Here is a 57,671-nt window from a genome sequence, read left to right on the forward strand (position 1 = left end):
ACCCGGCGGCGCCGGACGCGGAAGGGCGCATGTTCGCGCAGGGCTTGCGGGCGGCGGGTACGGTGCGCGGGCAGCCGCGCCTGTTGGCCGACCAACCCTGGGCGACGCCGGGTATCGCGATAGAGCGGGCGCGCCACCACGTGAGGGAGGGGCTGCGCGCCGCCCTGGGGGAGCATCGTTACGCGCCGGTGATCATCGCCCTGGCCATCGGCGATCAGGCCGGCGTGGCGCGCGAAGACTGGCAGTTGTTCAACCGCAGCGGCATCACGCATCTGGTGTCGATCAGTGGCATGCACGTCACCTCTATCGCGGGCATCGCGGGATTGCTGGTGGCGGCAATGTGGCGGCGGGCGCGCTGGCGCGGGGCCGGGTTGGCCGAACGCGTGCCGGCGCGCGTGGCGGGAGGCGCCGCTGCCGCGATGGTTGCGCTGCTGTATTGCCTGTTGGCGGGCTGGGGCGTGCCGTCCCGCCGCACCTTCTTCATGTTGTCGGTGGTGCTGGCGGCAGCGGTATCGCGCCTGCCGTTGTCGGGGGACAGGGTATTGGCAGGCGCGGCTGCGGCAGTGGTCGCGCTGGATCCGTGGGCGCCATTGTCTGCCGGATTCTGGTTGTCGTTCGGCGCGGTCGCCATGCTGTTGCGTATCGCGGATGCTCCGGTGGACGCCGCAGCCAGTTGGCGGCGGCGCTGCGCGGCGAGGCTGATGCAGGCTGCGCGCCTGCAGCTGATGGTGACCTTGGGGCTGACGCCGCTGCTGGCCTTCCTGGTGCACCAGGTGTCGCTGGGTTCGCCCCTGGCCAATGCGGTGGCGATTCCAGCCGTGACCTTCATCGTGACGCCGCTGGCGCTGCTGTGCGCCGCCCTGTCCGTGACGCAGGGGGCGGAAGCGTTGGCCGCGTTGGCGGGGCGCGCCGGCTTGCAGGCGTTCGACCTGACCATGGCGCCCGTTGCATGGGTAGGCGGCGCGGCCTGGGCCAGCATGCCGGTTGCCGCCGCGTCATCGCCGTGGCTGCTGCTGGCGGTGGCCGGCATGGCCTGGGCCTTGCAGGCGCGCGGATGGCCAGGAAGGCGATTGGGGTGGGTCTGCATGCTGCCGCTGCTGTTCTGGCGGCCGGACCGGCCCGAGCCAGGCCACTGGCGCATGAGCGCGATGGACGTGGGGCAGGGCAGCGCGATCCTGGTGGAGACGGCCAGCCAGGCGCTGCTGTTCGACGCCGGGCCTCGCCACTATGGCGGCAGCGATGCCGGCGAGCGGGTCGTCGCGCCTTTCCTGCAGGCGCGCGGCATCCGGCGGCTGGACGCGCTGGTGCTGTCGCACGCCGACCTGGACCACGTGGGCGGAGCGCGTGCGGTGCTGGCGGCGGTTCCGGCGCGGCGCAGTTACGCCTCCTTCGACCTGCAGGCATTCCTGCGCCGAGACGCCAGGATGCGGCCCGATGCCGGTAGCGCGGCGCTTCCGCCCCTGCCCGATGACATGGCGCCGTGCCTGAGGGGCGGGGGCTGGGAAGCGGACGGCGTGACGTTCACCTTCCTGAACCCTGCGCGGATTGGCGGCAAGGCCGCGCAGGACCGCAATGCCGACAGCTGCGTCCTGCTGGTGCAGGGGACATCGCATTCCCTGCTGCTGACGGGCGACGTCGGCACGGCGCAGGAGAGCGAACTGGCCGGAGCCTTGCCGCCGGCCGACGTGGTGCTGGCGCCGCATCATGGCTCGGCCTCGTCCTCGGGCCGCGATCTGGTGGCCGCCACGGCCGCCAGTCATGTGATCGCGCAGGCCGGTCACCTGAACCGCTTCCGCCATCCGGCCCGTGCGGTGGAACTGCGCTGGGAGCGGTCGGGCGCGACCTTCTGGCGCAGCGACCGCGATGGCGCGGTGATGGCGCTGTCAGACCCCGGGGGGCTGGAAGTCTGGTCGGAACGTGAGCGCGGGCGGCGCTACTGGCATGGACGCTGAGGCCGCCCGCGGCGCTCAGTTGGCGCCCAGCAGGTTCGCGCTCTTGACCAGCGAGGACACGCGCTGCGAGTCACGCTTGAGCAGGCCGGAGAACGCGACGGGGCCGCGTTCCTGCGCGGTGGGGGCCTGTGCCGCCAGTTGCTCCAGGCGAGTCTTGAACTCGGGCGTGTCTATGGCTTGGGACAGGGCGGCGGCCAGCTTGTCGACGACTGGCTGCGGCGTGCCGGCGGGCGCCACCAGGCCGTTCCAGATGGCCAGATCGAATTCAGGCAGCCCGCCTTCGGCGAAGGTGGGGATGTCCGGACTTTGCGCCAGGCGAGCGGAACCGGTTACGGCAATGGCCTTGACGCGCTTGTCCTGATGCAGGGGCAGCATGGTCACGGTCTGGTCGATGACGCCGTCGATCATGCCGCTCATCAGGTCGGTCAGCGCCGGACCCGTGCCGCGGTAGGGGATGAGCTCGCCGCGCGCGTTGGCGAAGTGCAGGAACATGGCCTCGGCCAGGTGCGCGGTGCTGCCCGGGCCGCTGGACCCCAGGTTGAGCTTGACGGCGTTCACGTCGCGGATGCGCTTGAGCATGGCGGGCAGGTCCTGGATGCCGCTCTTGTTGCTGACCGACAGCACCATGGGCACGGTCGCGACGATACCGATGGGCGCCAGTTCCTTTTGCGGATCGTAGTTGGCCTTGGGGTGCAGGTGCGGCAGGATCGCCAGCGACATGTTGTTGAACGCCAGGGTGTAGCCGTCCGGCGCGCTCTTCTGCAGTTTCTGCATGCCGATCAGGCCGCCGGCCCCGCCGGAGTTTTCGACGACCACCGTCTGGCCCAGTTGCTTGGACAATGAGGTGGCCACCAGGCGGCCCAGCGTGTCGCTGGTGCCGCCGGGCGCGAAGGGCACGATGACCGTGATGGCCCGGCTGGGATAGTCCTGGGCGGCGGCGGGAGCCGCGATGGCGGCTGCGGCCAGGGCGGCGCACAGGATGGGGGTGATGCGTAGCATGGGGTGTCTCCTCGTCTTTGGTTTTTGTGTGGGAATGGGTGTCGCCGTCAGCGCGACAGCGCGCGGCAGACGGCCTGGGTCATGTCGGTGCAGCTTGCGGAGCCGCCCAGGTCGCGCGGCACGTGGTCTCCCTTGGCCAGCACCTGTTCGACCGCGAGCTCGATGCGTTGCGCGGACTCGGTCAGCGCGGCATCGGCGTGCTTGTCGCCCAGCCAACGCAACATGAGCGCGCCCGAAAGAATGGTGGCCAGCGGGCTGGCGGCGTTCTGGCCGGCGATGTCGGGCGCGGAGCCATGGGCACCCTGGAACAGCCCGTGGGTGTCGCCCAGTTCGGCGGACGCCGACAAGCCCATGCCGCCGATGGTGGCGGCTCCCAGATCGGAAATGATGTCGCCGAACATGTTTTCGGCCACGATCACGTCATAGAAGTCCGGCCGCTTGAGCATGTGCACGGTGATGGCGTCGGCATAGGCGTAATCGATTTCGACGTCGGGGTAGCCCGCGGCGACGTCGTCGCAGACCGCGCGGAAAAAGGCATAGGTGCGCAGGATGTTGGCCTTGTCGCAGACCGTGACGCGGCGCTTGCCGTCGCGCGGCGCGCCCTTGCGCTGGCGCGCCAGTTCAAAGGAAAAGCGGGCGACGCGTTCGATGCCCTTGCGGGTGACGACGATGGTGTCGGTGGCGACTTCATCGCGCAACACGATCCCGCCGCCGCGGCTGGCATAAAGGCCTTCCGTGTTCTCGCGCACGATGACGTAGTCGATCTGCCCCGGCTTGAAATGCTTGAGCGGCGAGTCGACGCCTTGGTAGAGGCGGATCGGGCGCACATTGGCGTACAGGTCGAGCCGGAAGCGAAGGCGCAGATGCAGGTCGTTGCCGACCTCGGTCCCGTCGGGGTAGGTCACGCCCGGCATGCCCGCCGCGCCGTGCAGGATGGCGTCGGCCGCCTTGCAGGCGGCATAGGTGTCGTCGGGCAGGACGTGGCCCGACCTGACGTAGTGGTCGGCGCCGCCTTCGTGGCTGGTGAATGAAAGCAGGCCGGCGCCGCAGGCTTCCTTCAACACGGTGATCGCCGATTGGCAGACCTCCGGACCAATGCCATCGCCATCGATGGTCGCAATTTCATACTTAGCCATGTCTGGCTGTCTCCTCGTGAGGGTTTCGAAATCGGAGGACGGCCGCGTTCCGGACGCGGCCGCCAGGGCTTACCAGGTCGTCGAGATGTACTTGGCTTCCATGAATTCCAGCAGCCCGTGGTGCGCGCCTTCCCGGCCCAGACCGCTTTGCTTGACGCCGCCGAAGGGCGCCGCGGGATCCGATACCAGGCCGCGGTTCAGGGCGATCATGCCGCTCTCTATGCGTTCGGACACGCGCAGGCCGCGCGCCAGGTCGCGCGTGTAGACGTATGCCACCAGCCCGTATTCGGTGGCGTTGGCCAAGGTCACGGCTTCGTCCTCGGTATCGAAGGCCACGATGGGGGCCACGGGGCCGAAGATTTCTTCGGCAAGCAGATCGGCGTTGGCGGGCACGTCCACCAGCACGGTGGGCTCATAGAAGTGGCCGGCGCGGTCGAGCCGCTTGCCGCCGGCCTTGATCCGCGCGCCCTTGGCGACGGCGTCGGCCACCAGCGATGCCACCTTGTCCACCGCGCCCGCATTGACCAGGGGGCCGCATTGCGTGCCGGGATCGACGCCGTCGCCGGTCTTCAGCGCGGCCATGCGCGCCGCGAACCTGGAACTGAATTCCTCGACCGCGCCGCGCTGCACGTAGAAGCGATTGGCCGCCGTGCAGGCTTCGCCGCCATTGCGCATCTTGGCGATCATGGCGCCTTCCACGGCAGCGTCGATGTCCGCGTCGTCGAAGACCAGGAACGGCGCGTTGCCGCCCAGCTCCATGGAGCAGCTGATGACGGAATCCGCCGCCTTGCGCAGCAGCACGCGGCCCACTTCCGTCGAACCCGTGAAGGAGAGCTTGCGCACGCGCGGGTCGTCCAGCACCGCGTTGGCGAACTTGCCCGCCGACGAGGTCGTCAGTACGTTGACCACGCCCGCAGGCACGCCGGCTTCTTCCAGCAGGCGCATGACGGCGTAGGCGGTCAAGGGCGTCTCGGTGGCCGGTTTGAGGATGCAGGTGCAGCCGGCGGCCAGGGCGGGCGCGATCTTGCGGGTGGCCATGGCGGCGGGGAAATTCCATGGTGTGACCAGCAGCGCGATGCCTATGGGCTGGTACTGCACGATGATGCGGCTGGCGCCGCCGGGAGAAACGCTGATGTCGCCATTGATGCGCACAGCTTCTTCGGAAAACCAGCGGAAGAATTCGGCGGCGTAGGCGACCTCGCCGCGCGCGTCCGCCAGCGCCTTGCCGTTTTCCTGGGAAATCAGGCGCGCCAGGCTGTCGGCGTCGCGCATCATCAGTTCGTAGCACTTGCGCAGGATTTCGCCGCGCTGGCGGGCGGGCGTGGCGGCCCAGCCGGCGGCGGCGCGGGCCGCGGCATCCACCGCCGCGGCGGCGTCTTCGAGCGTCGCGTCCGCCACGCTGGCGATCACCTGCTCGGTGGACGGGTCGTACACGTCGATGCGGCGGCCCGAGGTGGAGGCGCGCCAGGCGCCGTCGATGTACAGGTCAGTGGACAGCTTGCTGGCCTCGATGGTCATGTGTCAGCTCCGGATGTGAAGGGATGAAGTCGGGTTGTCAGGACGGGAGAAACGAGCCGTGGCCCGCGTGGGCGGCAGCCACGATGGCGGCGATGCCGGCCTGGTCCAGCGGACGGGGATTGTTCGTGACCAGGCGCGCGGCCAGCATGGATTGCTCGGCGATCCAGCCGAGCTGGTCGGCGCGCACGCCCAGTCCCGCCAAGGTCGCGGGGATGCCGATGCGCGAGAACAGTTCATGCACATGGCGCGGCGCGTTGGCGGCCAGGCGCGCGGGATCCGTGTCCGGGTCTCCCATCGCCGCCGAGATGGCCGCGTAGTCGGCGCCGCAGGACGAGGCATTGAAGTCCATGACATAGGGCATCAGCGTGGCCACGCCCGCGCCGTGCGCCGTGTGCGTTAGCGCGCCGATCGGGTACTGGATGGCGTGCGCCGCGGCGGTGCCCGCCACGCCGAAGGCCAGGCCGGCGGCCAGCGCCGCGGCCATGACCTGGCCTCTGGCGTGCAAGTCGGAACCGTCCTCGACGGCGCGCGGCAGATAGGACGCGAGCGCGCGGATCGCAATCAGCGCCTGCTGATCGCTGAAGGCGTTCTTGCCGACGAATACGCGGGTCTGCGCGATGTCGGCATCCGGGCTGCGCCGGACCGCGGTCAGCGCTTCGATGGCGTGGGTCAACGCGTCGGCGCCGGCGATGGCCGTGAGTCCCCTGGGGCAGGTCAGCGTCAGTTCGGGATCGCAGATCGCGGTGTGGGGGATCAGGTGCGGGCTGGAGACGCCGACCTTCAGGTCGCGGGCGCTGTCGGCCAGCACGGCCACGGGCGTGACCTCGGAGCCCGTGCCGGACGTGGTGGGCATTGCGATCACCGGGATGACGGACCCCGGCACCTTGTATTCGCCGTAGTAGTCAGAGGCCTGCCCGCCATGCGTCAACAACAGGCTGACGAGCTTGGCCATGTCCAGGCAGCTGCCGCCGCCCAGCCCGACGATCACCTCGGGCTGGAAGGCGCGGTGCGCCGCCACGCATTCGTAGACGCCCTCGACGGGCAGGTCGGGCTGGGTGCGGTCGTACACCTGGACGCGCACGCCGGCGCCTTCCAGGGCGGCAAGCAGCTCGGACATTTCCGCCGTGGCGGCGAAGCGCTCGTCGGTGCAGATCAGCGCGCGTTGACCCAGGGCCGCCGCGACGCGGCCCAGCGCAAGGCGCTGGCCGTTGCCGAATAGCACGGCGCGCGGGGCGCGCATGATTCCAAACAATTCATTCATTGCGGATCCTTGAAGGGGAGTCTTTGGGGAATTCAGGCGGCGCATTGCGCCAGGTCGCGGATGCGGCGCCAGACCTCGTCGGCCAGCTCGATGCCGGTATCCAGGCGCTGGCGGCGTTCGGCGCGGGCCCGGTCGCCCGGCACCGCCACGGGCCGTCCGGGCAGCAGGGCGGGGCAGGCGCGGATGTCGTCCAGGTAGCGGGTAATGCGGCTGGCAATCGCGCCTGACCCGGCCTCGATGGCGATGAAGACATCGCCCTTGTTGCAGGCTGCGCTGGAATCCAGCGTGCCCTTGACTTCGGCGCCGAGCGCCGAGGCCGTCAGGCTGGCGACCAGCACCTCGAATGCCAGGCCCAGCGCGTAGCCTTTGGCCTCGCCGAAGGGCGCCAGCGCGCCTGTCTTGGCCGCTTCGGCGTCCGTCGTGGGGTCGCCGGCGGCGTCCAGCGCCCATCCAGGCTCGAGCGGCCGGCCATGGTTGGCGTAGTCGTGGATCTTGCCCATGGCGACCTGGCTGGTGGCCATGTCCAGCACGAAGGGCTCGTCCTCGGTGGGCACGCCGATGGCGATCGGGTTGGTGCCGATCAAGGCATGGCGGCCGCCCCAGGGGTGGACCAGGGCCTCGCTGGTCGACAGGGCCAACAGGATCTGGCCTTCGCGCGCCGCCTGTTCCGCGTAGAGCGCCAGCATGCCGATGTGGTTGTTGTTGCTGACCGCCGCGACGGCGATTCCGGTTTCGCGGGCGCGTTCGCGGATCTGCGCCAGGGCGGCCAGCGCGATGACCGGACCCAGTCCGCGTTCGCCGTCCATGTCCAGGAAGGCTGGAGAGCGCCAGACCGCGGCGCCGCGGGTTTTCGGATCGGCCACGCCGTTGCGGATGCGCTCGATGATGCGCGGCAGGCGCAGCAGGCCGTGGGATGCGCGGCCGCGCAATTCGGCTTCGAGCAGCAGGTCCGTCTGCGTCGCGGCGTGGTCCGCCGGGGTCCCGGCCAGTTCCAGCGCGCGCAGGCAGACTTGCCTTGCCTCCCCCATTTTTATCGTTGTCGTCATAGTGTCTTTGAGTTGTTAAATCCGATCGGATCTGAAATACGATCTGATTTATGCTAACCTCGTAACAAATTGGACGTCAACACTTTGTTGGCAAACCGGGGTGAAACAACCATGACGACTCTCTCTCGCGGTTCCGCAGCCGCACCCTTGGCCGCGCCGGCGAATGGCCAGCGTTTGGGCGAGCGCGTGCGGTCCTTGGGCGACGAGGTCTATGAAACGCTGCTGTCGCAGCTCATATCTTTGAAGATCGCGCCCGGCATGCGCATCGCGGTCGATGCGCTGGTGCGCGAGTTGGGCGTGTCGCAAACGCCGATACGCGCCGCGCTGATCCGGCTTGAAACCGAAGGCCTGGTGGTGAAGACGCATCACGTGGGCTATAGCGCGGCGCCCATGCCTACGCGCAGACGCTTCGAGCAGATGTATGAACTGCGCTTGCAACTGGAGCCATTCGGGGCTGGGCTGGCCGCGCAACGGATGACGGACGCATCGCTGCAGGAGCTGGCCGCGCTATCTGCCGCCATGAGCGCCCCGAGCGCCGACGACGCGCGCGTGGCCTATGGCAAGTTCGCCGTGCTGGATGCGCAGTTCCACTCCTGGATAGCGGAACAGAGCGGCAATGAGTTGCTGGCCGAAGCGCTGGCCCGGCTATACGCCCATACCCATCTGTTCCGGCTGCGCTTTCACTCCCGGGTCACGGAAGAAGCCGTGACCGAGCACGCGCGCATCGTGCAGGCGCTGAACGCGCGCGACGCCGCAGGCGCGCAGGACACCATGCGCGACCACATCCTGAGGTCGCGCGAGCGCATGGCGCCGTATTTCGAAATGCTGGACTAGAGGGGCGGTGGCCGCGCTACTTCCTGCCCAGGCTGATGCCGTCGCGGATCTTGCGGAAACCGCTCAGGGCCATGGGCATGTCGTCGCTCGTCGTCGTGCAGCTCATGGCGACGCGCAAGGTGGGGGTGTCCAGCAGCGCGGTGTATTCCAGCAGGGGAGTGCCGTCCTTGGCGTGGCCCGCGGGCGCGACATAGTCGACGCCCGTGGCGCCTTGCAGTTTGAAATCGCCGCGCTGTTCCGGCGCCAGGCCTTGCGCGGCAAGGATGGTCTCGGCGGCCTCGAGCCGGGCGGCGGCCGAGAGCGGGGCTTCGGCGCCGGGATGGCTCTTCAGCGTCTTGCGCGGGGTGTTGAAGCCGATGCCGCAGAGATAGCCGGCCGGGCCCGCGGCCGCCGGGCTGCGGGCGGCGCTCGCGATCCGCACCAGCACGTCGAATTCCTCGGACTTGCCGCTGCCCGCGATGCGGTAGGGCGCGGGCAGCGTCACGCCGAAGCCGCGCGCCGGATTGGCGTAGCGGCGCTGCGCGTCGCTGGGGGGAGAGTCCTCCATCTGGAACCGCACCGGCAGCATCAGGATTTCCTTGTCGGACTGCATGTCGCTGGTGAACGCGGCCAGCGGGCTGGCCCGGCGCACCATGTTGGCGGCGGCCTTGTCGACGGCCACGTAGCCCGAGGAACTGGCCAGGTCCACCGCGTCTATCTTGCCGTTGCGCAGGACAGTCAGGCGCAGGCGCAAGGCGAGGGAGCCTTCCAGGTCCTGCGCCTCCTTGGGCATGGTGAGCTGGCGTTGCAGCTTGAGCACGGCGTCGTGGGTCCACTCGGCCCGGTTGGCGGGGGCGGCGGCCGAGACGGCCGCGGACGCGCACAGCATGATCGCAGCGGCTGCGGGCGTGCGTAGCGGCCAGTTCATGGGAAGGGTCTCCTGCTTGGGCGGCGCCCGCCAGCGGGGCGCGTGGGCGCAGCATAACCCGGCGGCGCGCGGCCGCTCAGGCCCGGCCCAGCGCCAGCTCGTCGAACAGCAGATCGCCGCCCATCTGGCCGCCCTTGAGCATCAGCTCGACGCCGTCGGTCGCCGGATCGTCGCTGCGCGTCAGGCTGACGGTCACGCCGGGCGCCAGCACGCAGCGGAACGCCAGGCCCCAGATGCCGAGCGCGAGCGTGGCCTGGCTGGAGGTGTCGCCGCCCGCGATGCCGATGCGCGACAGGCGCGCGCCAGCTTGTGAGCTTGCGCGCACGATGTCCGCCACCAGCTGGCCGGTGGCGCGGGCGGTCGCGGCGGTTTGATGGGCATCCAGCGCCCGGGTGGGGCGGTCGGTGTGCGCCAGCACATTGATCCCTCGCGCCAGGGCCGCGGCGGCCTGTCGGACCTGCGCCGCGGCATAGCCAGGGTCCCGCAGCAGGCGCTCGACCTGCAAGGGCTGGCGCTGGTATTGCCTGCAAGCGGCGATCTGCCGGGCGGTGACGGGAGACAGGCTGCCGGCCACCACCAGCACCGGACCGTTGGCTGCTGGCAGAGACTGGGTGGCGCTTGCGCCCGCGCCCGTATCCGCTGCCGTACCTGCGGCCGTGGCCGCAGACATTTCCGCGGTTGTGACTGCAGCCGTGACCGCAGCCGGTGCGGCGCGGGCCAGCGCCTGCTGCACGCTGCTGGGGCCGACCGCCAGCAGGGGCAGGCAGGAGGCGGCGCGCCAGAGGAGGCGGCCGATGATGGGGAGTTGTTCGTCGTCGACCAGATCCAGCAGCAGCGGCCCGTCGGCGTTGTCGATCAGCCGGTCTATCCAATCGTTGAGCAGCGGCGCGTCCGCCGCCTGTCGCAGGCGCGGGTAGGCGGTGTGCGGCACGGACAGGATGTCCGGCAAGCCCTGCGCCGCCAGGTGCAGCCGCAGGTCGGCTTCATGCATGGGCGTGACCGGATGCGCGCTCATGACCGGGTGGCGGTCGATGCGATGGATCTCCGGCGCCGCGCCCGCGCGCGCGAACAGCTGGGCGAAGCTGCAATAGCGGCCGATGCTGGGCTGGCCGCCGACGATGGGCACCAGCGGATTGGGCATGTGGCGGCGCAATTCGCGGATGGCGGCGCCGATGCTGCCCACGTGCGGCGCGCTGTCGAAGGTGGAACAGCATTTGTAGTGCAGTACGCGGACGCCGGCGCCCGCCATGTAGCGGCCGACGACGCGCAGTTCGGCCGCCATTGCTTCGGGCGCCATGCCGCGCGCGGCGCCGGCGATGCCGATCGCGTCCAGCGGGCCCGCCCGCAGCAGTTGCCGCGGCGTGGGCACGCCCAGGAACAGCAGGCTGCGCAAGCCGGCGCGGGCGGTTTCCGCCAGCGTGTCGGTGGCGCCGGTGAAGTCGTCGCCGTACCAGCCCAGCCGTGGCCGCGTCGCCTCGTGCGCTGCTGCATTCATGCGCGGCTGCCGAAGAACTCGATGGCACGCCGCAATTCGGGCGCGTTGCGCGCGTAGTCCTCCAGGCGCTGCTCCTCGCGCACGGCCTGCCAGGCTTGGCGGATGCTGAGCACGCCCGCGGCGGGGCCGTCCGGATGGGCGAGGATGCCGCCGCCCGACATGAACAGCAGGTCGTCGCTGCGCACGGCCGCCCAGGTGGCGGGCACGGTGCCGGCCCATTGGCCGGACGAGAAGGCGGGCATGACGGGGTCGTCGATGCCCGGCGTCAGCGACGCCAGGCAGTCGCGCGCGGATTCCACCACCTCGGCGTCCTCCTGCGCGAACTTGCCCTGCAGGCCATGCACATGCATATGGTCCACGCCGGCCAGGCGCCACAGCGTCTGATAGGCCTGGAAGCCCACCCCCAGCAAGGGGTGGCGCGACAGCGCGCCATAGCCGTTGCGGTGGCCGTGCAGCGCCAGCGGCGTGCTGCGGCGCAGGGTCTGGATGGCCGAGTAGCCGCAATGATTCAGGCTGGCCATGACGCAGGAGCCGCCCTCGCGCTCGATCAGGTCGGCATGGCGGCGCATGGCGTCGGTTTCGTCGCTGATGTTGAACGCCACCATGACCTGGCGGCCGGTGCGCTCGCGGTGCGCGCGCACCACGGCCATGACGGCGGCGACGCGTTGCGCCAGCGGCGCGTGCGCGGGGTTGGCGCAGACCTCGTCGTCCTTGATGAAGTCGACGCCCGCGGCGCACAGCTGGGCCGCCAGGTGCGCGGTCTGTTCGGGCGACAGGCCGACATTGGGCTTGATGATGGTGCCCACCAGCGGACCGCGCTCCACGCCCGTCAGCTGGCGGGTGCCGGCGATGCCGGCGCGCGGCATGTCGAACTGGGCGCGGTAGTTGGCCGGCAGCTCCAGGCTTTCCAGGCGCAGGCCGGTGGCCTCGCCCAGGTCGTACAGGTTGCCGCCCACCGTGGCCGCCAGCGTGGGTAGGTTGGCGCCGACGTTGGCGACGGGAAAGGCGATGCGTACGCGGGCGCGCTGGTAGCGTCCGGGCATGCCGCCGGGTTGGCGCGCCAGCCAGGCATTGGGCAGGCTGGGCGTGGCTACGGACTCCAGGGTTTCGATGGACTCGATGCGGGCGCGCGCGCGGGCGCGCAGCTCGTCGGTCTCGCCCTGCACCCGGGTGAAGGTGCCGCAGGACTGCTCGCCGGCCATGACCTCCGCGACCTTGGCGGGGTCCATCGGCGTCTCGATCAGGTAGGTGGCGGTAAACGATTGGGAATTCATGGCGGCGGTTTGCGGCGGTGGCGGGTAAGGGCGGGTCAGATCCGGTTCAGGTCGGGGAAGGGGCGCACGGGGTCCTTGCCGTCCCAGCCATCGGCGCTGTCGCGGATCAGGTCGAACAGGCGGCCCTTGGGGCCGGCCACCTCGGACAGCTCGATCACGGTGCCGGGGTGGTATTCGGTGTCGAAGTAGATGAAGCGTCCCTTTTCGCCGACCTCGCCGCTCATCTTGGGCTTGAAGCCCTGCGCCAGCAGGCGCTCCAGGTCGGCGTCGTAGTTCTGGGTCCAGTAGGCCACGTGCTGCAGGCCGGTGCGGCCAGCTTGCAGGAAGTCGCGGTACATCGAGGGCACGTCGTTGCGGGTCTGGATCAGTTCGACCTGCACGTAGCCGGAGTTGGCCAGCGCCACCGAGTTGTGCGGCTCGTGGCTTTTGCCGTCGTACTGGTAGTTGACGATGGGCACTCGCGGGTTGTAGTACCAGGGGCCCACGCCCAGCGTGTTGCTCCAGTAGTCCATGGCGGCTTCGATGTCGTGCACCACATAACCGAGTTGGCGGATTTCGCCCAGGAAACGACTCATGATGGATTCTTTGCGGATGAATGGAGTTGGGATGGCGGAAGGTCGCGGCCCGGACCGGGCCGCGGGCCTCACAGGAAACCGATGGAGAACCAGGGGAAGGCGGCGACGATGACCAGGCCGACCAGTAGCGCCGCGATGTAGCCCCAGATCGGCCGTATGCCTTCGTTGGGATCTACGCGGCTGATGGCGCAGGCGCCGTAGTAGCCCACGCCGAAGGGCGGCGCGAACAGGCCTATGCCCATGGCGAAGATCACCACCATGGCGTAGTGCACCTCGTGCACGCCGGCCTGCGCCGCGACGGGAAACAGCAGCGGGCCGAACAGCACGATGGCCGGTATGCCTTCCAGCACGCTGCCCAGGATGATGAAGGCGACGATGGACACGGCCAGGAAGCCGTAGCTGCCCCCGGGCATGCCAGCCATCAGCCGGGCCAGGTCGCCCGAGAAGCCGGATTGCGTCAGCGCCCAGGCCATGGAGGTGGCGCAGCCCACGATCAGCATGATGGCGCCCGACAGCGACGCGGTCTCGATCAGCATGGGCTTCAACCGCGCCCAGTCGAAGCGGCGGTAGATCAGCAGCCCGATCAGGGCCGAGTACACGATGCCGATGGTCGAGACCTCAGTGGCGGTGGCCACGCCTTCCACCACCGCGGCGCGGATGACGAAGGGCAGGGCCACGGCGGGCAGGGCGATGACGAAGAAGCGGCCGATCTCGCGGGCGCTGAAGCGCTGCGCCAGGGTCAGGTCTTCCTTGCGGTAGCGCCACCACACCACCGAGCACAGCGCCAGGCCCAGCACCACGGCGGGCAGCAGTCCGCCCGTGAAGAGCGCGGCGATGGACACGCCCGTCACCGAGCCGATGGTGATCAGCACGATGGACGGCGGAATGGTCTCGGTCTGCGCGCCGGTGGCCGACAGCAGGGCCACCAGGTCGCCGGGCTTGGCGCCGCGCTTCTGCATTTCCGGGAACAGCACGGGCGCGATGGCCGCCATGTCGGCGATCTTCGAGCCCGATATGCCGGACACCAGGTACATGGCGCCGATCAGCACGTAGGACAGCCCGCCGCGCACGTGGCCCAGCAGGCTGGCCAGGAACTGGATCATGGCGCGCGCCATGCCGGTCATCTCGATCAGCGAGCCCAGGAAGATGAACAGCGGCACGGCCAGCAGCATCAGGTGCGACATGCCCTCGTCCAGCCGGCCGACCATCACCAGCATGGGCGTGTTGGTGGTCAGGGCCAGGTAGGAGAAGGTGGCCAGCGCAAAGGAGAACGCGATCGGCACGCCCGAGAACACGGTGGCGGCGACGATGCCGACGAAGAAGATGAGCAGGTTCAGCTTGCCCAGCGGAGCGAACAAGGGTTGCGCCACCCAGAACAGCGCGACCACCGCCGCGGCCGCGCCCAGCGCAATCAGCATTTGCGACGCGGTCTGCGTGCGCAAGAGGCGCAGCAGCGCCACCACCGCCATCAGCCCCATGCCCACCGGAATCGCGGCGGCGCGCCAGGCGTTGCTCAGCTCCAGCGCGGGCGTGACGATGAAGTGTTCTTCATGCGCGTATTCCACGGCGGGCGCCAGGATCAGCGCCAGGAAGGCCAGCGAGGCGGCCAGCGCGGCCGTTTCCAGCTGGGCGCGGCGGGCCGGGCTGACGTTGTTGACCAGCGCCGTCATCCGCATGTGCTCGCCGCGCCGCAGCGCGACGACCGCGCCCAGCATGGACAGCCACAGGAACAGGATGGAGGCGAGCTCGTCGGACCAGACCAACGGGCTGTGGAAGGCGTAGCGCGCCACCACGCCCGCGAACAGCACCGCGATCTCGACCAGCACGATGGCCGCGGCCACGTGCTCGACCACGCCGCCCAGCAGCGCGTCGAGCGCGCCGGCGGCGCGGCGCAAGGGGTGGGCCGGCAGCGCCTGCGGCGCCGGGCGGGGAGCGGACAGGGAGGACATGGCGCGTCCTCAGGCCAGCTTGCCGACGGCCTGCTCCAGCAGGGTCCAGGCCTCGTTGCCGAAGCGGCCCTGCCATTCCTTGTAGAAGCCGGCGGCGCGCAATTGCTCGCGGAAGCTGTCGGCGGACGGCTGGTTGAACAGCAGGCCCTTACCCTCCAGGTCGGACTGCACCGAGGCGTTGAGCTTCTTGATGTCCTCGCGCTGGGCCAGGCCGGCCTCGTTGATGCCGCGCGCCACGATAGTCTTCAGGTCCTGCGGCAGGCCTTCCCACATGCGGCCGTTGGCGATGAACCAGTAGCCGTCCCAGATGTGGTTGGTGAGCGAGCAGTACTTTTGCACTTCGTACAGCTTGGCGACCTGGATGATGGGCAGGGGGTTTTCCTGCGCGTCCACCACCTTGGTCTGCAGCGAGGAATAGACCTCGCTGAACTGCAGGCTGGCGGGCGCGGCGCCCAGGCCCTTGAACATCGAGATCGGCAACGAACTGACCGGCACGCGGATCTTCAGGCCGTCCATGTCGGCGGCGGACTTGACCGGCGCCTTGCTGCTGGTGGTCTGGCGAAAACCGTTGTCCCACATTTTCTCGAAGGCATAGAGGCGGCGCTGCGCGATGGCGGCGCGCACGTGGGCGCCGAGCGCGCCGTCCATGGCGCTCCAGACCTGGCCATAGTCCTTGAAGGCGAAGCCCACGGCGTTGATCGCCGCCACCGGCACCAGCGTCGCGATGACCAGGGCGGACGGCGTGAAGAAGTCGATGCCGCCCGAACGCACCTGGGCCAGCATGTCGGTGTCCCCGCCCAGCTGGTTGTTCGGGAAGATCTTGATGTCCACTCGGCCGTTGCTTTCCTTGAGGATGCGTTCGGCGGCCTCTTGCGCGCGGATGTTCAGCGGATGCGTGACCGGCAGGTTGTTGCCGTACTTGAGCGTGTAGTCGGCCGCGCGGGCGATCAGCGGAAAACCGGAGGCCAGGGCGACGGCGGGGACCGCGCAAAGGCGGCGCAGGGCACTGCGGCGTGTCAGCAGCTTCATGGTTGTCTCCATAATCTTGGTTTTGATGTATTTTGATGTGCCACAACAGCGCCAGTACCATGCGGCAGACTGGACAATAGTGAATCGGCGCTATCATCGTCAAACCTGATTAATGATGGATTTTGATGTGAATCGGACTCCGCCCGAACGCAAGCTGGCGCGCCTGGCCGATGTGGCCGAGCGCGCCGGGGTCTCCACCGCCACGGCCGATCGCGTGCTCAACCGCCGGCCGGGCGTGCGCGCCAGTACCGCCCAGAAGGTCTTCAAGGCGGCCATCGAACTGGACTATCTGCCGGAACAGGAGGTCCGCGCGGCGGCCGCGCCCGAGCCGCTGCGCCTGGTGTTCCTGCTGCCGCGCGGGAGCAACCGCTACCTGCGCATGCTGGGCGACACCGTCAGCTATGCGCAGGAGCACTTCACGCCGCTCAACGCCCGCTGCCAGGTCGAGTACGTGGAGAGCTTCAACCCGGACGCGCTGGCGCAAGCGCTGATCAAGCATGGCAGGCGCGCGGATGGCATCGCGTTCATGGCGCTGGAGCACCCGGCGGTGCGCGAGGCCGTGAACCTGCTGGCGCAGCAGGGCGTGCCGGCGGTGACGCTGATCTCCGACCTGGCCAACAGCGCCCGCGCGGCCTATGTGGGCCTGGACAACCGCGCGGCCGGACGCACGGCGGGCTACCTGATCGCCCGCTTCATCGGCTCTCGCGCGGCGCACGTGGCGCTGATCGCCGGCTCGCGCCACTACCGCGCCCACGAAGAGCGCGAAGGGGGCTTCCTGCAGCTGTACGCCGAGCAGTTCCAGGCCATGCAGGTGGTGGACCTGCGCGAAGGCTACGACGACGCGCAAAGAAACTACGAACAGACGCGCCAGCTGCTGGAGCAGTATCCGCAGCTGGCCGGCATCTACAACATCGGCGGCGCGTCCGACGGCGTGGCGCGGGCGCTGAAGGAGGCCGGACAGCAACACCGGGTGGTCTTCATCGGCCACGGCCTCACGCCCGATACCCGCGCCTTGCTGATAGACGGCACCATGGATGCGGTCATCACGCAAAGCCCGATGGAAGCGCTGATGAGCTGCGTGCGTATCTTCTGCAACCTGCGCGACAAGCGCAGCCCCATGAACGGCGTGGAACTTGCGCGCAGCCAGGTGATCTTCCGCGAAAACCTTCCCTAGGCGCGGCTCAAGCGGCGGCCTGCTCGATGATCTGCCGCGCCACGTCGGACAAGGACAGTCCGGCCTCCATGGCGGCGCGCTGCAGGCGTTCATGCGCCGCCTGCTCCGTCAGCCCGTGGCGGCTGATCAGGATCAGCTTGGCGCGGTCGACGCGCCTGGCTTCATCCAGCGCGCCGCGCGCGGCGGCCAGGGCCTCATCGGCGCGCTGCATGCGCAGCGCCTGTTCGCGCATCATGTCGAGGATGGAGCGTTCGAGCTCATCGCCCGCGCCGTCCGCCGGAGGCTGGTCCACGACGCGTCCCTGCACGCTGTACACCATGCTGGGCAGGCGGCCGCTGGCATGCTCGGCATGGCGGCTCAGCAACAGGCGGCGGTCGTGCAGTTCCTGGCGGGCATCGGCGATGCGCTGCGCGCAAGCCTGCGCCAGCGCCTGGGCCAGCAGGCTTTCCAGGCCGCGCATGGCGTCGATGCGGGCGGTGCACAGCTGGAACCAGATCTCGGCCAGCCCCGCATCCAGCGGCTGGCCGGCAGACGTGCGTTGCGCCATCGCGCGCATGCGCCGCATTTCCTCGGCTTGCTGCTGGATCTGCTGCCAGGCTTGCCGCGCCGCGGGTTCCGCGTACTGGGCGAAGATGCCGAAGCTGCGCTCCTGGCTGGCGGCCAAGCCCAACATGCGTACCTTCTGCGCGTCGGTGAAGCTGCCGGCGGTGTAGCCCATGACGCCGCAGGCGCGTTCCTGGCCGCTCAGTTCCTTGCCTTGCATGAAATTCAGCAGTGCCACCAGGTGGCGGGTGACGTCCGGGTCCAGCGCGGCGTCCGCCGCTTCGAAGACCACGGCGAGCAGGCTGCCGATGGCCTGGGTGAAGCGCGCGTCGGCGTCGGCCGCCGGCACGCGCAGGTCTCGCACCTGCCGCCGCAGCCCGGCCAGTTCATCAAGCCGGAACAGGGAATGGGCGATGCTGTTGAGCAGCCGGGCGCGGGCGCGGCCGGCTGCGGGATCGGCCGCCAGCCCGTCCAGCATCCGCCGGACCTCGGCTTCGAGCGTCAGGGCCTCGTGGCTCAAGTCTGCCAGCGCGGGCCGCATGCGCGCGTCGCCGCTGCAAAGGCAGAGATTGGAGTAGCCGCGCTCCTTCTGCAGCGCGTGCGCCAGTGCGCCGATGCGCACGACCAGGTCGCAGCTGCGCGCCAGGGTTTCCAGGTCCTGGAGTTCGCTGCGCCGCGCGGCGAGCAGGAAACGCAGCGGCGGCGGCATGTGGCGTTCGGTCATGGGATCGGTTCTCGGCGGGACAGGGTTCAGGCGCTGCGGCGCAGGTCGGCGTCATGCAAGCCTGCGGGCGCGCGCATCCGGCGGGCTCGCGGACAATGTTCCAGGACCCGCGCCGATCAACCATACGGCAGGGTCCGTGGTGTGCGTCCTTGTGTTCATGGATAGAGGGCCACCGCTGCAAGCGCGATGGCGAGGATCAGGCTCAAGCCCTTCCAGAAGGCCAGGGGGTTGCGGTCCAGCAGCGGCAGCCGTTCGCCGCCATGGAAGCTGTCTTCGGGATGGCGCAGCGCGTGAGTGAATTCGGACAATTCGGACGTGCGCGAGCGCGGGTCGGGGTGTAGAGCCCGGCTGAGCACGCCGTCGATCCAGGCGGGGTATTCGCTGTCGGGCTCCCGTACCGGCGCGTAGCGCAGGCGCAGCTGCGCGGCGCGGCTGCGGGCGCGGGCCGCGTCGGGCCCATAGGGCAGGCGGCCGGACAGCATCTGGTAGAGCATCGCGGCCAGCGAATAGAGGTCGGAGCGCGGCGTGCCGGGTTCGCCCAGGAAGTACTCGGGCGCCGCGTACTGGGCGGTGCCCAGCATGGGCTGGGCGCCACCGCCGTCCAGCGCCATTTCCTCGATGCCGGCGGCCTTGGCCGAGCCCAGGTCGATGATCCTGGCGGCGCCGTCCGCGGCTATCAGGATGTTGTCGGGCCGCAGGTCCTGGTGCACCAGCTCCAGCCGGTGCAGGGCCTGCAGGCCGCGCGCGATCTGTTCGACCAGCGCGATGGCGGATGTCAGCGCAGGCCTGGGGTTGGCCGCCATCCATTGCGTCAGGGTCTGGCCTTCGAGGTACTCGCTGACGGTGTACAGATAGCGGCGTGGGCCCTTGCGGGGCCAGGCGCGCAGCACGTGGCGGCTGGCGATGCGGCGCGCGATCCATTCCTCGGTCAACAGGCGCTCCAGATAGGCCGGATCGTGCCGCAGGTCCAGCGAGGGGATCTTGATGACGGCCTGTCCGCCGTCCGCCAGGTCGCGCGCCAGGTAGACATGGCTGCGGCTGCTGGCATGCAGTTCGTCCAGGATGAGAAAGCCCTCGAACTCCTGGCCAGCGGCCAGCAGCGGAGGACAGGGCAGGTCCAGGCCGTAGCGGCCCAGTTCGCTGGCCAGGCGGCCGGGCAGGGCGTCGATGCGCACGATCTGCACGGTGAGGTTGTCGGCGCTGCCGCGCGCGTAGGCCAATGCCGCCAGCGCGCGCGCCGCCGCGTCGAGTTCGGCGGGATGCGCCGCCACGGCGTCGGCGATGTCCTGCGGGCCGATGTGCTCGTGGACGCCGTCGGTTGTCAGCAGGAAGACATCGCCTTGCTCCAGGGGCTGGGTGTGATAGTCGATCTCCAGACGGGGCGCGAGGCCCAGGGCGCGACTCAGGCAGCTCTTGCCGCGCGCGACCCAGACGCGGTGGTCCTCGGTCAGCTGCTCCACGGCGCCTTGGCGCAGGCGGTAGATGCGGGCGTCGCCCACGTGCAGGATGTGCGCCGTGGCGGACTTCAGCACCATGACCGTCATGGCGCACAAATAGCCGTGGTCCCGGTCCGGATCCTGGCGCCGGCGGGTCTGGGCGTGCAGCCAGGCGTTGGCCGCGCCCAGCACCTTCTGCGCCGACTTCTTCACCGACCAGGTTTCCGGCGTGCAGTAATAATCTTCCAGGAAGCTTGCGACCGCGGTTTCGCTGGCGATGCGGCTGACGTCGCTGCTGCTGATGCCGTCGGCCAGCGCGACCGCGATGCCCTTGGCGCCCAGCATGGGCTCGCCCGGCAGGCACAGGCCGTGGAAGTCCTGGTTGACGGACTTCCTGCCGGCCTCGCTATGCTGGCCCACCGCGACCTGCAGGCAGGCCGCGCGCTCGTCGCGGAAGTGGCGCTCCATGGCGGGCGGATCTCAGTTGAAGCTGCGCTTGGGCGCGGTCTTCATGTGCGTGGTGTAGAGCGTCAGGCCGGTCAGCGACAGTCCGCCGATCAGGTTGCCCAGCACCACCGGGATCTCGTTCCAGATCATGTAGTCCATGATCGAGAAGTTGCCGCCCAGTATCAGCGCGGACGGGAACAGGAACATGTTCACGACCGAATGCTCGAAGCCCATCGCGAAGAACAGCATGATGGGCATCCACATGGCGATCACTTTGCCGCTGACGGTGGTGGAGATCATGGCGCCGACCACGCCCAGCGATACCATCCAGTTGCACAGCACGCCGCGTACGAAGATCGTCAGCATGCCGCCCGCGCCGTATTCCTTGTAGCCCAGGGTCCGGTTCTCGCCGATGTGCGAGATGACTTCGCCGACTTTGCTGGGCGGAGTCGAGAAGCCGTAGGTGAACACGATGGCCATCAGGAAGGCCACCGTCAGCGCGCCGAGGAAGTTGCCCACGAACACCACGCCCCAGTGCCGCAGCACGCCCTTGAGCGTGACGCCGGGGCGCCGGTCCATCAGCGCCAGCGGGGTCAGCACGAATACGCCCGTCAGCAGGTCGAAGCCCATCAGGTAAAGAATGCAGAAGCCCACGGGAAAAAGCGCGGCGCCCAGGATGGGCGATCCGGTCTGCACGGAAACGGTGACGGCGAACACGGCGGCCAGCGCCAGGATGGCCCCGGCCATGTAGGCGCGGATGAGCGCGTCACGGGTGGCCATGTAGATCTTGGATTCGCCGGCATCCACCATCTTGGTGACGAATTCGGCAGGGACGATGTAGGACATGATGACTTCCTGGGTCGGGAGGGATCGGGGGCGGGGAGGGGACCTCAGCGGATCTCCACCGCGTCGGCATTGAGCCGCGCGCGCCATGCGCGCAGCCGCTGGTCGGGGTATTGCACGCAGGTCCCGTCGGATAGGCGGAAGTGCTGCTTGTAGAGCGGCGAGGCGACCACCAGCTCGCCGCCCAGGTGGCCGACGATGCCGCGGCCGATGACGTTGGCGCCGGAGCGCGGGTCGCGGTTGTCGACGGCGTATACCTCGCCGCCCGCGGCCCGAGGCACGTAGAAAAGCGCGATCTGCTGGCCGTCGACCAGCACCACCACGCCGGAATTGGGCACCAGGTCCTCGCGGCGGCAGACGGGCCGCCAGGCCTGCGGTTCATGGGCTCGGGCGTTCATCAGGCGATCTCCTCGGCGATGGGGATTACGCGCGCGGGCGCGGGCCGCGGCTGGCCCCGTTCCTGCACGAACTGGATGTCGGGGTCCGGGCGGCTGTCGTTCACAAAGGTGCGGAAACGTTTGAGCTTTTCCGGATCGTTCAGCGCGTTGGCCCATTCGCATTCGTAGCGGTCCACCACCAGCTGCATCTGCGCCTCCAGCTCGGCGCACAGGCCCAGGCTGTCCTCCAGCACCACCCGCTTCAGGTAGTCCAGCCCGCCTTCCAGCGATTCACGCCAGACAGAGGTGCGCTGCAGCTTGTCGGCGGTGCGGATGTAGAACATCAGCAGGCGGTCGATGATGCGGATGAGCGTGGCGTCGTCCAGGTCGGTGGCGAAGAGTTCGGCGTGGCGCGGGCGCATGCCGCCATTGCCGCAGACATACAGGTTCCAGCCCTTTTCGGTGGCGATCACGCCGATGTCCTTGCTTTGCGCCTCGGCGCATTCGCGCGTGCAGCCGGACACGGCGAACTTCAGCTTGTGCGGCGAACGCAGGCCCTTGTAGCGGTGCTCGATGTCCAGCGCCATCCGCACGCTGTCCTGCACGCCGTAGCGGCACCAGGTGCTGCCCACGCAGGACTTCACGGTGCGGGTCGACTTGCCGTAGGCATGGCCGGTCTCGAAGCCTGCCGCGATCAGCTCGCCCCAGATGTCCGGCAGCTCGTGCAGCTGCGCGCCGAACAGGTCGATGCGCTGGCCGCCCGTGATCTTGGTGTACAGCCCGTACTTCTTGGCGACGGCGCCGATGGCGATCAGTCCGTCGGGCGTGATCTCGCCGGCCGGGATGCGCGGCACGACCGAGTAGGTGCCGTTCTTCTGCATGTTCGCCATGAAGGTGTCATTGGTGTCCTGCAGCGGCACCAGGTGCGGATCCTGGATCGGGCGGTTCCAGCAGGACGCCAGGATGGAGCCGACGGCGGGCTTGCATATGTCGCAGCCCAGCTGGCCGCGGCCGTGGCTGGCCAGTAGTTGCTCGAAGGTCTCGATGCCGCCCACGCGCACGATGGCGTAGAGCTCCTGGCGGGTATAGGCGAAGTGCTCGCACAGGCTGCGGTCCACGGCCACGCCGCGCGCGGCCAGTTCGTGTTCCACCACCTGCTTGAGCAGGCTGGCGCAGCCGCCGCAGCCCGAGGTGGCCTTGGTGCAGCCCTTGACGCTTGCCAGGTCGGCGCAGCCGCCGTCGATGGCATCGCAGATAGCGCCCTTGCTCACGTTGTGGCAGGAACAGATGGTGGCCGTGGCGGGCAGCGACTCCACGCCCAACAGCGGCGCCGCCTGGCCCTGGGGCAGGATCAGGCTGGCCGGGTCGGCCGGCGGCGCGATGCCGTTCTGCACGTATTGCAGCAGCGTGTCGTAGCAGCTGTTGTCGCCGACCAGGACGGCGCCCAGCACCCGCTTGCCGTCGGCCGATACCACCAGGCGGCGATAGCCCGCGCCGGCCTCGTCGATATATCGGTAGCTGCGCGAGCCCGGCGTCGCGCCATGGGCGTCGCCGATGGAGCCCACGTCCACGCCCAATAGCTTGAGCTTGGTGGACATGTCGGCGCCAGCGAAGGCTTGCGCCGGTTCGCCGCAAAGCGCCGCCGCCACGGTGCGCGCCATCTGGTAGCCCGGCGCCACCAGGCCGAACACGCTGCCGTTCCACGCCGCGCATTCGCCAATGGCATAGATGTCTTCATCGCTGCTGCGGCAGTGATCGTCGATGGCCACCCCGCCGCGCTCCGCCAGCGTCAAGCCCGCCTTGCGCGCCAGCGCGACCTGCGGGCGGATGCCGGCCGAGAACACGATCAGGTCGGTTTCCAGGGGGGCGCCTTCGGCGAAACGCATGCGGTAGCGGTACTGCGTGCCGGGCCGGATGTCCTGTGTGGCGCGCGACAGGTGCACGCCCACGCCCAGCGCTTCGATGCGGGCCCGCAGCGCCGCGCCGCCTTCCTCGTCCAGCTGCACCGGCATCAGCCGGGGCGCGAATTCCACCACGTGCGCTTCCAGGTTCAGCGACTTCAGCGCATTGGCGGCTTCCAGGCCCAGCAGGCCGCCGCCGACGACCACGCCGCGGCGTGCGCCGCCGGCGGCGTCGCGGATCAGATCCAGGTCGTCCAGCGTGCGGTACACCAGGCGCGAGGCGCCTTCCGCGCCCGCGATCGGCGGCACGAAGGGGTAGGAGCCCGTCGCCAGGACCAGCTTGTCGTAGCGGTGGCGGCCCTGGGCCGTGACGATTTCGCGGCGATGCCGGTCTATTTCCAGCACCGCGGTGTGCAGGCGCAGGGTCACGCCTTCCTGCTCATACAGGGCGGCGTCGCCCAGCGCCATCGAGCCGGCGTCGCGGCCGTTCAGGTATTCGGACAGGTGCACCCGGTCGTAGGCGCGGCGGCTTTCCTCGCCGTACACATGGATGCGATAGCGCTGCAGCGCGCCGCGCGCGACCAGCTGCTCGACGCAATGGTGACCGACCATGCCGTTGCCGACGATGACGAGGTCCTGCAGGGTATCGGTAGGGGCCGATGCGTTCATGGGATATCCCCGGGCTTGGATCTTCAGGTTTCGGAAGGCGAAAGGCGCCCTGGACCTTGCGGTCGGGGCGCCTTTGCCGGTATCGCTCAAGTTGTCGTGCCGGCCTTGCGGCCCGCATGCCAGTCATCAAGCAAAGTCCATGCCAGGAATGCCGCTGGCGGCTGCTGCGGGCGGGAATGCCAGGGAACGCAAGGCGCGGAAGGGGGGAGACGATTGGGGGAAAGAAGGCGCGCGGTCGGCGGCGGGATGTGTCCATGCCTCAAGCTGGTGCATGGCGCTCCGCGGACTGCACCCGGTTGGAGCGGACAAGGCCGGCCCCAAGCCTGGAATGGGATGCATGGACCGGTCCGGCAGGCCGGGAAGGGCATTATGCAAACTATGCATACGCCGCTTCCGCCCGGTCCCTATACTGCCCCACACTCGGATTGAGGCTACGGCGGTTGCAATGGATCTACGTTGGTTCCAGGATTTCCTGACCCTGGCGGAATGCGGGCAGTTCACCACGGCTGCCGAGCTGCGCCATGTGTCGCAGTCGGCGTTCAGCCGGCGCATCCAGTCGCTGGAGACCTGGGCGGGCACGGCGCTGATCGACCGTAGCCGCTTCCCCTTGCGCCTGACGGCGGCCGGCGAGCAGTTCCGTTCCAATGCCGCCGAGATCGTGCGCAAGGTGGTCGACGCGCGCGGCGATGCCGGCGTAGCCAGCCATGAAGGCGCGGTCCTGCGGGTAGCGATGCCGCATTGCCTGGCGACCTCGCATTTCCCGGGCTGGTGTGCGCGCTGGAAGAGCGAGGGCGGCGTCGGCTCGCTGCGCCTGCATGTGGGCAATGTGCATGACTCGGTCGAGTGGCTGGCCGCTGGAGTCGTGGACCTGCTGGTGTGTTTCCGCCACGCGGCCGAAGACATACAGCTGGACCCGCAAGCCTATATGCGGACCGGCATGGCGCCCGACGGCCTGCGCCTGTACCGGCCCGCCGCCATGCCGGTGGACGAGGCGGCCCTGTACGCCAGCGATTCCGCGGCGCGCTATCCCTACGTGTCGTATGCCCAGGGCGCTTATTTCCGGCGCCTGGTCGAGCTGGCCTGCGGCGACCTGCTGCAACGCCCCGTGCTGGAGCGCGTCTGCGAAACCGATTTCGTCGACGGCGCCCGTGCGCTGGTCAGCGCCGGCGTCGGGCTGGCGTGGCTGCCGGAGTCCAGCGCCAAGGCAGGGCTGGACGCGGGCGAGATCGTGGCGGTCAAGGACCGCCGCAGCGCGATTCCGATGCAGATCTGCATGTATGCGCGCCGCCAGGGGCCGGCCCAGGAGCCGGTGGAGCGCGTGTTCAACCTCTATACCAAGCGCTGACCAGGCGCGGCCGCGACTTCCCCGCAACCCGGGGGGGAGGGCGGGCGCGCTCGGCGGCAGGTTCTCTGCAGCACCCCATAAATATATGAATCCAAAGGAGATAGGCATGGCACTTTGCATCAAGGCGTCGATCGCGGCATTGGCGGTAGCCGTGGCGGGCACCGCCGCGGCCCAGCAGCTCGACGGGACGCTGAAGAAGGTCGCCGATACCGGCTCGATCACGATCGGCCACCGCGAGACGTCAATTCCGTTTTCCTACTATGACGGCAAGCAGAAGCCCGTCGGCTACTCGATCGACATCTGCGAGCGCATCGTCAAGGCGGTGCAGACCCGCCTGAACCGCAGCGACATCCAGGTGAAGTACCTGCCCGTCACGTCCGCGACGCGCATTCCGCTGATGGGCAACGGCACCATCGACCTGGAATGCGCCTCCACCTCCAACACCCTGGACCGCCAGCAGCAGGTGGCTTTCTCGGTCACGACCTTCGTGACCGGCAATCGCTTCCTCAGCCAGAAGTCGTCCAAGCTGCGCAGCATCGACGACCTGAAGGGCAAGGTGGTGGCCTCGACCTCCGGGACCGCCAACATCCGCCAGATCAACGAGCTGAACGAGACGCGCGGACTGGGCATGAGGATCGTGCCTGTGAAGGAACATGCGGAAGGCTTCCTGATGGTCGAGACCGGCCGCGCCGCCGCATTCGTCATGGACGACATCCTGCTCTACGGCCTGATCGCCAACGCCAAGCAGCCCGACCGCTACGAGGTCTCCAGCGAGTCGCTGTCGATCGAACCCTACGCCATCATGCTGCGCCGCGACGATCCGCAGTTCAAGGCGCTGGTGGACGACACCATCAAGGCGCTCTATGCCAGCGGCGAGTTCGAGGCGCTGTACGACCGCTGGTACCGCAGCCCGCTGCCGCCCAAGGGCATCAACCTGAACGTGGCGATGAGCGATGCGCTCAAGCGCGTGGTGGCGAAGCCTACCGATTCGGGCGATCCCGCCGCCTACCGCTAGGACCCGTACCCGCCGCAATACGCCGCTGCGCGGTCCCCCTCGCGGGGACCGGGACCGCGCGCGGCCTGATCTTCGAGAAGAGCATGTCATATCAATGGAACTGGGGCGTGCTGTTCGCCCCATCGCCCGACGGCGGGCAAACCTATCTGCAGACGCTGCTGGACGGCCTGAGCGTGACCGTCAAGACGGCGGCGCTGGCCTGGCTGATCGCGCTGGCAATGGGCCTGGCGGTCGGGGTGGCGCGCACGCTGCCGTATCGCAAGGCGCGAGCCGCCGCAGCCGTCTATGTGGAAGTGTTCCGGAACATCCCGCTGATCGTGCAGATGTTCCTGTGGTACTTCGTCCTGCCGGAACTGCTGCCTGCGGCGGCCGGGGACTGGATCAAGCAGCTGCCCGACGCGTCCTTCTATACGGCTGCGCTGGCCATCGGCATGTACATGTCCGCGCGCATCGGCGAACAGCTGCGCGCAGGGATCGAGGCCTTGCCCAAGGGGCAGCGCAACGCGGGCCTGGCGCTGGGCCTGACCTTGCCGCAACTGTACCGGCACGTGCTGCTGCCCAACGCGCTGCGCACGGTCCTGCCCACCATGACCTCGGACTGCCTGAATACCATCAAGAACACCTCGGTGGCGCTGACGATAGGGTTGGCGGAGCTGACCGCCCAGGCCCATGCGATGCAGGAGTTTTCGTTCCAGGTGTTCGAGGCCTTTCTGACCGCCACCATGGCCTACCTGGCGCTCAACCTCATCGTGATCGTGGCGATGCGCGCGCTGGAATACAAGCTGCGCATTCCGGGCCGCGCCGCGGGCGGGCGCGTGGCGAAGGGAGGCCGGGCATGACGGATTTCGACCTGCAATCGATCATCGACGCGCTGCCGTACCTGATCCTGTCGGGCCTGCGCTTCACGCTGCTGCTGACTTTCACGTCGACCGTGGGCGGCCTGCTGCTGGGCACGGTGCTGGCCATGGCGCGGCTTTACGGCGGACGCCTGGCGGCGTGGCCCGCGACGATCTACGTGAACCTGTTCCGTTCCTTGCCGCTGGTGCTGGTGATCTTCCTGATCTATTTCATCCTGCCCTATGCGCTGCAATGGATCACCGGCTCCGAGCGGCCCATCGTGCTGGGCGCCATGGGTTCGGCGTTCATTACCTTCATCCTGTTCGAGGCTGCGTACTTCTCCGAGATCATCCGGGCGGGCGTGCGCAGCGTGGGGCCGGGCCAATACGCGGCAGGCAGCGCCCTGGGGCTGCGGCATGGCCAGGTGCTGCGCAAGGTGATCCTGCCGCAGGCCCTGCGCAACATGCTGCCGGTGTTGCTGACCCAAGTGATCGTCATCTTCCAGGAAACGGCGCTGGTCTATGTCCTGTCGCTGACGGATTTCCTGGGAGCGGCGACCAAGATCGCGCAGCGGGACAACCGCCTGGTCGAAATGTACGTGCTGGTCGCGCTGGTGTTTTTCGTGATCTCGTTCACCGCCTCGCGCGGCGTGCGGGCGCTGCGAGCCCGGATCGGGGCCTGAGCATTCAGGTATTTCCATGAGGAGTCTTCATTCATGATCGACATTCAACAGGTGGGCAAGCGCTACGGCGACCTGCCGGTACTCAAGCGCTGCTCGCTGCGCGTGCAGCGCGGCGAAGTGGTGGTGGTCTGCGGGCCGTCCGGGTCGGGAAAATCGACGCTGATCAAATGCGTGAACCGGCTGGAGCCCTTCGATGCCGGCCGCATCGTGGTCGACGGCACCGATGTCGGGGCGCCAGAAACGAACCTGCCGAAACTGCGCGCCCGCGTTGGCATGGTGTTCCAGCACTTCGAGCTGTTTCCTCATCTGACGGTGCTGCAGAACGTCTGCCTGGGGCAGGTCAACGTGCTGGGCCGCAGCCGCGCGCAGGCAGAGGAAAAGGCGGCGGCGCTGCTGGAGCGCGTCGGCGTGGCGGCGCATCGCGATAAGCATCCGGGCCAGCTCTCGGGTGGCCAGCAGCAGCGCGTCGCGATTGCGCGGGCGCTGGCCATGGACCCGGTGGTGATGCTGTTCGACGAGCCGACCTCGGCGCTCGACCCGGAAATGATCGGCGAAGTGCTGGATGTGATGACGGGGCTGGCGCGCGACGGCATGACCATGATGGTGGTCACGCACGAAATGGGTTTCGCGCGCCGCGTCGCCAACCGCGTCGTGTTCATGGAGTCCGGCGAGATCATCGACGACGCCAGCGCCGAGTCGTTCTTCGGCAACGCCGCTTCGGCGCGCTCGCAAGCTTTCCTGTCCCGCATCATCAGCCACTGATTTCCCTCACCCTCAGAAGCATCCATGTCCTCCATCTTCTATATCAACGGCAATCTCGTTCCGGCCGAACAGGCCGTCGTCCCGGCGCTGGACCGGGGATTTCTATTCGGCGACGGCGTCTACGAAGTGATCGCGGTGATCGACGGCCTGCTGCTGGAGTTCGAACGACATGCCGCCCGCCTGGCGCGCAGCCTGGCCGAGGTCGGCATCCGCAATCCCTTGCCGCGCGACGCGCTGCTGGAGCGCTGCCGCGAGCTGGTGCGGCGCAACGGCCTGCGCGAAGGCTCCGTCTACGTGCAGGTCACGCGCGGCGCGGACAACAAGCGCGATTTCGCCTTCCCGGCCGACGTCGAGCCCACAGTGATGATGTACACCAGCGAAAAATCGCTGCGCGTGAATCCGCTGGCGGAATCGGGCGTGCGAGTGGCGAGCGTGCCGGACATGCGCTGGCAGCGGCGCGACATCAAGAGCGTGTCGCTGATCGCCCAGGTCCTGGCCAAGCAGGCGGCGCAGGCCTCGGGGGCGTTTGAAGCGATGATGGTCGACGCCGACGGCGTGGTGACGGAAGGGGCGTCGTCCAGCGTGCTGCTGGTCGACGGGCAGGGACGGATCGTGGTGCGGCCCTTGTCGCGCGAGATCCTGCCGGGCTGCACGCGTGCCGCGGTGCTGGCGCTGGCCGGCAGGCGCGGAGTGGCCGTGGAAGAGCGCAAGTTCACGCTGGACGAGTGCCGCCAGGCTTCGGAACTGGTGCTGACCTCGGCGCTGCATTTCGTGCTGCCGGTGATCGAGCTGGACGGCCGTCCAGTGGGCACGGGACGGCCTGGGCAGGTCTGCCGGGAGTTGCGCCAGCTCTATATGGAGTACGCGCTCGCAACTGCGCTATAGCCAGCGCCGGCGCCGGCGCTGCGGGCGGCGAGCCGCGGGCGCCGCCGCTGGCGGCTATGCGAACGCCGCCTGCACGGCGGCGCAGGCCGCCGCCACCAGGGGATCGTCGCGCCGGGCCGCCTGCATGACGAAGGACAGCTCGGCCTGGATCGACAGTCCCTTGACCAGCACCAGGCCGTTGGCCTGGGATTCGCGCAGCGCGATGGAATCGCGCGCCAGCGACAGGCCGACTCCCGAACGCACCAGGTCCAGCATCGACGCCTCCTGGTCGACCTCGGCCACGGCGTTGGGCGCGATGCCCAGCGCCTCGAACTTGTCCGCCAGCAACCGGTGATGGACGGAATCCGGCGGCGTCCAGATCCAGGGCAGGGCCGCTATCGCGGTCCAATCCCGGCCGGCTACCTGCGCGCCCCAGCCCTTGGGGGCCACCACGCTATAGGCGAATGATGCCAGCGGCAGCGCCTCCAGCCCGGCGGCGCCCGGATCGCGCCCCTGCGGGCCGAGCGCGAATCCCACGTCCAGTTCGCCCGCGCGCACCTGCTTCACCACCCATCCGGACATGCCGTGGCGCAGGGTGGGGCGGATCTTGGGATAGTGCTCCACCAGGTATTGCAGGGTGGCGCCCAGGCGCAGAAATTCCGGGTCCAGTATGGTGCCGATGCGCAGGTCGCCCTGGACGGTATCGCGCAGCGCCGCGATGGCACGCTGGAAGTCGTCCAGCGCGTCCAGGATGCGCAGGGCCGGAGGCAGCAGCGCCCGGCCGTCGGCGTTGGGCGCCAGGCCCTGGGCCGTGCGCGTGAACAGCGTCAGGTCCAGCGACTCCTGGAAACTCTTCAATTGCAGGCTCAGCGCCGGCTGGGTCAGGTGCAGGTGCTCGGCTGCGCGCGTCAGATTGCCCTCGCGGGCCACGGCGGCGAAGGTGCGGATGTGCTTCAGGTCCATGGACGGTTCCGGGAGTGAATAGGCCGCGCCAGGCGCGGCGGACGGGGCGAGCATTATTTAAGTTGCTTATAAACCGTTTTTCAACAATTCATTGGACAGTTGCGGGCGTCTGCGCGAGAGTCACGCCATATGCCCGGCGCGTGGAAGCCTGTCGCTACCGGGTCGGCTCAATGCCGCCGGAGGCCCTTTGCCCCGGCAACCAGATAAGAAGAGCTTATGGAGACATACGACTACATCATCGTGGGCGCGGGCTCGGCCGGCTGCGTGCTGGCCAACCGCCTGAGCCGCGATCCCGCCGCGCAGGTGCTGCTGCTGGAGGCAGGCGGGCGCGACAACTATCACTGGATCCATATCCCGGTCGGGTACCTGCACTGCATCGGCAATCCGCGAACGGACTGGATGTACCGCACCGTCGCCGAGCCGGGGCTGGGCGGACGCTCGCTGATCTATCCGCGCGGCCGGGTGCTGGGCGGCTGCTCGTCGATCAACGGCATGATCTATATGCGCGGCCAGCGCCAGGACTACGAGGATTGGGCCGCGCTGTCGGGCGATCCGGCCTGGGGCTGGGACCAGGTGCTGCCGGTGTTCAAGCGCAGCGAGGACTATCACCGCGGCGCCGATGAATTCCATGGCGCGGGCGGCGAGTGGCGCGTGGAATCGCAGCGCCTGCGCTGGGACATCCTGGAGGCCTTTGCCGGCGCGGCGGAACAGGAGGGCATTCCGCGCGTGCAGGATTTCAACCGCGGCGACAACTTTGGCTGTGGCTACTTCGAGGTCAACCAGCGCGGCGGCTGGCGCTGGAATACCTCCAAGGCGTTCCTGCGGCCGGTGCAAAAACGTCCCAACCTGCATGTGATGACGGGCGCGCAAGCCGAGCAGCTGGTGTTCGAAGGCAAGCGCTGCGTCGGCGTGCAGCTGCGCCGCGGCGGACAGAGCGTGACGTTGCGCGCGCGCCGCGAAGTGGTGCTGGCGGCGGGCGCGGTGAACACGCCGCATCTGCTGGAACTCTCCGGCGTGGGCGAGCCGGCGCGCCTGCGCGAGAGCGGTATCGCCTTGCGCCACGCCTTGCCGGGCGTGGGCGAGAACCTGCAGGATCATTTGCAGCTGCGCGTCATCCTCCAAGTCCAGGGCGTGAAGACGCTGAACCGCATCGCTTCCACCTGGTGGGGCAAGGCGGGCATCGGCCTGGAATACCTGCTCAAACGCAGCGGCCCGATGAGCATGGCGCCGTCGCAGCTGGGCGCGTTCGCCAAGTCCGATCCTGGGCAGGCGCGGGCCAACGTCGAGTTCCATGTGCAGCCCTTGTCGCTAGGGGCTTTCGGCGAGCCATTGCATGGCTTTGACGCGTTTACCGCCAGCGTCTGCAATCTGCGGCCCACCTCGCGGGGCAGCGTACACGCGCAGGGGCCGCAAGGCGCGCCGGTCATTTCCCCCAACTACCTGAGCACCGACGCAGACCTGCGCGTGGCGGCCGATTCCATCCGGCTGGTGCGGCGGATCGCGGCGGCGCCGGCCTTGCAGCGCTACCAGCCGCAGGAATGGCTGCCGGGCCCGGCATTCCAGACGGACGCCGAGCTGCGGGAAGCGGCGGGCAAGATCGGCACCACCATCTTCCATCCGGTGGGCACGTGCGCCATGGGGCGCGACGCCGACGGCGGCGCGGTGGTGGATGCGCGGCTGCGCGTCCTCGGCCTGGAGGGCCTGCGCATCGCCGATGCCTCGGTGATGCCGCTGATCACGTCGGGCAATACCAACTCGCCGACCATCATGATCGCGGAACGGGCCGCGGACATGATCCGCGAGGACGCCGGGGGCGGCTCAGCCGCCCGCTGATCTAGCGCCTGGACTCCCCAAAAAGAAAGCCGCCCTCGGGCGGCTTTCCTGTCATGGCGCCAGCGGGTTCAACGCAGCGAGCGGTACATGTCCTGGCGTTGCGGATGGGTCAGCATCACTTGCCAGAGCTGGCCTTCGCGCGAGCGGAAGAAGCCGGCGCAGCACATCAGGTAGTACTTCCACATGCGGTAGAAGCGCGTGCCGTAGCGCGGCTCCAGTTCGGGCCAGGCGCGTTCGAAGTTGTCCCACCAGGCCATCAGCGTGCGGTCGTAGTCGGCGCCGAAGTTATGCCAGTCTTCGATGATGAAGCGGCCTTCCACGGCGGTGGCGATCTCGCGCGCGGAGGGCAGCTTGCCGTTGGGGAAGACGTAGCGGTCGATCCAGGGATCGGTGCTCTGGCTGGTGGAGGCGATGCCGATGGTGTGCAGCAGGAACACGCCGTCCGGCGCCATCAGGCGCTGCACGTTGCTGAAGTAGGTGTCGTAGTTCTTGGGGCCGACGTGCTCGAACATGCCCACCGACACCACCTTGTCGAAGCTGCCCTGCAGGTCGCGGTAGTCCTGCAGCAGCAGTTGCACCGGCAGGCCCTTGACCCGTTCCTGCGCCAGCGCCAGCTGCTCCTTGGAGACGGTCACGCCGGTGACCTTGACGCCATAGCGTTCGGCGGCAAAGCGCGCCAGCCCGCCCCAGCCGCAGCCGATATCCAGCAGCGTCTCGCCTTCGCGCAGCTGCAATTTGCGGCAGATCATCTCCAGCTTGGCCAGCTGCGCCTCTTCCAGCGTCTTGGCGTTTTCCCAGTAGGCGCAGGAGTAGATCATGCGGCTGTCCAGCATGGCCTCGAACACGTCGTTGCCGGCATCGTAGTGCTGCTCGCCGACTTCGAACGCGCGGTTCTTGGATTGCAGGTTGAACAGCTTGTGGCGCAGGTGCTCGGCGATCAGCTTGACGCGGGCCAGGCCCAGCGCCGCCGATCCCATGTCCGCGCGCAGCAGGCGGGTGAACAGTTCATCCAGCTGCTCGCAGTCCCATTCGCCGTCCATGTAGGATTCGCCCAGGCCCAGTGACCAGCTGGCGAAGACGCGATCGTACATATGCTTGTCATGAACCTGAATGTCCCAGGGGCGGGTGCCGTTGATGCGGACATCGGCCCGGGCCAGGATGTCCTGGAGCACTTTGGGAGGTTCGGGGGGAGGGGAACTGAGGGGGGGATGGCTGGTGGCCAGCGGCGAGGAAGGACTGCTTTGCTGCATACGGACTCCATATCAATTTTGGGATGACTGATCTGGCAATGCTTGAAACTTCCGACTCTGATCCTAACAGGTCCGCAACTCCAATTTAATGATTGGATCGCCCCGATAGGCAATGGCAATTCCGCGGCGGGCGCGGCGATTCGGATGCAAGGATCGTAGCGACGACCGGGCCGATAGTCCAGAACCGCGCGGTCCGGATGTTGCGGCGGCGCAGCCCGCAGTCCGATAAGATACCGGCCTGACACGCCTTTTGCAGTGGCGTGCAATGACTCGTGGAGTGTATCGATGGTGGACGCCAGCCTGGAACCCCGTTTGGAATTCGTCACCTGCGCCAGCCCGGCCGGCCTGCACCGCATGGCCTATTGGGAATGGGGCGATCCGGCCAATGACCAGGTACTGGTGTGCGTGCACGGCCTGACCCGCAGCGGCCGCGATTTCGATACGCTGGCGCGGCGCCTGGCCGGGCGCTACCGCGTTGTGTGCCCGGACGTGGTGGGGCGCGGCCGTTCCGACTGGCTGGCCAATCCGGCGTTCTACACGGTGCCGCAGTACGTGTCCGACATGGTGACCCTGCTGGCCCGGCTCAAGCCGGCGCGGCTGGCGTGGGTGGGCACGTCCATGGGCGGGCTGATCGGCCTGGCGCTGCCGGGTGCCGCCGTCTTTGCCCGCGCCATGCTGGCCATGCGTCCGCATGCGGGCATGCTGCCGCCGGAGCAGGGCTTCCATCTGGACAAGCTGGTGCTCAACGACGTGGGGCCGCGCCTGGAAACCGGCGCGCTGGCGCGCATCGGCCAGTACGTGGGCGATCCCGGCGAATTCGCGAGCTTCGAAGAGGCGGTGGCCGCCATGCGCGCCAACTCCACGACCTTCGGCCCGCATACCGATGCGCAATGGGCGGAACTGGCGCGCTACCTCTATCCCGAGCAGGGCGGCAAATGGGTCAAGCACTACGACTTGGCGCTGTCCCAGGCCCTGGCCGCGCAGACCCCGGAAGAGCTGGCCGCGGGCGAACAGATCCTGTGGCGGTCCTATGACGTCGTGGAGTGCCCGGTGCTGATCGTGCGAGGCGAGGAATCAGATCTGCTGACCCGCGCCACCGTCGAGGAAATGCTCAAGCGCAATCCGCGCGCGCAGGCGCACGAGGTGCGCGGCGTGGGCCATGCGCCCACGCTGATGTCGGCCGAGCAGGTGGATCCGGTCGCTGCATTCCTGTTGGCCTGAGCGCGCCGGCAAACCGGGGACGGCTCGGCGCTATCCATGCCGCCGGGCCTTCTCTACAATAGCTGGATGAACGCGCGCACCCTGAACATCGATCTGCATTGCCATTCCACCGTTTCGGACGGCGCGCTTGCGCCCCGCGACGTGGCGCAGCGCGCGCATGCCAACGGCGTGGACGTCTGGGCGCTGACCGACCACGACGAAGTCGGCGGCCTGGCCGAAGCGGCCCGCGCCGCGCGCGACCTGGACATGGACTTCGCCACCGGCGTCGAGATCTCGGTGACCTGGGCGGGCGTGACGGTGCACATCGTGGGCCTGCGCTTCGACCCCGAGAATGCCGCGCTGGTCGAAGGCCTGCGCAAGACCCGCTCCGGCCGCGCCGAACGCGCCAAGCGCATCGGCGAACGCCTGGCGGAAATGGGCATGCCCGGCGCCTACGAAGGCGCGCTGCCGTTCGCGGGCAACCCCGAACTCATCAGCCGCACGCACTTCGCGCGCTATCTGGTCGAAGCCGGCTACTGCCCCGACGTGCAGACCGTGTTCACCAAGCACCTGGGCGACGACCGCCCCGGCCACGTGCCCATGCAATGGGCCACGCTGGCCGAAGCCGTGGGCTGGATCCGCGGCGCCGGCGGCATCGCGGTCATCGCGCATCCGGGCCGCTACAAGTACACGCCGCTGCAATTCGCGGCGCTGTTCGACGAATTCCTGCAGCTGGGCGGCCTGGGCATCGAAGTGACCACGGGCAGCCATACCTCCGAAGAGGCCCGCTATTATGCGGATGTGGCGCGCCGCTACGGATTCCTGGCGTCGCGCGGTTCGGACTTCCATAGCCCGAACGAAAGCCGGGTGGATCTGGGCCGCTTGCCGGCCTTGCCGTCCGACCTTAAACCGGTCTGGCACGACTGGTTCTGACGCGGGCGGCGGCCAGGCCGCCTTGCCCTTCAAGCTATCGACTGTGACCGCGCCCTGACGGCGCAACCGCCATGAACAAAGCCTTTGTCAAAGAGTCGGACAACGAGGACGACGACGATCTGCCGCAAGCCCAGGCCCTGCCCGCGGGCACCAAGAACTACATGACGCCCGGCGGCTACGAGCGCCTGCGCGGCGAGCTCACGCACCTGATGAACGTGGAGCGCCCCTCCGTCGTGCAGGTGGTGTCGTGGGCGGCGTCCAACGGCGACCGTTCCGAGAACGGCGACTATCTCTACGGCAAGAAGCGCCTGCGCGAGATCGACCGCCGCATGCGCTTCCTGACCAAGCGCCTGGACATCGCCGAAGTGGTCGATCCCGCGGCTCAGCCTAACCGCGACCAGGTTTTCTTCGGCGCCACGGTGCTGTACTCGGACAAGGCCGGCCAGGAACACAATGTGACCATCGTCGGCGTCGACGAGGCGGAGCCGCTGGCGGGCAAGATCAGCTGGATCTCGCCGGTGGCGCGCGCCCTGATCAAGGCCAAGGAAGGCGATACCGTGGTGCTGCGCACGCCCGGCGGCATCGAGGAGCTGGACATCCTGGAAGTCAGTTATCCGGCCTAGTTGCACGGCTGGCGGACGCTGGCACGGGCGCTGCGATGCAGCCAGAGAAACGGGCGGGGGCCATGGCGCTGCGACGCAGCCAGAAAAACGAGCGGGGCCAATGCCATTGCGGCACGGCAAAGAAAACGGGCGCCAGCTTGTGGCCGGCGCCCGTTGGTGGGCGGGATCTGACGTCCCTGCCTCGGTTGGCGGCTTGCGCCGCCGTTCCCCTGGGGCTTGCTGCTTGTTCTTGCGGGCTCAGTTCTTGCGCATTTACTTCTTGCGATTGGCGATCGACTTTTCAGCCAGGTTCACCAGGTCTTCGCCGATCTGCTTCTTCCACTTGTCGTAGACCGGCTTGGTGACCTTGACGAAGGCCTCGTGGTCCGCCTGCGACAGCGAGGTCACGGTCACGCCGTGGCCTTCGATCTCCTTCAGCAGCGACGGATCTTCAGGCGTCACGCCCTTGCGCGCGATCACGATCTGCTGCTTGCCGGCGTCCAGCGCGGCCTGGCGCACGATGTCGCGGTCCTTCTCGGACCAGGAATTCCAGACCTCGCGGTTGACCACGAAGATCAGCGGATCGGCCACGTAGTTCCACAGCGTCAGGTACTTCTGGCCCACGGTGTAGAGCTTGGAGCCGGTGTAGATCGACAGCGGGTTCTCCTGGCCATCGACCGCGCCGCTGGCCAGCGCCGGCTGGGCATCGGCCCAGCTCATCTGCGTGGGGTTGGCGCCCAGCGCGGTGAAGGTGTCGATGTACAGCGGCGAGCCGACCACGCGCAGCTTCAGGCCCTTCATGTCTTCGGGCTTCTTGATCTCGTGCTTGGAGTTGCTGAGCTGGCGGTAGCCGTTCTCGCCCCAGGCCAGCGGCACCACGCCGGCCTTCTCGATGAGCTTGAACATCTCCTTGCCCACGTCGCCCTGTACCAGCGAATCGATGGCGGCGTAGTCGGGCATCAGGAAGGGCAGGGAGAACAGGTTCAGCTGCTTGACCTGCGGCGACCAGTTGATGGTGGAGCCGACGGCCATGTCGATCACGCCCTGGCGGATGGCGGTGAACTCGCGCGTCTGGTCGCCCTGGACCAGCGAGGTGCCGGGATAGACCTTGATGTTGATGCGGCCCTGGGTGCGCTCGCGCACCAGGTTCGACCAGATTTCAGCGCCCTGGCCCCAAGGGAAGGTGGTCCCGACCACGATGGAGAGTTTGTACTCGGGCTTGTAGTTCTGCGCATGCGCGGGCGCCATGCCGACGACGGCCGCCGCGCACAGGGCGGCTCCGATCAGGTTGCGGATTTTCATGTTGCGTCTCCTCTCTTTGCGTGTCTGTTGTTGTAGTAAGCACCGGAACAACAGGCCTTGGGGTCGCCCCGTCAGGCCCTTTCAATAACCCAGCTTGTGCGGCAGCCACAGCGCCAACTGCGGGAACACCAGCACCGCGACCAGCACCAGGAACATCGCGCCCAGCAGCCACACCACCCAACGCACGGTGGATTCCATGGGCACGCGCGCGATGCGGCAGGACACCATCAGGTTGACGGCCAGGGGCGGGGTGAACTGGCCCAGCGCCACCTTCAAGGTAAGGATCACGCCGAACCACACAGGATCCCAGCCGTAGGCGTTGGCGATGGGCATGAGCAGCGGCACGAAGATCAGGAAGATGGAGATGCCGTCCAGGAACATGCCCACGGTCATCAGCAGCAGGATCAGCAGCGCCAGCACGCCCCATTCGCCCAGCCCCGAATTGACGATGGCGTGGGTGATGGGATCGATCACGCTAAGCGTGGACAGGGCCCAGGCGAAGATGCCGGCCAGCGTCACCACCAGCATGATGACGGCGGACAGCTCGGCGGCTTCGCGCAGGATGGTGTACAGGTCGCGCAGCTTGATGGTGCGGTGGATGAACATGCCCACGAACAGGCCGTAGAACACGGCTACCACGGCGGCCTCGGTGGGCGTGAACCAGCCCATGCGCATGCCGCCCAGGATCAGCACCGGCGCGGCCAGGCCCCAGGAGGCTTCGCGCAGGCTGGCCCAGAAGGGCGGGCGGGGCAGGTGGGCTTCCAGCGCGCCCATCTTGTATTTGCGCGACAGCCACACTGCGGGAATGATGAGGGCGAAGCCGGCCAGGATGCCCGGAATCATGCCGGCGGCGAACAGGGCCGGCACCGAGGCGCCAGGCACCAGCACCGAGTAGATGATGAAGGCCACCGACGGCGGGATCAGGATGTCCGTGGCCGCGCCGGCCGCCACCACGGCGGCCGAGAACGAGCCCGGATAGCCGGCGCGCGACATGGCGGTGATCATCACCGCGCCCACTGCGGCCGCACAGGCCGGGCCGGAGCCGGAGATGCCGCCCAGGAACATGGCCACCGCGATCGACACCAGCGGCAGCATGCCCGGGCCGCGGCCGACGATGGCGATGGCGAAGTCCACCAGCCGCTTGGCCACGCCCGAGCGGTCGAAGATCGAGCCGACCAGCACGAACATGGGAATGGCCAGCAGCGGGTACTTGGCCAGGCCGGCGTAGAAGTTCTGCGGCACGGTCAACAGGCCATACCAGGGCGTGTCCAGGTTGGACAGCACGATGGCCACGGTCCCGCCCAGGCCCAGGGCCACGCCGACCGGCACGCCGATCAGCATCAGGACAATGAAGACGATGAAGAGAATGGCGGCGATCATTGCGGCGCCCGCCCGGCGGCGTCCGGTCCCTTGGCGATGCGGCGCAGGGTGCCGATGGTGCGTAGCGAAATCGCCGCGGCCATGACGGGCAGCCAGATCGAATACCACCAGGTCGGCACGCCGATGGCGGGGGAGGTTTCTTCGTAGATGTATTCGTCGGCCACCAGCTTGACCGACAGCACGGTCAGCAGCAGGAAGAAGGCCAGCACGCAGCCGTTGGAGATCAGCGCCATGATGCGCTGGCGGCGCGGCGAGCCCGAGTCCGCCAGGATCTCGATGCGGATGTGGTGGTTGCGCACGAAAGCCACGCTGCCGCCCGCCATGGTCAGCACGATCAGCAGGAACACCGAGATCTCTTCCGTCCAGGCGAATGACTGGTCGGTGAAGTAGCGCACCAGCACGTTCAGGAAGGTGATGATGGCCAGCGCCGCCAGCAGGATCACGGCCAGCCAGTCCTCGATGGCCAGCGGCACTTTGACTGCGGGATCTGATTCGGTGGGAATGATCGGTTCGACAGGCTCGGCGGGGGCTTCGGGGCGGGACATGTGAGGCGGCGGCCGGCGCGCGGGTAGGCGCCATGCATTAATGGGGGTCGCTGCATCCTACCGTCGCGCCGTGGGGCCGGAAGTTCGTGTTTTCCCGCGGTGCGGGATACGCGCAACATGCTGCGCCGCCGCATAAGAGTTGGGCTTGCGGCGCGGCTGGTGTTGGGAAAGGTTCGCAATGGCGGGAACTTGCCGCCGATGCTGCTATGCACCATCAAACCACGAGACGCCTGGAATTCTTTTGTAACAGTGGCTGAAATCGGGCCATTGGAGGCCGTCGGAACAAGCTCTCCGGGAAAACCCCCTAAACGGGTAAAATCACGTTTTGCTCTCCTCCTCTTTATACGGCGCCCGCATCGTGTCCCTAGTTCAGCATCTGCCTGGTTCCTCCGTCCTGTCCTCCTTCCGTCGCGATCGCCTCCTGGCGCAATTGAAGGAAGCCGGCCTGCCGGTGGCCGACATATCCGCCCGCTACGAGCACTTCGTCAGCACCGACGCGGCCCTGACGGCCGAACAGCAGCAGCATCTGGCCCAATTGCTGGACTACGGCACCCCCGCCACCGGCGACGCGCCGGCCAAGAGCCTGGCCCTGCTGGTGATCCCGCGCCTGGGCACGATTTCCCCGTGGGCCAGCAAGGCCACCGACATCGCCCACAACTGTGGCCTGTCGTCCGTGCACCGCATCGAACGCGGCGTGCGCTACGTGATCACCCCCGAGCGCGGCCTGCTGGGCGCCAAGACCTTCGACGACGCCATGCTGGCGCGCGCGGCGGATTGCCTGCACGACCGCATGACGGAAACCGTGGTGGACGCCAGCTTCGACGGCCAGGCGCTGTTCCAGCCGCTGGCCGGCAAGCCCATGCGCACGGTCGACGTGCAGGCGCGCGGCGCCGAAGCCCTGGCCGAGGCCAACATCTCGCTGGGCCTGGCGCTGTCGGACGATGAAATCGAATACCTGGCCAAGTCCTTCACCGACCTGGGCCGCGATCCCACCGACGTGGAACTGATGATGTTCGCGCAGGCCAACAGCGAACACTGCCGCCACAAGATCTTCAACGCCCAGTGGGTGATCGACGGCCAGGAACAGCCCAACACGCTGTTCGGCATGATCCGCGCCACGCACAAGGCGCAGCCCGAGGGCACCGTGGTCGCCTATTCGGACAACGCCGCCATCATGGAAGGCGGCCCCGCGCAGCGCTTCCAGGCCGGCGTGCCGGGCGTGACGGGCGAGGGCGTGGAAGGCGCCAAGTACATCCGCCGCGACACCACCGTGCATACGCTGATGAAGGTGGAAACGCACAATCACCCGACCGCGATCGCGCCGTTCCCCGGCGCCTCGACGGGCGCCGGCGGCGAGATCCGCGACGAAGGCGCGACCGGCCGCGGCTCCAAGCCCAAGGCCGGCCTGACCGGCTTCACCGTGTCGCACCTGCGCTTCGACGACGCCCTGCAGCCCTGGGAAGCCGACCACCACGGCCTACCCGAGCGCATCGCCTCGCCGCTGTCCATCATGATCGACGGCCCCATCGGCGGCGCGGCGTTCAACAACGAATTCGGCCGTCCCAACCTGCTGGGCTATTTCCGTTCGTTCGAACAGACCGCCGGCGGCACGCGCTGGGGCTACCACAAGCCCATCATGATCGCAGGCGGCCTGGGCAGCATCGACGCCGGCCTGACCCACAAGGACGTGATTCCTCCCGGCGCGCTGCTGATCCAGCTGGGCGGCCCGGGCTTCCGCATCGGCATGGGCGGCGGCGCCGCCTCCAGCATCAGCATGGGCAGCAACTCGGCTGAACTGGACTTCGATTCCGTCCAGCGCGGCAACCCTGAACTCGAACGCCGCGCCCAGGAGGTCATCGACCGCTGCTGGCAGCAGGCCGAGAACAACCCCATCATCGCGATCCACGACGTGGGCGCGGGCGGCCTGTCCAACGCCTTCCCGGAACTCGTGAACGACGCCGGCCGCGGCGCCATCTTCGACCTGAAGCGCGTGCCGCTGGAAGAATCGGGCCTGTCGCCTGCCGAAATCTGGAGCAACGAATCGCAGGAACGCTACGTCCTGTCGATCCTGCCCAAGGACCTGGAACGCTTCGACGCCATCGCCCGCCGTGAACGCTGCCCCTACGCGGTGGTGGGCGTGGCCACTGAAGAGCGCCAGCTGCGCGTGGTGGACGGCGAGGGCCTGCCGGGCCTGGACGCGATCCGCCCGCAAGGCGAGGCCGAAGTGCGTCCGGTGGACGTGCCGATCGACGTCATCCTGGGCAAGCCGCCGCGCATGACCCGCGACGTCACGCGCCTGCCCGGCGTGTCGGCGCCGCTGGACCTGGCCGGCATCGACCTGACCGAAGCCGCCTACCGCGTGCTGCGCCACCCCACGGTGGCCAACAAGTCCTTCCTCATCACCATCGGCGACCGCACCGTGGGCGGGCTGTCCAGCCGCGACCAGATGGTCGGCCCGTGGCAGGTTCCGGTGGCCGATTGCGCCGTGACCCTGGCCGACTATGAAGGCTTCCGCGGCGAAGCCATGTCCATGGGCGAGCGCACCCCGATCGCCATGCTGGACGCGCCGGCTTCCGGCCGCATGGCCGTGGCCGAGGCCCTGACCAACCTGGCCGCCGCCGACGTGGCGCGCCTGGAAGACATCAAGCTGTCGGCCAACTGGATGGCCGCCTGCGGCGTGGCCGGCCAGGACGCCGCGCTGTACGACACCGTGTCCGCCGTCAGCGAACTGTGCCAGGCCACCGGCCTGTCGATTCCGGTCGGCAAGGATTCCCTGTCCATGAAGACGTCCTGGGAACAGGACGGCGAGCAGCGCCAGGTGGTGGCGCCGGTGTCGCTGATCGTCACGGCCTTCGCGCCCGTGGCCGACGTGCGCGCCAGCCTGACCCCGCAGCTGCGCACCGACGCCGGCGACAGCGTCCTGATCCTGATCGACCTGGGCCGCGGCCGCCATCGCATGGGCGGCTCGATCCTGGCGCAGGCCTACAACCAGGTCGGCGAAACCGTGCCGGACATCGACGCGCCGCAAGACCTGCGCGCCTTCTTCGTCACCATCCGCACCCTGGCCGAAGCCGGCACCATCCTGGCCTACCACGACCGTTCCGACGGCGGCCTGTTCGCGACCCTGGCCGAAATGGCCTTCGCCGGCCGCACCGGCATCTCGGTCAACCTGGACATGCTGACCTTCGATCCGCAATCGGCGGATTGGGGCGACTACAAGATCCGCCCCGAACAGGTGGCGGTGCAGCGCGAGGAACTGACGCTCAAGGCGCTGTTCTCCGAAGAAGCCGGCGCCGTCATCCAGGTGCCCGCCGCCCAGCGCGACGCCGTCATGCAGGTGCTGCGCGGCGCGGGCCTGTCGGCGCATTCGCACGTCATCGGCGGCCTGAACGGCGCCGACGAAGTCGAGTTCTACCGCGACGGCAAGAAGGTCTGGGGCCAGCCGCGAGCCGAACTCGGCCGCGCCTGGAGCGAAGTGTCCTACCGCATCATGTCGCGCCGCGACAACCCGGCCTGCGCCCAGGCCGAGCTCGACGTCTGGAACGACACCACCGATCCGGGCATGAGCCCCAACGTGGACTTCGATCCCCAGGAAGACGTGGCCGCGCCGTTCATCAACACCGGCAAGCGTCCGCGCGTGGCGATCCTGCGCGAGCAGGGCTGCAACAGCCAGGTGGAAATGGGCTGGGCCTTCGACACCGCCGGCTTCGAAGCCGTCGACGTGCACATGACCGACCTGCTGTCCGGCCGCGTGGACCTCGCGCAGGTGCAGGGCCTGGTGGCCGTTGGCGGCTTCAGCTACGGCGACGTGCTGGGCGCCGGCGAAGGCTGGGCGCGCACCATCCGCTTCAACAGCAAGCTGTCGGACCAGTTCGCCGCCTACTTCGCGCGTCCCGATACCTTCGCGCTGGGCGTGTGCAACGGCTGCCAGATGATGGCTGCGCTGGCGCCGATGATCCCGGGCGCGGAATACTGGCCGCGCTTCACGCGCAACCTGTCGGAAAAGTACGAAGCCCGCCTGGCGATGATCGAAGTGGCCAAGTCGCCGTCGATCTTCTTCGCCGGCATGGAAGGCGCGCGCATTCCGGTGGCCGTGGCCCACGGCGAAGGCTATGCCGACTTCTCGCAGCAGGGCGACGCCAGCCGCCTGTTGGCCGGCGCGCGCTACATCGACAACCGCGGCCAGGTTACCGAAGCGTATCCGTTCAACCCGAACGGCAGCCCGGGCGGCCTGGCGTCGGTCACCACCGCCGACGGCCGCTTCACGGTCATGATGCCGCACCCGGAACGCGTGACGCGCAACGTCATGATGTCCTGGGCGCCTGAAAAGTGGGGTAAGGCGGACAAGGGCGGCGCGTTCAGCCCCTGGATGCGCATCTTCCGCAACGCGCGCGTCTGGCTGAAGTAAGCCGGTAGCAAGCGCCAGCGCCGGCTCTCAGGCGCCAGCGCGACACGCCCCGCCAGGAGGACCCAGGGTCCGGCTGGCGGGGCGTTTTCATTGCGGCGTTCAGAAGGTACTTGAGCTGGCCGAAGACGCAGCGGTTCATGGGTGTCGCGTCACGGCTGGGCCGCGCCTTGCGGGCGGTCGCGAGCCGAGGCCCTCACGATGGGCGGGTCAGGTTCAAGTATTGCTGGGGATGGTCGCTGCTGATCGGGCAAGAGGGTCCGGGTCTGGCCGGTAACAAGGCCTGCAATGAACTGAGATATTTAACTTTTCATTGCGACGTGTCGTAAAGCACACGTAGCAGAAATACGCAACCCGGAGTGACCCCAATAATGTTCAAGAATCTCAGTATTCGCGCGGTCCTGACGACCGCTTTAGCCGTTTTCTTCGCGCTTTTCCTGGTAACTGGCATCGCTGTGCACCAGCAGCTGACTTCCAACCGCAATTCCATCGAGGTGTTGCTGGACACCAATCTGGTCCGCGCCAACGCCGTGAACGGCGCCGGCACCGAACTGCTGCGCGCCCGCCTGGTACTGCTGTCGGCCCAGACCGCCCTGATGGAAGGCAAGAGCCTCGACAACCTGGCCAGCATGCAGCGCCTGGACGGCTATACCAAGAAGGCCGGCGAGCTGATCCAGCTGGTGCGCCAGACGCCCGAGACCTCGGCCCAGGGCAAGCCGCTGCTGGAAGCGGCGCTGGCCGCCTACGACGTCTATCAGCGCGACGCCATCGTGCCCATGATCGCGGCCATCCGCGCCGGCAACGCGCAGGAATCGAACCGCCTGAACCTGGAGAAGGTGACGCCGCTGGGCCTGACCTTCACCGCCGCCATCCAGAAGTACGTGGACTACGCCGACGAGGTCGGCCAACGCGTCGCGCGCGACGCCTCCGCCCGCATCAATGGCGCGCTGGCGTTGCTGGTCGGCCTGCTGGTCGTGGTCGCGGCGCTGGTGGTCGGTCTGTACGCGGTATTCGGCCGCGCCGTGTTCCGTCCGCTGCATGAAGCCGGCCGCCTGTTCGACCGCATTGCCGGCGGCGACCTGACCAACCGCATCGAGCAACGCGGCAACAACGAAATCGGCGTGCTGTACGCCGCCGTCAAGCGCATGCAGGACAGCCTGGCCCGCACCGTGTCCGCGGTGCGCCTGGGCGTGGAAGAAATCCACACTGGCGCGCGCGAGATCGCCGCCGGCAACATCGACCTGTCTTCCCGTACCGAGCAGCAAGCCGCGTCGCTGGAAGAAACCGCCGCCAGCATGGACGAGCTGTCGTCTACCGTGCGCAACAACGCGGAAAGCTCGCGCAGCGCCTCGGAACTGGCGGTGGCGGCATCCGAAGTGGCGACGCGCGGCGGCCAGGCCGTGGGCGACGTGGTTGGCACGATGCGCGGCATCGCGGACAGCTCCAACCGCATCGCCGACATCGTCGGCGTGATCGACGGCATCGCCTTTCAGACCAATATCCTGGCGCTGAACGCGGCGGTGGAAGCGGCGCGCGCGGGCGAGCAGGGCAAGGGCTTCGCGGTCGTGGCCAGCGAAGTGCGCGCCCTGGCGCAGCGCAGCGCCGCCGCCGCCAAGGAAATCAAGGGCCTGATCGACGACTCGGTGCAGAAGGTGTCCATCGGTTCCGACCAGGTGGAAGCCGCCGGCGCCACCATGCAGGAAATCGTGGTTTCGGTGCGCCGCGTGACGGACATCATCAACGAGATCTCCAGTGCGTCCGAGGAGCAGTCCCAGGGCATCCAGCAGGTCAACCAGGCCGTGTCGCAGATGGACAGCGTGACGCAGCAGAACGCCGCGCTGGTCGAAGAGGCCGCGGCCTCCGCCGCCTCGCTGGAAACCCAGGCGCAGCGCCTGCGCGAAGCCGTGGCCGTGTTCAAGCTGCAGACCGGCCGCGTGATCGACGCCGACGCGCCGGCCGTGGGCCGCAGCGGCGAGCCGGCCTTGCTCGGCGCCTGACTTCTTTTTGCGCGGCGGCCAGCCGGAATGGCCGGCCGAGTCCGGTCCTGGCCCCCAGCGCATCGCGTCTGGGGGCTTTGTCATTTTTGAGCCGGGACCGCTGCGCATATCGGAACCGAGGCAGAGGAACCAAGGCAGCGAAACCAGGGCCGGAGCGCGGCACCATTTTCCGGCGCCGACATCAATCAGGGACAAAAGATGCCAGCCGTGCCGCGCAGGCATAAAATAGCGGATTGCCCATCCCCCGCACACAGGATCCCGCGCCATGAACGCACGCATCCCCGAAGACGCTCTTCCTCCCACCCTGGACCCGAAGGCCCTGCAGGCTTTCGTGGACGACAAGTGGGACAACGAGATCATCCCGGCGCTGACCGACTACATCGCCATCCCGGCCAAGAGCCCGGCCTTCGACGCCGACTGGGAAAAGAACGCGTTCATCGAGCGCGTGGTGCGCGACGCGGCGCAGTGGGTCGAGGCGCAGAAGGTCTCGGGGCTGAAGCTGGAAGTGGTGCGCCTGCCGGGCCGCACGCCCGTCATTTTCTTTGACGCGCCGGCCACCCGCAGCGACAACGGCGACACCGTGCTGCTGTACGGCCACCTGGACAAGCAGCCCGAATTCTCTGGCTGGCGCGCGGGCCTCGGCCCCTGGACCCCCAAGCTCGAAGACGGCAAGCTGTACGGCCGCGGCGGCGCCGACGACGGCTATGCCGTGTACGCCTCGCTGACCGCCATCATGGCGCTGGACAAGCAGGGCATTCCGCGCCCGCGCTGCGTGGGCATCGTCGAAACCTGTGAGGAATCCGGCAGCTACGACCTGCTGCCCTACGTGGACGCGCTGCGCGACCGCCTGGGCAATGTGGCCCTGGTGGTGTGCCTGGACTCGGGCGCCGGCAACTACGACCAGCTCTGGATGACGACCTCGCTGCGCGGTATGGTGTCGGGCACGCTGGAAGTGCAGGTGCTGGACGAAGGCGTGCACTCGGGCGACTCCAGCGGCGTGGTGCCGTCCTCGTTCCGCATCCTGCGCCATCTGCTGGACCGCCTGGAAGACAGCAGCACCGGCCGCCTGCTGCCGCAGAGCCTGCATTGCGAGATCCCGGCCGAACGCGTCGAACAGGTGCACGCCACCGCGCGCATCCTGGGCGATGAAGTCTGGCGCCGTTTCCCCTGGAGCTGCGGCGCCGACGGCGGCTTCGTGCTGCCCATGACGACCGAGCCCGAACAGGCCCTGCTGAACCGCACCTGGCGTCCGACCCTGTCGGTGACCGGCGCCGAAGGCCTGCCGCCGCTGTCCAGCGCCGGCAACGTGCTGCGCCCGCGCACCGCCTTCAAGCTGTCGCTGCGCCTGCCGCCGCTGATCGACGCCGTGGCCGCCTCGCAAGAGATCAAGGCGCTGCTGGAAGCCGACGCGCCCTACAACGCCAAGGTGATCTTCAAGGCCAACGAAGGCGCCGCCACGGGCTGGAACGCCCCGGCTTCCGCACCCTGGCTGACGCAGGCGCTGGACGCGGCCTCGCAGCAATACTATGGCGCCTCCTGCGGCTATATCGGCCAGGGCGGCACCATCCCGCTGATGAGCATTCTGCAGAAGGGCTTCCCCAAAGCCCAGTTCATGGTCTGCGGCGTATTGGGCCCCAAGTCCAACGCCCACGGCCCCAATGAATTCCTGCACGTGCCCTATGGCAAGAAGCTGACCGCGGCCGTGGCCCAGACCATGGCGGCCATGCCCACCGCGTAAGCGGCGGCGACGCTCATCAAAGCGCGGGCCGGAACGCCCGCGCTTTTCTTTTTTCCAGGACGGACCCCCATGATTTCCACTTCCGACGCCTATGCCAACGTGGTCGCTGAGACCAAGCTCTGGGTGAACCAGGCCGTCATCGGCCTGAACCTCTGTCCCTTCGCCAAGGCGGTCCAGGTCAAGGACCAGATCCGCTTTGCCGTCAGCGACGCCACCGACGCCGAGGGCGTCCTGACCGACTTGCAGGACGAGCTGGCCCTGCTGGCCGAGACCGACCCGGAAAAGATCGACACCACGCTGCTGATCATCCCCGATGCGCTGGACGACTTCCTGGAGTTCAACGACTTCGAGGACCTGTCGGATCGCCTGCTCAAGCGCATGCGCCTGGTGGGCGAGCTGCAGGTCGCCACCTTCCATCCGCAGTTCCAGTTCGCCGACACCCAGCCGGACGACATCGAGAACTACACCAACCGTTCGCCGTATCCCATCCTGCATCTGTTGCGCGAAGACAGCATCGACCGCGCCGTGGAATCCTTCCCGGACGCCGCCGAGATCTACGAGAAGAACATCGACACGATGCAGCGGCTGGGCCTGGAAGGCTGGAAAAAGCTGATGACGAAGGCTTGATGCCCAAGGCTTGAGGACCAAGGCCTGATGACGAAGGCTTGATGTCTCAAGGCTTGAGGACCTGGCGGGCGGGGCGCCCGCCGTCAGCCGCGGAACCGGAAGTCCCGCGTTCCCGCGGCCTCGGATCCAGATACTAAATACCGTCCAGCGAAATCCCACCCCCTCTTGCCCGCACAGCCTCGGGATATCCCTAGATAGCCCGTCCACGGTATTGCATACAACATACTGACGCCGCGACAGCTCGCCGTAAGGTGAGCCGCGCGCCAGACCTTTCCCTTCGAATGCTTTGCCCCGCGGCCTCTCCCGGGCGCGGGGGCGTAGTCCTTGCCTGGAGAGTTGTATGCGATTCACCCGCCGCCATGCCCTGGGCGCGCTTGCCGCGCTGCCCCTGATCTCGCGCCCAGCCTGGGCCCAGAACACCTTTCCGACCCGCCCCGTGCGCCTGCTGGTGGGTTTTGCCCCAGGAGGGCTGACGGACATCGCGGCGCGCGCCCTGGCCGAGCGCATGGGCAAGACGCTGAAGCAGAGCGTGGTAGTGGAAAACCGCCCCGGCGGCCAGGCCATCATCGCCACCGTGGCGGTGGCGCGCGCGGAGCCCGACGGCTACATCCTGGGTTTCGCCGGCACCAACGGCATGATCCTGAACCCCTTGCTCTACAACAACCTGCCGTACCAGCAGTCCGACTTCAAGCAACTGGGTTCCATGGGCAAGTCGCCCATGCTGCTGATCGTGCATCCCGAGCTGGGGGTGAAGAACGTGCAGGAGTTCATTGCGCTGGCCAAGAAGAAGCCCGGCGACATCACTTGCGCGCACGCGGGGCGCGGCGTGATCAATCACCTGGCCCTGCTGCATTTCCAGTCCAAGACCGGCACGCAGTTCCAGGATGTGCCCTACAAGGGCAGCGGTCCCGCGCTGCTGGACCTGATGGCGGGCACGGTGCAGAGCACCTTCGACTTCCCGACGTCCGCGCTGCCCAACATCAAGTCGGGCAAGCTGCAGGTGCTGGCGGTCACGTCGGACAAGCGCCTGTCCAGCCTGCCCGACGTGCCCACCATGAAGGAGGCGGGCGTGGACGGCTTCGAACTCTATACCCGCATGATGATCTCGGGTCCGGCCGCCATGCCCGCAGCGGTCGTCGCGACCCTGGAGAACGCCGTGCGCGAAGGCACGCGCGACCCCAGCCTGGTGCAGCAGTTCGCAGACCAGGGCGTGACCGTGGAGTTCACGTCCTCGGCCGACCTGGACAAGGTCATTGCCGACGAATCCGCCATGTGGGCCCAGGTCATCAAGGCCAATGGCGTGCCCAAGACCGACCTGAAGAGCTAAGGAACCGCCGTGGCAGAACAACCCAGCATCACCATCACTCCGGAACGCGCCCTGATCGACGTGGCGCGCGAGATCCGCATCAGCGGCTTTCCGGCCTATGCCTTCATCACCGTCTCGGCCAGCATGACCATGTGCGGCGCGCCGTGGCGCTCGCAGGCGGTATTCGTGGCGGGCCATGACGGCAGCCTGGACCTGGCGCGCGATTGCCCCGTGTCCGGCAGCTACGCCGAACCCTCGGCCATGGGTATCGTCTGGTCCATGGCCTGCGAGGACATCGCCAGCGTGGTGTTCCCGCCGGACCGGACCGAGCCGCTCTCCATCCGCATCGAAGCCAGCGACGGCCGCCAGACCGCCAGCGCGACCCTGGTGCAGGAATTCCAGGCCGAAGGCGTGACGCACCGCGCCGTGCGCGAGCAGGTCGGGGGCATGACCTTGTCGGGCGAACTCTACACGCCCGCCGGTCCTGGCCCGCACCCGCTGGTGATCTACATGAACGGATCGTCCGGCGGCGTCAACGCGCCGCGCGCGGCGCTCTTCGCTTCCCGCGGCTACCAGTGCCTGGCGCTGGCCATCTTCAACTATGACGGCCGCCCCAAGTACCTGAATGACATGCCGCTGGAGTACTTCGAGCATGCCTTGCGCTGGGCCCGCGCCGAGCTGAAGCCGCGCGACGGTTTCGTGGCCTTGTCCGGCATCAGCCGCGGCGGCGAAACCTCGCTGCTGGTGGCCTCGCACTATCCCGAGCTGGTCAGCGCGGTGGTCGCCTACGTGCCTTCGCCCGTCATGCACGGCGTCGTCAGCGCCGGCGCACCCGGCACCGGGCGCGACGCCCAGGTCTGGACCAAGGCCGGCGAACCGCTGCCGCATCTGTGGCAGGACAATGCCAGCGCCAACTGGGACGCCGCCTACGCATCCCAGCCGCCTTACCGCCAGACGCACGCCTTCCTCAGCGCCACGCGCGACAGCGCCGCGTTCGAGCGCGCCCGCATCCCGGTCGAGAATTATCCCGGCCCGGTCATGCTGGTCAGCGCCTCCGACGACGGGTTCTGGCCCAGCACTGCCTATTCGGAAATTGTGATGCGCCGGCGCCAGGAGCACGGCCTGCCGACCTTCCATCACGTCTGCATGGGGGCGGGCCACCACGTGCACTATCCCTGCCTGCCGGCGACCCTGATCAGCAAGCCGCACGCGATGTCCGGCCTGCTGCTGGATGCGGGCGGCACGCCCAGCGCGAATGCGGCGGGCAATGAAGGCTCCTATCTGGCGGTGCTGGACTTTCTGGGCCGGGTGGGGCGCGCGGCCAGTTGATGAGCTGAGCCAGAGGCGACGGGTCCGGACGGCGCTCCGGCAACGCGGCTGAACGGGGCTCAAGGTGGCTCAAACCGGGCTCAAACGGTGCTCGAACGGAGCTCAAAAGTGGCGCAAACGTGGCAGGCGCGCCTGCCACGCGCCCGTTACCCGTTGCGCAGCTTCTGTTCCGACACGAACGCAGTCCAGCGTTGCAGTTCTCCCCGTATCAGCCCCGCGAACTCGGCCGGCGTATTGGCTTGGGCGGCTTCCATGCCCAGACCGGCCAGCTTCTCGCGCACCCCGGCGTCGGCCAGGATTGCGGTCATGGCCTCGTTCCATTTGGCGATCAGGTCCGGCGGCGTGCCCGCGGGCGCGACGACGCCTTCCCATTCCTTCAAGTTGAAGGCGGGCACGCCAGCCTCGGCCAGCGTGGGCACGCCGGGCAGGGCCTCCATGCCGCCGTCGCGCGTGACGGCCAGCGCGCGCAGCTTGCCGGACTGCGCCAGCGGCACGGCGACCGAGGCGGTGGCGAACATGGCCTGGATATAGCCGCCCATGAGCGATTGCGCGGCTTCGGCGGGCCCCTTGAAGGGCACGTGCAGCATGTCTATGCCCGCCGCCTGGCAGAAGGCCGCGCCCAGCAGATGGGCGGGCGAACCGTTGCCGCCCGAACCGTAGCTGAGCTTGCCGGGCTGGCGCCTGGCCGCGTCGACCAGGCCGCGGACGTCGGCGTACTCGCTGCCCGGCGCCACCAGCAGGGCGTTGTACAGCCAGACCAGGTTGGCGATCGGCGCGAAGTCGCCGTCCGTGCGGTAGGACACCTTGCCGAACAGCGCCGGCAGCACGGTGTGGGTCAGGAACATGATGCCCACCGTGTAGCCGTCCGGCGCCGAACGCGCGACCGCGTCCAGGCCTATCATGCCGGTCGCGCCGGGCCGGTTCTCCACCACCACGGCCTGGCCCCAGCGGCGCTGCAGCCTTTCGGCGATGACGCGCGCCAGCACGTCGGGCGGGCTGGCCGCAGGCAGCGGCACGATGATGCGCACCGGCTTGTCCGGATAGGCGGCGCGGGCGGTCCAGGGCAGGGTACAGGCAAGGGCGCCGGACAGGCCCTTGAGCAGCGTGCGGCGGCGCATGGCTCAGGCCGCGGAAGAAACAGGCGGCATGAAGATCACGTCGTACTCCGGCGCCACTGCCACCACCTCGGCCGGACTCGACATGTTGTGGATGCGCCGGTAAAGCTCCAGCAGCTTGCCGGCGGGCGCGGCCCAGAACAAGGCGGTGGCGGGCAGGCCGGAATTGTTGAAGAAGGCATGGGGCACGCCGCGAGGCATGCGCACCAGGTCGCCGGGCCCGGCCGAAGTTTTCTTGCCATCCAGCAGCAGGTCGATGCGCCCGTCCAGCACGAAGATGTACTCGTCCTGATTGGGATGCACGTGCGGCGGCACGAAGCTCTCTTCCGGGAACGTGGCGTGCCAGGAAATGCTGTCCAGGCTGACCTGTTTGGGCACGTACACCTGGCCCAGGATGTTCCAGGAGACACCGTCCAGGCCGGCCTGGGCGCGGGTGATATCGGGGGTTTCCAGAATCATGCTGCACTCCTCAGGATTGCGACAGCCGATCCAGCGTCGGCTTCACGAGCGGGTTGGATGATGCGAAACGGGGCTTGAAGGTTTGCCGGGCGCGCGCCAGGTCAGCTTCGTCCCAATAGCCGATCAGGATGCCGCCTTCGGAAATTCGCGGCTGGACTTCGATGGACTCGATGGTGCCGTCGGCCACCGTGGCGCGCTGGCGCGGCTGGCGGGCCCAGCGGAACAGCAGGTCCTCCATGCGCCTGCGCACCGCCTCGTGCGCGGGCGAAGCGCCCAGGTCGACGAATTCGTGAGGGTCTTCCTGCAAGTCGTAGAGCATCGGCCGGTAGCCTTCCGCCAGCACGTACTTCCAACGGTCATCGCGCACCATGCGCAGCCAGGCCTGGCGCGCCGGCGTGTCCAGCGTGATGCGCGAATCCTGGAAGGCGTAGTCGTACTCGCAGATGACATGGTCGCGCCAGTCCTGAGGCCTTTGGCCGAAGAGCAGGGGGCGCAGCGAACGGCCGTCCATGATGTGCGGCACGGGCACGCCGCCGCAGGCCTCCAGGAAAGTCGGCGCCAGGTCTATGGCTTCCACCAGGTCCGCGCAGCGCGTGCCTCGCGTCGCGTCGGCGCGCGGGTCGGGGTCGTAGACGATCAGCGGCGCGCGGATGACGGGCTCGTGGAACAGGTCCTTTTCCCCCATCCAGTGATCGCCCAGGTAATCGCCGTGATCGGAGGTGAACACGATCATGGTGTTGTCGAACAGGCCGCGCGCTTCCAGGTAGCGGAACAGCACGCCGAGCTGGTCGTCGATCTGCTTGATCAGCCCCATGTAGCCGGGCATGACCGCCTCGCGCACGCCGGGCTCGGAGAAGGTGGCGGACACGCGATGCTTCATCATGGCCGCGTACACCGGATGCGGATCCGCGCGTTCGGCTTCCGAGCGCACCACCGGCAGCGCGTCCTCCGCGCGGTACATGCCCGCATAGGGCGCAGGCGCCAGGTACGGCCAGTGCGGCTTGATGTAGGACAGGTGCAGGCACCAGGGCTGATCGCCCGCCTCGGCGATGAAGTCCATCGCCCGGCGCGTGATGTAGGGCGTTTCCGAGTGCTCGTCGGGCACGCGCGCCGGCAGGTTGGAGTACTTCAGGAACCAGCCCGAGCGCACCGTGCCATCCGTGTCGACCGCGGAGTTTGCCCAGCTTTCCCAGGGGTTGTCGCCGCCGTAGCCCTGCGCGCGCAGATAGTCGTTGTAGCGTGGGTCCGGGTCATGGCCTGAATACGGGTGGATGCCGTCGTCGCGCTCGTAGGCGTCGAAGCCGCATTCGGCGATGCGGCGGCCGATGACGGAGGCCGGGTCTATGCCCAGCCGCGACATGCCGGCCATGTCGGCGCGCATGTGGGTCTTGCCCACCAGCACCGAACGCACGCCCAGCGGCCGCAGATGGTCGCCTATGGTCATCTCGCCGGCCTTCAGCGGCACGAAGTTCCAGCTGGCGCCGTGCGCATGCACATAGCGTCCGGTGTAGTAGCTCATGCGCGAAGGACCGCACACCGGCGACTGCACGAAGGCCCGGTCGAAGATCACGCCGCGCGCGGCCAGCGCGTCCAGGTTCGGCGTCTTCAAGGTGGGATGGCCAAAACAGGAAAGATGGTCGTAGCGCAGCTGGTCGCACATGATGAAGAGAATGTTCTTCACGCCTCGGGTCATGCTAGGCTCCTGTCTCCGATGGGGCATGCAGGAATTCTATCGACGGCCTGCGCGCGCATCCCTTGAATTGTTTTGATGTCGATTACCCCTGGTAATCGGCCGGAGAGGCGGCTTGCGACTCCAGCATCTGAACCTGTTGCTCACCCTGGCCCGCACCGGCAGCATGCGCGCTGCCGCGCAGGTCCTGAACGTGTCGCAACCGGCGCTGACCAAGTCGCTGCGCCAACTGGAGGAAGAGGTCGGCGCCGAACTCGTGGTGCGCACGCCCAAGGGCGTGCGGCTGGCTCAGGCCGGAGAGATCCTCGCGGCGCGCGCCGCCGTCGTCATGCGCGAGATCGAAAAAGCCCACGAAGACCTGGCCTGGCATCTGCGCGGCGCCGAAGCCCAGGTGACCTTGGGCGTATCGCCGGCCGCTGCCATTCTGCTGGCGCCGGGCGCGGTGGCGCGCTATGGCGCGCGCTGGCCCCAGGTGCGGCTGCGCGTGCGCGACACGCTGTATCCGCAGGCGCTGGAGCGCATCCGCTCGGGCGAGCTGGACATGGCGCTGGGGCCGCTGCCCGAGGCGGGCGGCGGGGGCGACCTGGCCGTGCAGCCGCTGTTCGAAAGCCAATCGGTCATCGTCGCGCGCGCCTCGCATCCGCTGGCCCGCGCGCGGCGGCTGAGCGAACTGGCCGAGGCTGCCTGGGTCCTGACGGGGCCGGCGCAAGGGCCGGGCGATCCCAGGGCGCTGTATGCCGACGAGGCGCAGGCGCGCGCGCTGCACCTGCAGCTCGAATGCGAGTCCTTCTCCACGCTGCTGGCGCTGATGCCGCAGCTGGACCTGATCGGCATCATGCCCCAGGGGTTCCTGGACCGTTACGGCCCGGCGCTGGGACTGGTGCGGCTGGACATCGCCGATCCCCTGCCCAGGACCGTCATCTACGTGACGCATCGCGCCGATGCTCCACTCACCGTGCCCGCGCGCCGCCTGCTGGACGCGTTGCTGGGCGAGGCCGCGCAGCTGGCCAGAGGCGCCTGAAAAGCGCGGCGTTCCGCTGGCTTGCGGGGCGTTGCCGGGCCGTCCGCAAGGGGAGTATCAGGCTTGACGCGGGTCGTTTGCTTGCGGCACGCCCGGCACGCCGCGGCGGATGTTGCGCGAGAACTGGGCCGCATCCAGGGTGGCGCGGGCGCGTTGCGTGTAGTCGCCTGCCTGGCGGTAGGCCTCGGGGCTGCCCGCGCCTTCCAGCGCGCCCAGGCGGTACAGGTATTCCGGCAGGTAGCCCGAGAGCAGCAGGCGGTAGTCCATGGGCAGACCGGGCACGATCTGGTCCGCCAGCCGGTACACCAGGGTGGTGCAATTGGCCGTCAGCGTGTTGTAGAAGCGCGGCTTGTCCACCAGCCGGGTGGCGGTCCGCACATACGACAGGAACAGCTTGCGGGCCGCGCCCTCGGGCATGTGCACGCGGTACAGATAGCCTTCCTCGCCGCGCACATTGGTCCGCACGCGCAGGCTGTCTTCCTCGGTCGAGGCCAGCACCGCCAGCTCGTACTGGCGGAAGAAGCCGCCGATCTCCGAGAACACGTCGTGCAGCTTGCGGCGGATCTCCACCGAGAACACCACGTACTGGCCGTCGTCGAAGCCGAATGACACCATGGCATGGGCGACGGCGGGCCGGCCCCAATACGACAGCGCCAGATCCACGGACACCAGGCGCGACAGGTCGTAGCGGCGCGTTTCCCAGCGTTCGTCGTAGTCGGTCGGCGAGCGCCAGTCGAAGTCGCGCACATTGCGCAGGGTGACGATGTCGCCCTCGACCGAGCCCTGGGTCTGGCGCGCCACTTCCGGCATCCACTGGCGGGCATTCGAGGGGCGCACGCCCAGGCGCCACCACGCCAGCAGGGCCAGCAGCGCGGCGCCGAACAGCCAGGCTGGCAGGGCATGGCCGAATGCCGGCCCCGCCAGCGCGGCGGCGGCCAGCGCCAGCCAGGCAACAGGCAAGGCGGCGCGCGCGCGGCCGCTGCAGGGAGACTGGAACCAGAGCGCCGCCGCGCCCCAGGCGGCGAAGGCCAGCGTGGCCAGCCCGATCGCGATCTGCAGGATCATGATGCTTGTGCGCCCGAGGCCGCGTGGCGTCCGCGGATGGCCCTCATTGGGCTCCTTGCGAGGATTCGTTCTGCTGCGCGTTCATGGCCTGCGCGGTGCGGTCCTGCTTGCGCCAGCCGGCGCGCATGCGCGCGATCTGGCGCAAGGCGGCCTGCGACATCTTCCACCAGCCGAAGGGACGCGGATCCGCCAGCATGCTGAGCGCGCGCGCATAGTCCAAGGTCAGGCCCGGGGTCCAGGCCATGGTCAGCGCGCGCTTGCGTATCTGCGACGCCACCCACAGTTCCGGCGTCAGCAGCAGGCGCAGCAGCACGCGCCAGCCCGCTGCGGGACCGTGCAGGCGGCCCACCACGCCGTCCAGCGCCGCTTCCAGCGCGCTGGACACGGAGCTGGAGCAGTTGCGGTGGGTCAGGTTGTAGGTGGTGTTCTTGCGGTACTCGTCCCAGAACGCCTGCAGCTTGGCCGCGTCGTAGTTGCGGATGCGCACCCGCATCGTGGACGGCGTCCAGGCCTTGGATTCGGTGGCGTAGTCGGGTTGGAACACCCCTGGCACGTTGTTCTCGGCCGTGGCGCGCAGCAGCGTGCCGAACTGTTCGGGGGAATGGTCGATTTCCTGTGCCGGATACAGGCTGATGTAGACGCCTTCGGGCGATTCCAGCGCGGCGTGGCCCGTGGACACTACGCCGTTGATGTCGACCGCGGCGATGTAGCGGTCCACGACGGGGTAGTTGCGTGTCTCGCGCTTGGCCGAGCCCGACGGCGTCCAGACGTGGACCGTCAGCGCGCGCTCGGATTCCAGCGGCGGGCCGTCGAACACGGTTTGCGCCGGGCCATCCGCGCGCGTGGGCATGAAGTCCGGGTTGGGATTGACGTCCAGCGCCGGGTTGGAATCCAGGTCGCGCACGCGATACGCGAGCGACAGCAGGCGCAAGCCGGAGAACGCCAGGAACAGGCCCAGGCAGTAGGGCACCGTGCCGACGTAATGGGTCGGATAGGGCTGGAAGAAGAAAATGGCCAGCAGTATTTCGGCCACGCCCGAGGCGAACACGTAGCGCCAGCGTTCATAGCGCACCACATAGGCCGCCGTGCACTGGATCAGCCCGTCCACCAGGAACATCAGGCCGAAGATCATGGACAGCACGAAGTGTCCGTGATGATGGCCGACCAGCACCAGCACGCCCGCCGCCAGCACGAAGGCGCCCTTGGCATAGCGCAGCACGCGCTGGCCGCCGACGCCCGACTTGGCGATCATCAGCGTGGCCAGGCCTTCGATGACCAGCAGCGCGGCGAAGAAATTCAACGGAAAATAGATGGCGC

General features: G+C 68.3%; 46 protein-coding genes (2 of these 46 running past the window's edge). 20 read left to right on the forward strand and 26 right to left on the reverse strand.

Going from position 1 to position 57,671, the window contains the following annotated elements; genetic code table 11:
- Positions 1-1,952, forward strand: the 3' portion of a protein-coding gene (locus tag HWY37_RS08245) for a DNA internalization-related competence protein ComEC/Rec2 (RefSeq protein ID WP_176088328.1). The gene continues 460 nt to the left of window position 1, outside the view; the window shows 1,952 of its 2,412 coding nt (coding positions 461-2,412); the start codon falls outside the window, past its left edge; its stop codon occupies positions 1,950-1,952.
- A gap of 15 nt (positions 1,953-1,967) precedes the next feature.
- Here the strand turns inward: HWY37_RS08245 and HWY37_RS08250 are convergent, their stop codons facing one another.
- From HWY37_RS08250 to HWY37_RS08270, 5 genes are all read right to left on the reverse strand, one after another.
- Positions 1,968-2,951 carry a Bug family tripartite tricarboxylate transporter substrate binding protein gene (locus HWY37_RS08250; RefSeq protein ID WP_175205879.1) on the reverse strand — a complete coding sequence of 328 codons (984 nt, stop codon included), beginning with the start codon at positions 2,949-2,951 and terminating at the stop codon, positions 1,968-1,970.
- Between the two features lie 47 nt (positions 2,952-2,998).
- Entirely contained in the window at positions 2,999-4,087 is a 1,089-nt protein-coding gene (locus tag HWY37_RS08255; protein WP_175205880.1) for an isocitrate/isopropylmalate dehydrogenase family protein, read from the reverse strand.
- A 69-nt stretch (positions 4,088-4,156) separates the two neighbouring features.
- Positions 4,157-5,605 (reverse strand): NAD-dependent succinate-semialdehyde dehydrogenase, encoded by a 1,449-nt coding sequence (locus tag HWY37_RS08260; protein ID WP_176088329.1) that lies wholly within the window; start codon positions 5,603-5,605, stop codon positions 4,157-4,159.
- Positions 5,606-5,642: 37 nt separating this feature from the next.
- Positions 5,643-6,866: an iron-containing alcohol dehydrogenase gene (locus tag HWY37_RS08265; protein ID WP_176088330.1), complete on the reverse strand. Its 1,224-nt coding sequence runs from the start codon at positions 6,864-6,866 to the stop codon at positions 5,643-5,645.
- A 32-nt stretch (positions 6,867-6,898) separates the two neighbouring features.
- Positions 6,899-7,912, reverse strand: coding sequence for an Ldh family oxidoreductase (locus HWY37_RS08270; protein ID WP_246302226.1), 1,014 nt, complete (start codon positions 7,910-7,912; stop codon positions 6,899-6,901).
- A 111-nt stretch (positions 7,913-8,023) separates the two neighbouring features.
- Here HWY37_RS08270 and HWY37_RS08275 point away from each other — a divergent pair, with 111 nt between their 5' ends.
- Positions 8,024-8,746 carry a GntR family transcriptional regulator gene (locus HWY37_RS08275; protein ID WP_176088331.1) on the forward strand — a complete coding sequence of 241 codons (723 nt, stop codon included), beginning with the start codon at positions 8,024-8,026 and terminating at the stop codon, positions 8,744-8,746.
- 16 nt (positions 8,747-8,762) lie between these two features.
- On the opposite strand, the gene HWY37_RS08280 is transcribed toward HWY37_RS08275, so the two are convergent.
- From HWY37_RS08280 to HWY37_RS08305, 6 genes are all read right to left on the reverse strand, one after another.
- A complete protein-coding gene (locus tag HWY37_RS08280; protein WP_176088332.1) occupies positions 8,763-9,653 on the reverse strand; it encodes a TonB family protein in 891 nt (296 codons plus the stop codon).
- Between the two features lie 76 nt (positions 9,654-9,729).
- Positions 9,730-11,148 carry a four-carbon acid sugar kinase family protein gene (locus tag HWY37_RS08285; protein WP_176088333.1) on the reverse strand — a complete coding sequence of 473 codons (1,419 nt, stop codon included), beginning with the start codon at positions 11,146-11,148 and terminating at the stop codon, positions 9,730-9,732.
- On the reverse strand, positions 11,145-12,422 hold the full coding sequence (locus tag HWY37_RS08290; protein WP_176088334.1) for a ribulose-bisphosphate carboxylase large subunit family protein: 1,278 nt from the start codon (positions 12,420-12,422) through the stop codon (positions 11,145-11,147). Before HWY37_RS08290 ends, HWY37_RS08285 begins: the two co-directional genes overlap by 4 nt.
- A gap of 35 nt (positions 12,423-12,457) precedes the next feature.
- The gene (locus tag HWY37_RS08295) at positions 12,458-12,997 is read right to left on the reverse strand and encodes a VOC family protein (protein ID WP_176088335.1); all 540 of its coding nucleotides are present in this window, start codon (positions 12,995-12,997) and stop codon (positions 12,458-12,460) included.
- Between the two features lie 68 nt (positions 12,998-13,065).
- Entirely contained in the window at positions 13,066-14,946 is a 1,881-nt protein-coding gene (locus HWY37_RS08300) for a TRAP transporter large permease (RefSeq protein WP_176088336.1), read from the reverse strand.
- A 9-nt stretch (positions 14,947-14,955) separates the two neighbouring features.
- The gene (locus tag HWY37_RS08305; protein WP_175205890.1) at positions 14,956-15,975 is read right to left on the reverse strand and encodes a TRAP transporter substrate-binding protein; all 1,020 of its coding nucleotides are present in this window, start codon (positions 15,973-15,975) and stop codon (positions 14,956-14,958) included.
- A gap of 112 nt (positions 15,976-16,087) precedes the next feature.
- On the opposite strand from HWY37_RS08305, the gene HWY37_RS08310 reads away from it, so the two are divergent.
- Positions 16,088-17,149: a LacI family DNA-binding transcriptional regulator gene (locus tag HWY37_RS08310; protein WP_175205891.1), complete on the forward strand. Its 1,062-nt coding sequence runs from the start codon at positions 16,088-16,090 to the stop codon at positions 17,147-17,149.
- Between the two features lie 7 nt (positions 17,150-17,156).
- Here HWY37_RS08310 and HWY37_RS08315 read toward each other — a convergent pair whose 3' ends face one another.
- The 5 genes from HWY37_RS08315 to nirB all read right to left on the reverse strand — a co-directional run bounded on the left by HWY37_RS08315 (position 17,157) and on the right by nirB (position 24,089).
- Positions 17,157-18,416 (reverse strand): nitrate- and nitrite sensing domain-containing protein, encoded by a 1,260-nt coding sequence (locus HWY37_RS08315; protein ID WP_175205892.1) that lies wholly within the window; start codon positions 18,414-18,416, stop codon positions 17,157-17,159.
- A 155-nt stretch (positions 18,417-18,571) separates the two neighbouring features.
- Entirely contained in the window at positions 18,572-20,320 is a 1,749-nt protein-coding gene (locus tag HWY37_RS08320) for a bifunctional protein-serine/threonine kinase/phosphatase (protein WP_175205893.1), read from the reverse strand.
- A gap of 12 nt (positions 20,321-20,332) precedes the next feature.
- A complete protein-coding gene (locus tag HWY37_RS08325; RefSeq protein ID WP_176088337.1) occupies positions 20,333-21,145 on the reverse strand; it encodes a formate/nitrite transporter family protein in 813 nt (270 codons plus the stop codon).
- A gap of 44 nt (positions 21,146-21,189) precedes the next feature.
- Positions 21,190-21,540, reverse strand: coding sequence for a nitrite reductase small subunit NirD (gene nirD, locus HWY37_RS08330; RefSeq protein WP_175205895.1), 351 nt, complete (start codon positions 21,538-21,540; stop codon positions 21,190-21,192).
- Positions 21,540-24,089: a nitrite reductase large subunit NirB gene (gene nirB, locus HWY37_RS08335; RefSeq protein WP_176088338.1), complete on the reverse strand. Its 2,550-nt coding sequence runs from the start codon at positions 24,087-24,089 to the stop codon at positions 21,540-21,542. Before nirB ends, nirD begins: the two co-directional genes overlap by 1 nt.
- A gap of 445 nt (positions 24,090-24,534) precedes the next feature.
- Here nirB and HWY37_RS08340 point away from each other — a divergent pair, with 445 nt between their 5' ends.
- The 6 genes from HWY37_RS08340 to HWY37_RS08365 all read left to right on the forward strand — a co-directional run bounded on the left by HWY37_RS08340 (position 24,535) and on the right by HWY37_RS08365 (position 29,615).
- Positions 24,535-25,434, forward strand: a complete 900-nt coding sequence (locus HWY37_RS08340) for a LysR family transcriptional regulator (RefSeq protein ID WP_175205897.1) — start codon at positions 24,535-24,537, stop codon at positions 25,432-25,434.
- Positions 25,435-25,540: 106 nt separating this feature from the next.
- On the forward strand, positions 25,541-26,449 hold the full coding sequence (locus HWY37_RS08345; protein ID WP_175205898.1) for a transporter substrate-binding domain-containing protein: 909 nt from the start codon (positions 25,541-25,543) through the stop codon (positions 26,447-26,449).
- An 83-nt stretch (positions 26,450-26,532) separates the two neighbouring features.
- Positions 26,533-27,288: an amino acid ABC transporter permease gene (locus HWY37_RS08350; RefSeq protein WP_176088339.1), complete on the forward strand. Its 756-nt coding sequence runs from the start codon at positions 26,533-26,535 to the stop codon at positions 27,286-27,288.
- Positions 27,285-27,968, forward strand: coding sequence for an amino acid ABC transporter permease (locus tag HWY37_RS08355; RefSeq protein ID WP_175205900.1), 684 nt, complete (start codon positions 27,285-27,287; stop codon positions 27,966-27,968). The genes HWY37_RS08350 and HWY37_RS08355 overlap by 4 nt, the downstream gene beginning before the upstream one ends.
- Before the next feature lie 33 nt (positions 27,969-28,001).
- Positions 28,002-28,730 (forward strand): amino acid ABC transporter ATP-binding protein, encoded by a 729-nt coding sequence (locus HWY37_RS08360; RefSeq protein WP_175205901.1) that lies wholly within the window; start codon positions 28,002-28,004, stop codon positions 28,728-28,730.
- A 24-nt stretch (positions 28,731-28,754) separates the two neighbouring features.
- Positions 28,755-29,615 (forward strand): D-amino acid aminotransferase, encoded by an 861-nt coding sequence (locus HWY37_RS08365; RefSeq protein ID WP_175205902.1) that lies wholly within the window; start codon positions 28,755-28,757, stop codon positions 29,613-29,615.
- A gap of 54 nt (positions 29,616-29,669) precedes the next feature.
- Here the strand turns inward: HWY37_RS08365 and HWY37_RS08370 are convergent, their stop codons facing one another.
- Positions 29,670-30,557, reverse strand: coding sequence for a LysR family transcriptional regulator (locus HWY37_RS08370; protein WP_175205903.1), 888 nt, complete (start codon positions 30,555-30,557; stop codon positions 29,670-29,672).
- Positions 30,558-30,773: 216 nt separating this feature from the next.
- Here HWY37_RS08370 and HWY37_RS08375 point away from each other — a divergent pair, with 216 nt between their 5' ends.
- On the forward strand, positions 30,774-32,390 hold the full coding sequence (locus tag HWY37_RS08375; RefSeq protein ID WP_176088340.1) for a GMC family oxidoreductase: 1,617 nt from the start codon (positions 30,774-30,776) through the stop codon (positions 32,388-32,390).
- Between the two features lie 68 nt (positions 32,391-32,458).
- Here HWY37_RS08375 and cfa read toward each other — a convergent pair whose 3' ends face one another.
- Positions 32,459-33,640 (reverse strand): cyclopropane fatty acyl phospholipid synthase, encoded by a 1,182-nt coding sequence (gene cfa, locus HWY37_RS08380; protein WP_176088341.1) that lies wholly within the window; start codon positions 33,638-33,640, stop codon positions 32,459-32,461.
- A gap of 285 nt (positions 33,641-33,925) precedes the next feature.
- Between cfa and HWY37_RS08385 the strand changes: the two genes are divergently transcribed.
- The 3 genes from HWY37_RS08385 to greB all read left to right on the forward strand — a co-directional run bounded on the left by HWY37_RS08385 (position 33,926) and on the right by greB (position 36,396).
- Positions 33,926-34,861 (forward strand): alpha/beta fold hydrolase, encoded by a 936-nt coding sequence (locus HWY37_RS08385; RefSeq protein WP_176088342.1) that lies wholly within the window; start codon positions 33,926-33,928, stop codon positions 34,859-34,861.
- A gap of 66 nt (positions 34,862-34,927) precedes the next feature.
- Positions 34,928-35,773, forward strand: coding sequence for a 3',5'-nucleoside bisphosphate phosphatase (locus HWY37_RS08390; RefSeq protein WP_175205907.1), 846 nt, complete (start codon positions 34,928-34,930; stop codon positions 35,771-35,773).
- 71 nt (positions 35,774-35,844) lie between these two features.
- The gene (gene greB / locus HWY37_RS08395; RefSeq protein WP_175205908.1) at positions 35,845-36,396 is read left to right on the forward strand and encodes a transcription elongation factor GreB; all 552 of its coding nucleotides are present in this window, start codon (positions 35,845-35,847) and stop codon (positions 36,394-36,396) included.
- Positions 36,397-36,648: 252 nt separating this feature from the next.
- On the opposite strand, the gene HWY37_RS08400 is transcribed toward greB, so the two are convergent.
- From HWY37_RS08400 to HWY37_RS08410, 3 genes are all read right to left on the reverse strand, one after another.
- Complete coding sequence (locus HWY37_RS08400; protein WP_175205909.1) at positions 36,649-37,677, reverse strand: DctP family TRAP transporter solute-binding subunit; 1,029 nt, start codon at positions 37,675-37,677, stop codon at positions 36,649-36,651.
- Between the two features lie 81 nt (positions 37,678-37,758).
- On the reverse strand, positions 37,759-39,057 hold the full coding sequence (locus HWY37_RS08405) for a TRAP transporter large permease (protein ID WP_175205910.1): 1,299 nt from the start codon (positions 39,055-39,057) through the stop codon (positions 37,759-37,761).
- The gene (locus HWY37_RS08410) at positions 39,054-39,602 is read right to left on the reverse strand and encodes a TRAP transporter small permease (RefSeq protein ID WP_175205911.1); all 549 of its coding nucleotides are present in this window, start codon (positions 39,600-39,602) and stop codon (positions 39,054-39,056) included. The genes HWY37_RS08405 and HWY37_RS08410 overlap by 4 nt, the downstream gene beginning before the upstream one ends.
- Positions 39,603-39,960: 358 nt before the next feature.
- Here HWY37_RS08410 and purL point away from each other — a divergent pair, with 358 nt between their 5' ends.
- The 6 genes from purL (at position 39,961) to HWY37_RS08440 (ending at position 51,004) form a co-directional block, all read left to right on the forward strand.
- Complete coding sequence (purL, locus tag HWY37_RS08415) at positions 39,961-44,010, forward strand: phosphoribosylformylglycinamidine synthase (RefSeq protein ID WP_176088343.1); 4,050 nt, start codon at positions 39,961-39,963, stop codon at positions 44,008-44,010.
- Between the two features lie 368 nt (positions 44,011-44,378).
- Entirely contained in the window at positions 44,379-46,004 is a 1,626-nt protein-coding gene (locus HWY37_RS08420) for a methyl-accepting chemotaxis protein (protein WP_176088344.1), read from the forward strand.
- Between the two features lie 265 nt (positions 46,005-46,269).
- Positions 46,270-47,742 carry a M20 family metallopeptidase gene (locus HWY37_RS08425; protein WP_175205914.1) on the forward strand — a complete coding sequence of 491 codons (1,473 nt, stop codon included), beginning with the start codon at positions 46,270-46,272 and terminating at the stop codon, positions 47,740-47,742.
- Between the two features lie 69 nt (positions 47,743-47,811).
- Positions 47,812-48,369: a DUF1415 domain-containing protein gene (locus HWY37_RS08430; protein ID WP_176088345.1), complete on the forward strand. Its 558-nt coding sequence runs from the start codon at positions 47,812-47,814 to the stop codon at positions 48,367-48,369.
- A gap of 340 nt (positions 48,370-48,709) precedes the next feature.
- On the forward strand, positions 48,710-49,696 hold the full coding sequence (locus HWY37_RS08435; protein ID WP_175205916.1) for a Bug family tripartite tricarboxylate transporter substrate binding protein: 987 nt from the start codon (positions 48,710-48,712) through the stop codon (positions 49,694-49,696).
- A 9-nt stretch (positions 49,697-49,705) separates the two neighbouring features.
- On the forward strand, positions 49,706-51,004 hold the full coding sequence (locus tag HWY37_RS08440; protein ID WP_176088346.1) for an acyl-CoA thioesterase/bile acid-CoA:amino acid N-acyltransferase family protein: 1,299 nt from the start codon (positions 49,706-49,708) through the stop codon (positions 51,002-51,004).
- A 146-nt stretch (positions 51,005-51,150) separates the two neighbouring features.
- Here the strand turns inward: HWY37_RS08440 and HWY37_RS08445 are convergent, their stop codons facing one another.
- Genes HWY37_RS08445 through HWY37_RS08455 form a run of 3 tightly spaced genes read right to left on the reverse strand, consistent with a single transcriptional unit; the run spans position 51,151 to position 54,271 of the window.
- Positions 51,151-52,122, reverse strand: coding sequence for a Bug family tripartite tricarboxylate transporter substrate binding protein (locus HWY37_RS08445; RefSeq protein WP_176088347.1), 972 nt, complete (start codon positions 52,120-52,122; stop codon positions 51,151-51,153).
- 3 nt (positions 52,123-52,125) lie between these two features.
- A complete protein-coding gene (locus HWY37_RS08450; protein WP_175205919.1) occupies positions 52,126-52,578 on the reverse strand; it encodes a cupin domain-containing protein in 453 nt (150 codons plus the stop codon).
- Between the two features lie 10 nt (positions 52,579-52,588).
- Entirely contained in the window at positions 52,589-54,271 is a 1,683-nt protein-coding gene (locus HWY37_RS08455) for an alkaline phosphatase family protein (protein WP_175205920.1), read from the reverse strand.
- 112 nt (positions 54,272-54,383) lie between these two features.
- Between HWY37_RS08455 and HWY37_RS08460 the strand changes: the two genes are divergently transcribed.
- A complete protein-coding gene (locus HWY37_RS08460) occupies positions 54,384-55,289 on the forward strand; it encodes a LysR family transcriptional regulator (RefSeq protein ID WP_176088348.1) in 906 nt (301 codons plus the stop codon).
- A 57-nt stretch (positions 55,290-55,346) separates the two neighbouring features.
- Here HWY37_RS08460 and HWY37_RS08465 read toward each other — a convergent pair whose 3' ends face one another.
- Together HWY37_RS08465 and HWY37_RS08470 are read right to left on the reverse strand one after the other, a co-directional pair.
- On the reverse strand, positions 55,347-56,354 hold the full coding sequence (locus HWY37_RS08465) for an Lnb N-terminal periplasmic domain-containing protein (RefSeq protein ID WP_176088349.1): 1,008 nt from the start codon (positions 56,352-56,354) through the stop codon (positions 55,347-55,349).
- Between the two features lie 43 nt (positions 56,355-56,397).
- Positions 56,398-57,671: the 3' portion of an HdeD family acid-resistance protein gene (locus HWY37_RS08470; RefSeq protein WP_176088350.1), read on the reverse strand. The gene runs 124 nt beyond the window's last position; only the last 1,274 of its 1,398 coding nucleotides appear in the window; its start codon lies beyond the right edge, outside the window — the gene reads right to left on this strand; the stop codon is at positions 56,398-56,400.

Origin of the sequence: Achromobacter anxifer, from assembly GCF_903652925.1 — a bacterium.
Lineage (GTDB): Bacteria > Pseudomonadota > Gammaproteobacteria > Burkholderiales > Burkholderiaceae_B > Achromobacter > Achromobacter anxifer.

Coding starts and splice junctions, on each gene's coding strand:
- HWY37_RS08280 (WP_176088332.1), bottom strand. CDS start 9,653: ATGAACTGGCCGCTACGCACGCCCGCAGCCGCTGCGATCATGCTGTGC.
- HWY37_RS08340 (WP_175205897.1), top strand. CDS start 24,535: ATGGATCTACGTTGGTTCCAGGATTTCCTGACCCTGGCGGAATGCGGG.
- HWY37_RS08250 (WP_175205879.1), bottom strand. CDS start 2,951: ATGCTACGCATCACCCCCATCCTGTGCGCCGCCCTGGCCGCAGCCGCC.
- HWY37_RS08260 (WP_176088329.1), bottom strand. CDS start 5,605: ATGACCATCGAGGCCAGCAAGCTGTCCACTGACCTGTACATCGACGGC.
- HWY37_RS08310 (WP_175205891.1), top strand. CDS start 16,088: ATGATGGATTTTGATGTGAATCGGACTCCGCCCGAACGCAAGCTGGCG.
- HWY37_RS08315 (WP_175205892.1), bottom strand. CDS start 18,416: ATGACCGAACGCCACATGCCGCCGCCGCTGCGTTTCCTGCTCGCCGCG.
- HWY37_RS08450 (WP_175205919.1), bottom strand. CDS start 52,578: ATGATTCTGGAAACCCCCGATATCACCCGCGCCCAGGCCGGCCTGGAC.
- nirD (WP_175205895.1), bottom strand. CDS start 21,540: ATGAACGCCCGAGCCCATGAACCGCAGGCCTGGCGGCCCGTCTGCCGC.
- HWY37_RS08270 (WP_246302226.1), bottom strand. CDS start 7,912: ATGACGACAACGATAAAAATGGGGGAGGCAAGGCAAGTCTGCCTGCGC.
- HWY37_RS08370 (WP_175205903.1), bottom strand. CDS start 30,557: ATGGACCTGAAGCACATCCGCACCTTCGCCGCCGTGGCCCGCGAGGGC.
- HWY37_RS08425 (WP_175205914.1), top strand. CDS start 46,270: ATGAACGCACGCATCCCCGAAGACGCTCTTCCTCCCACCCTGGACCCG.
- HWY37_RS08345 (WP_175205898.1), top strand. CDS start 25,541: ATGGCACTTTGCATCAAGGCGTCGATCGCGGCATTGGCGGTAGCCGTG.
- HWY37_RS08305 (WP_175205890.1), bottom strand. CDS start 15,975: ATGAAGCTGCTGACACGCCGCAGTGCCCTGCGCCGCCTTTGCGCGGTC.
- HWY37_RS08410 (WP_175205911.1), bottom strand. CDS start 39,602: ATGTCCCGCCCCGAAGCCCCCGCCGAGCCTGTCGAACCGATCATTCCC.
- HWY37_RS08365 (WP_175205902.1), top strand. CDS start 28,755: ATGTCCTCCATCTTCTATATCAACGGCAATCTCGTTCCGGCCGAACAG.
- HWY37_RS08420 (WP_176088344.1), top strand. CDS start 44,379: ATGTTCAAGAATCTCAGTATTCGCGCGGTCCTGACGACCGCTTTAGCC.
- cfa (WP_176088341.1), bottom strand. CDS start 33,640: ATGCAGCAAAGCAGTCCTTCCTCGCCGCTGGCCACCAGCCATCCCCCC.
- HWY37_RS08355 (WP_175205900.1), top strand. CDS start 27,285: ATGACGGATTTCGACCTGCAATCGATCATCGACGCGCTGCCGTACCTG.
- nirB (WP_176088338.1), bottom strand. CDS start 24,089: ATGAACGCATCGGCCCCTACCGATACCCTGCAGGACCTCGTCATCGTC.
- HWY37_RS08360 (WP_175205901.1), top strand. CDS start 28,002: ATGATCGACATTCAACAGGTGGGCAAGCGCTACGGCGACCTGCCGGTA.
- HWY37_RS08375 (WP_176088340.1), top strand. CDS start 30,774: ATGGAGACATACGACTACATCATCGTGGGCGCGGGCTCGGCCGGCTGC.
- HWY37_RS08285 (WP_176088333.1), bottom strand. CDS start 11,148: ATGAATGCAGCAGCGCACGAGGCGACGCGGCCACGGCTGGGCTGGTAC.
- HWY37_RS08300 (WP_176088336.1), bottom strand. CDS start 14,946: ATGTCCTCCCTGTCCGCTCCCCGCCCGGCGCCGCAGGCGCTGCCGGCC.
- HWY37_RS08435 (WP_175205916.1), top strand. CDS start 48,710: ATGCGATTCACCCGCCGCCATGCCCTGGGCGCGCTTGCCGCGCTGCCC.
- HWY37_RS08390 (WP_175205907.1), top strand. CDS start 34,928: ATGAACGCGCGCACCCTGAACATCGATCTGCATTGCCATTCCACCGTT.
- HWY37_RS08455 (WP_175205920.1), bottom strand. CDS start 54,271: ATGACCCGAGGCGTGAAGAACATTCTCTTCATCATGTGCGACCAGCTG.
- HWY37_RS08255 (WP_175205880.1), bottom strand. CDS start 4,087: ATGGCTAAGTATGAAATTGCGACCATCGATGGCGATGGCATTGGTCCG.
- HWY37_RS08465 (WP_176088349.1), bottom strand. CDS start 56,354: ATGATCCTGCAGATCGCGATCGGGCTGGCCACGCTGGCCTTCGCCGCC.
- HWY37_RS08325 (WP_176088337.1), bottom strand. CDS start 21,145: ATGTCCTACATCGTCCCTGCCGAATTCGTCACCAAGATGGTGGATGCC.
- HWY37_RS08320 (WP_175205893.1), bottom strand. CDS start 20,320: ATGGAGCGCCACTTCCGCGACGAGCGCGCGGCCTGCCTGCAGGTCGCG.
- HWY37_RS08400 (WP_175205909.1), bottom strand. CDS start 37,677: ATGAAAATCCGCAACCTGATCGGAGCCGCCCTGTGCGCGGCGGCCGTC.
- HWY37_RS08445 (WP_176088347.1), bottom strand. CDS start 52,122: ATGCGCCGCCGCACGCTGCTCAAGGGCCTGTCCGGCGCCCTTGCCTGT.
- HWY37_RS08275 (WP_176088331.1), top strand. CDS start 8,024: ATGACGACTCTCTCTCGCGGTTCCGCAGCCGCACCCTTGGCCGCGCCG.
- HWY37_RS08350 (WP_176088339.1), top strand. CDS start 26,533: ATGTCATATCAATGGAACTGGGGCGTGCTGTTCGCCCCATCGCCCGAC.
- HWY37_RS08405 (WP_175205910.1), bottom strand. CDS start 39,057: ATGATCGCCGCCATTCTCTTCATCGTCTTCATTGTCCTGATGCTGATC.
- HWY37_RS08265 (WP_176088330.1), bottom strand. CDS start 6,866: ATGAATGAATTGTTTGGAATCATGCGCGCCCCGCGCGCCGTGCTATTC.
- greB (WP_175205908.1), top strand. CDS start 35,845: ATGAACAAAGCCTTTGTCAAAGAGTCGGACAACGAGGACGACGACGAT.
- HWY37_RS08295 (WP_176088335.1), bottom strand. CDS start 12,997: ATGAGTCGTTTCCTGGGCGAAATCCGCCAACTCGGTTATGTGGTGCAC.
- HWY37_RS08290 (WP_176088334.1), bottom strand. CDS start 12,422: ATGAATTCCCAATCGTTTACCGCCACCTACCTGATCGAGACGCCGATG.
- HWY37_RS08430 (WP_176088345.1), top strand. CDS start 47,812: ATGATTTCCACTTCCGACGCCTATGCCAACGTGGTCGCTGAGACCAAG.
- HWY37_RS08385 (WP_176088342.1), top strand. CDS start 33,926: ATGGTGGACGCCAGCCTGGAACCCCGTTTGGAATTCGTCACCTGCGCC.